Source organism: Streptomyces tibetensis (assembly GCF_007655005.1).
Taxonomy (GTDB): domain Bacteria; phylum Actinomycetota; class Actinomycetes; order Streptomycetales; family Streptomycetaceae; genus Streptomyces; species Streptomyces tibetensis.
Window position 1 is genome coordinate 341607 of record NZ_SZVW01000001.1, and the last position, 57671, is coordinate 399277.

Consider the following 57671-nt stretch of genomic DNA (forward strand, 5'->3'; position numbering starts at 1 on the left):
GCCGCCGCATAGCATTCTTGACGCGTCTCGTGGGCGCCGAACCGAAACGGTCAGAAAACTCTCACCGCCACCACCATAAACGGGCATTCGCATGTGGCCCTGATCGGCGTTTACATATGTCACCAAGTGACGAGTCAATCGTGCTGGCCTCACGCTTTCCTGAGTATTCGACAGCGATCTGATCAGAAGGAATCATGAGACCGTCGAGAAAGTGCGGGCTGATCGTCGCGGCCGCTGCGAGCGCTCTGTCGCGGACGCAGTACATGAATGTCGACATCAGCGACGTAGTCTCTGCGAGGGCCGGCAACAAGCCGGCCGGCCCTCACACACGTTCCGGCTGAGCCGGGTGGCGGCGTCAACAACCACGCGTGGCCGTCATGCCTCGCCTTTGTTCTTCAGCTGCCACTCGTGGTCGTCGGCGGGAGAGCACGTGTAAATGCCCAGGCGTGCGTCGTTGCCGGCTTTGCCGTCCTCGCCCCAGACTTCGAGACACCGCTGGTCGCTGGTGTAGTTGTGGATCCAGAACGTCCGGTTGCCGCCCCGGTTTTCGACCCACCACAACTGGTTGTCCTGGAGCGTGGAATTGCAGTGGGTCTGGCTGATCGGAGTTCTGTTCGGCTTGCTGCCGCGGCCTGGCAGATCCAGGCACAGGCCGCTCTTCCTGTTCTTGATCACGACGAGGTTGCGGCCACCGGGTCCCTTGTTCTTCTGCGCCAGGACGAAGTCCCACGCCTGGTTGTCCCCGTCCCAGTTCTGGACGACGCAGTCGTGCTGGAGGACCGGGCCGTTGAGCCGGCCCTTGCCCATGCCGGGAACGTCCGCGCACCGGCCACTCTTGACGTTCTTGAACTGGAAGTTCTTACGCTGATCCGGGGCGAGCACCTGGGAGGTGACGGACTTCATCTTCTGCTTCTTCTGGGCCACCGGCTGCTCGCTGCTCCGCTTCTTGTGGCCCACCGGCTCGCTGCTCCGCTTCTTCTGGGTCACGGGCTGCTCGCTGCTCCGCTTCTTCTGGGCCACCGGCTGGTCGCTGCTCCGCTGAGGCTCGGGCTTGGTCTCCGGTGAAGGGGACTTGCTCTCTTTACCCTGCTCGGTGGCGGGCGGGGCGGGCGACTCGGCGGTGTACGTGCCGGGGCCCTTCGCCTCGGCCTTCGGGACCGTCACGCCTGAGGGGGGCTCGGGCTCCGCCCTGGTCTTGCGATCGTCGTCCCCGGCTCCGAAGGCAAGGAACGGCAGGGATATCAGCACCGCACCCGCGATGGCCGCGGCGGCGAGCAGCGCCTTGGTGGGGCGGCCCGAGGGGGGCTCGTCGCCCTCCTCGCCGGTATCGGTGTCGGCGCCCGGGGGGTAGTCGCCCACGGCCGAGGCCATGGTGTCGGCGGATCCGTGGCCGTCAGCATGGCTCTCGGCCGCGGCAGGCGGTACGTCCGGGACGGCCGGAATCTCCGGCGCCCCGGCGGCGAACGCCACGGTGGCCCCGGTCCCTGCCTCAGACGCAACAGACTCAACGGGCTCGCCGGCAGGCGCGGACTCGTTCAGCGGGACCTTCGGCTGCTCGGCGGTGCCGGCTTCGGCTGCTGCGGCCGCGCCGCTCTCCGTACCCAGTGGCGCCAGCGCGGCGGGATCCGGGGTACCGGCGGTGTCCGGCAAGGTGACGGCGCGGCGGACCGCGGGCCCTCGTGGGTTCTTGGGTTCCTGACTCGACATCATGTCTCCCTTATCCGTTCATGTGTCCAGGGGATGGCGGCGCAGCGCCTCGTCCAGCCGGTCGAGCGCGGCGCGGTCGTGGTCATCGAGACGTACGTCCTGCGGTACCGCCCCGGCGGCGGGCACTTCGCGCAGCAGCACCAGCGGTGCGCCGTCGGCCTCGCGGGCATCGAGGACCCGTAGCAGCGTCCCGGGCGCGAAGACGACCTCGTCCCCGCCGGATGCGGAACCGGCGGAGGCGGGGCGGCCGGTCAGCGGGCGCGTGCGGCGCCCGGTGACCGACCAGATGGCGTACTGCGCGCCGGCGGGGCGCGGCGCCCCGGCCCCGAGTGGCAGCGCGCACATCGGCCCCGGGTCGCGCAGCAGGGTTCCGGGCACCAGGCCGCCGTCCGCCTCGTGGGTGCGGCGGATCGCCAGGCCCCGGTACGACGGCAGGCGCCGCAGCGCGGACGCCACGCAGGCGGCGTACGGCAGCAGCCGCTCGTCGCCCGTACGCATCCCGCGGGCGAGCGCGGCATGGTTCAGCCGCGCCGCCGGGGAGTCAGGGGCCGGGGCGTCCGGGGCTTCGGGGTCGTACGAGGTGTCCAGGTACACGTGCAGCGCGACCAGGTCGGTGCGCGCCGCCTCCTGCTCAGCACCGCGCAGCGCGGGCATCCGGGTCAGGGCGCGGGTGACCGCGGCACTGTGCCGCTCCCACACCGCGTCCGCGAGCGCGCGGAAGGCGGTCCGCTCGGCCTCCGTACTGACATGCCCCGGGAGGAACGGAACGGGGGGCAACGGCCGGAGGGGCGCGGGCGGCGTACGAGCGGCGGGAGACTCGGCGGTCTCATGCCCGGGGGGCACGGGAGTCGCGGGAGTCGCGGCCTCGGGTGCTGGGGCCGACGGGGACGCCTGCGCGGACTGCGACACTGTGGTGGACAGCGGTGCTGCCGGGGGTACGGGGGCCGCCGGTGGCTCCGACGGAGCCGGACCCCCGTCGGGTGTCCGGGGCTCGGCGTGCTCAAGCGGCCCGGGTACGGCCAAAGTCGGGGGCACTTCCGGGGGCATCCGGCCGTCCTGGGCGGACCGGCCGCCCGGCACCGCCGGATCCGCGGTCCCCGCCGGAGACTCCACGGACTCCAAAGACTCCGGGCTCGGCGTGGCCGGGGTCGCGGGGGTGTTACGCGACGCCTGGAGCGCCCGCCCCTGGGAGGGGCCCCGCAGCGGGGTACCCGGCTCGAGGGGCCTGCGGATCTGGGGGGATGCCGGCGGGGCGGCGGCCCCTTCTCCGTCTCCGCCGCGCGGGCTCTGCGACCGGATCAGGTCCAGCATCGCGTCCAGGCCCATGGGAGGCAGCGACTCGCTGCGCTGGTCCGGCTCCGGTGGGGGTGCGGGCGTGCCGCTCCCCGTCCGCAAGGGGCGTGCCGCTCCCGGGGGTTCGGGCCGCTCGGGGTCCCGTACGCGGGCGGGGCCCGGCGGCCTGCTCGGGTCCGGGCCGCCCGTTCGCGGTCTGGAGGGCTCCGGCCCGGTCCCTGCTTCTCCTGCTCCTGCCCCGGATGTGGCGGACGTGGCGGGCTCGCCAGGCGTGGCGGAGGTGTCGCGCGTGGACGGGGTCAGGGGCGGGGCCGAGGCCGTGCTGACCTTCGACGGTCGCGCCGGAGGGAGCACGGGGCCCGGATCCTCGGTGACCTCCGGGTGGGCGGCATCCGGGGGCGTTCCCAGGGACATCGGGTCGCGCTCGTGGTCCGGCTCGGGCTCCGCCTCCTCCGTCTCCTCCGCCTCAACGGCCGCGGCCGCTCGCTCCAGCTCCGCGATCGCCTGGTCCGCTGCCACCGTCGCGACATCCGGCTCCGCCTCAGCAGGGACCACCTCCTCCGGTGTCTGGGCGGACTCGGCCGGGTCCTGGCGCCGCGCCTCGGGTGTGGCGGGCGCGAGTCCGGCACCGAAACGCAGGGTCCGCAGGCCGTGTTCGGCGACCGTACGGCGCAACTCGCGCCCTCCGTCCGCGCACGTGCCGAGCACGAACAGCCTGGCCCGGCCGCAGACGTCGGCGCCGAGTCCGCCGAGCAGCCTGCCGAGCACGGGGTACAGCGACGGGTCGATCGGCCGCCCGGGGTGGCCGAGTTCGATCGCCGGTCCTTCCGGGTCGACCGGGCGGGCGGTGGCCGGCGGCGGCTCGCTCTCGGTGTCGGTGATCCACAAGCCCGCCCGGGTGACCGTGACCCGCCACTGCTCGGAGAGGCGTATGGTGCCGTGTTCCGCGCTGCCGCGGCCAGGAACGGGCGGGCTCCAGCGCGCCAGGCGGGGGCGCGGGGCGGTCTCGCCCGTACGTGCCGGGGCGCACACCACGGAGTCCACGAACGGCTGCCAGCGGGGCGCACCGTCGGCGTCGACGAGTACGGAGCGCACCGTGCCGGGCTCGGTCGGGACGCCGTAGGACATCAGCGGCATGCCGGTGCGGACGAGGAGTTCGACGCCGAGCGCGTCGGCGACCGACTGGCCGGTGCGCAGGATGTCCCGGGGGCCGCCGGGGGCGAGCCGGACGCGGGGCCTGACGGCTTCGGGGAGGGCGGTGAGGAGTTCGGTGAGGTCGCCCGCCGGGACGTCCTCGTCCCGTGGCGCGCCCAGCAGCACGGTGGGGCCGCGCGGGTCGGCCGGTACGGCGTAGCAGAGGTCGGCGGGGCGGGGCGCGATCGCATCCCGGGACCGGACCAGCAGACCCGCCGGGATCTGCTCGACGGCGTAACCGCCGGAGGTGCCGGACGGCAGGTGCTCGACCGCGGGCTGCCACGCGGGGGCGGGCTGGCGCGAGCCGATCCGCACCGGTTCGGCACCCGGCGCGAAGCGCCACCAGCCGCCGCGTTCGCCTCCGACTGGCTCACTGCCCCAGCCCGAGCCGCCCCGCCCCGTACCCCGCCCCGTACGCCGCTGCGGTACGAACAGGCCGCCGCCGGGCACCACGAGGGCGACGCCGTCGGGGGCGATCACCTCGATCTCCCAGGTGTCGGCGATCCGGCGGGCGACGGCGGGCTCGTCCGGCCGGTCGTCGCCCGCGGCCGACAGGACGAGCCGGACCACTCCGACGCCGTCCGAGCGGAGCGAGTCGAGCACCCCGCGCAGCCGCGGCCACAGCTCACCGGCCGAGGACGCCTCGGCCCCGGCGACCACGGTCACGGTGTGCTCCGGATCGGCGGCCAGGGCCCGGGCCAGGTCGGCGACGTCGGAGGTGGACAGCGTGTCGTCCGCGGGAGAGCGGAGCAGCATGACGCCGTCGTACTCCTCGACGAGCAGCGCCCCGCCCCGGCCGCGGCCGCCCTCGGAACGCTCGGGCGTGTCCGGCGTGGCCACGGGCGCGGACGACGCGGGGTCGGCGGAGGACCCGTTACGGACGCGGGCGCCCCGCCTGCTGAACCAGCGCGCTCCGGCGCCCCCGGAGCGGCTCATGCCGGTTCTCCCGGGGTAGCACGCCAACTCAGAATCTCGCTCATGCCGTTGTCACCTGGTGAGGGTTGAAGTGTGCGGAGGTTCGGACTGGTGGTGACGGTGTGACAGTCAGATCCCATCCTGGACATCGCCGTCGCGGTCTGCCCTGCCCGTCCGGGCACTGTTGGGGGCAACGTCCACGTCGTCCCCAGCCGGGGACTCCTCCGCCTGGGCGCTCTCCACGGCCGCCAGAGCCGCCACCAGCTTGTCCTTGATCAGCACCATGCTCACCGGGGCCGAGCTGTTGACGCACACGTTGTGCCCCTCGGGGATCCGGTCGAGGACGTCGTTGATCCGCACCCGCTCGAACCCCAGGCCGGTCCGGTGGAGGTAGCGCGCCGAGGTGTAGACCGGGACCACTGCCGTGCCGTCGTTTCCCGACGCGCTCACCGGCCGGCCGTCCGCCGCGACAAGCATCGCCAGTTCGGCCCTGGACAGGGCGGCGGTGACGTCGTCCGCCGGGCCGTAGCCGGTGGTGGCGAGCTGGACGGCGCGGTCCACGTCGTCGGTGGGCTCGGGCCAGCCCCGCGCGCCCGGCGACGGCACGTAGTCCTCGTTGGCCTGCCACTCGACGATCTCGCCGTTCTCGTCGGAGCGCCACTGGCCGACCACCGCGAACGCCGGCGGCGGGGCCTCCCCGCGCCAGGTGGGGTCGGTCAGGTAGAGCCAGTGGTTGGGCGCCGCCTTGGCGGCCTTGACGAAGTCCTCCGGCGGTTCGGGAGTCACCGCGCCGGGGGCGGCGGCCGGGGCGGTCGCCTCACCATCGGGCTCGGTGGACTCGTCGGGCTCGTTGGGCTCGTCGGGCTCGTTGGGCTCGTTGGGCTCGTTGGGCTCGTTCGACTCACTCATCGTGTCCTCGGTTACTGTGCATGCTGTCGTGCTGTTCTGGCGCCCGGGTGGGCGTCCCTTCATCCATCTGAGCCGTCGTCTCCCTCATCGCCCTCATCGCCTTCCGATCCCTCCTCGTCCCCGTCGTCCAGCTCGGCGAACAGCTCCAGGGCGTGCTCGTCGGGGAAGAGCCCGTCGCGCGCGACGTGAGCCCGCAGCTCCCCCTCGGTCAGCCGCGGAGCGGGCGACGCGGGCGCGGGCTCCTGCGGGGCGACCGGCGCGACGAGCACCCTGCCGCCGGAATCGGCGGCCTCCCCGGTGAGCGGCCGGGCGGCAGCGAGCTGCGCGACCCCCTCGGCAGCCCCGGGCCCGAACAGCAGCGGAGGGGCCGGGTGTGCGGGCGCGGGCGGTTCGACGGCGGTGAGCGCCCGGCCCACCGCCGAGGACGCCGGGGCCTCCTCCCATGCCCGTCGGGGTTCGTACCGCGGCGTCAGATCGAAGCGGAACGACGGCCCCAGATCCACCCTGACCTCAGCCGCAGCCGCCGCCAAGGCCCGCGGCAGCGCCTGCGCCAGCGTCATGGGCTGCCCGGCCCCGGAGGCGTACGCGGTGGCCAGGGCCCGCAGAGCATCCCAGGTCAGCGGGGAGACATCGCCCTCGCGAGCCCGCCACAGGTCCAGCGCGTGGAAACCGCGCAACAGAGCCTCGAACGCCGCCTCGTCGTTCTCCAGCAGCGGCCCGTACACCAGCCGGGCCGCCCGCCTCCACCGCCGCACATCCCCGACCCGCGTCCGATCACCGGTCAGCCCCTCAGCCTGTGCGGCCAGTTGGACCGACGACGGCTCGCGGCGGAACCCCACCAGCGCGTCACCCTCCGCCAACTGAAGCCGCACCACCCGCTTCTGCCGGGTGACACCGTCCTCGCCCACCACCTCCTCGACACCCGAGGTGAACCCGAACTCCAGGCCCAGGGCGGAGGCCCACACCCACCCGTCGAAGCCCGTCTGGTTGGCCAGCACCTGACCGGCCACCGGCCACTCCAGCGGATCACGGCCGGCCGCGTACGGGCCCGCCACATCCGCACCCGCCACCAGCACATCCGTGTCCTCCGGCCGCCCGGTCAACTCGGGCGCACAGGCGAAGAGATAGTCGATCACCGCTTTGTAGCCGAACGCCACAGCCGACTCGCCCGAGCCGTCCTCGGACCGCACCGGCAGCCATGCCGCGGTCCCGTCCCCGTCCAGACCGACCAGGAACAACCTGCCGAACGGCGCCTCCTCCCACGAGCCGTCCGACACGACCGCGGGAGTCCCGGCCGCTCCTTCGGGCCCCGGACCCCACCGCGCCTCCGGGACGTACTCCACCAACGGCAGCAGACCGTAGGACTCCTGCCTCTGCTGCCACGCACCGTCCCGCCGCGCCGACACCCCCACCGGCACATCCGAGGCGTTCCGGTGCCGCACCAGCGACACCCGGTCCACCAGAACCGGGGTCCCGTCCAGCGCCTCGACCTCCTCCCTCCACTCGATCGTGGGCGGGGGCGCCTCACGGACAGCCGTCAGCACCGTCGCCGCGCTCCTGATCACCTCCTCGACGCGCGCACGCGCCCCGGCGGGCACGCTCCCGCTCCCCAGAAGAGCGGACGCCTCCTCCACCGCCGTGGCCATCAGCCGATACTCCGGGCTGTCCGCGGGCAGCCGGATGTGCCCCAGGGCGTAACCGGCCAGCGCCCTGGCCACGGTCATCCCCTCCGCCAACGTCAGCAGCGGCCGGGGCGGGCCGTCCACCCGCGGCACGCCGTTGCCGGCCAACGGCAGGAACGGGGCAAAGGCCCGGACCACCGGATGGTTCACGATCCGTTCCACCGACCGGAGCAGCACCTCGGGAGACAACGGGACCCGGGCCGCCACCGCCTCCTCGTACATCCGCCGGCCCAGTTCCACCAGCTCGGCACCGGCTCGCCCGATCTGCTCCTCGGTCATCAACAGGCCGTCGATCCCGTACGCCCGGAACTCGTCGACCGCCAGCGGAACCGCCAGACCGCCCTCGGTGTCCAGACCCGGGAGTTCGTCCATGCCGACCGACTCGTACTGGCCGATCCGCCGCCCCTGGGAGGTAAGCCCCGTCCACGCGAAGGTCAGATGCTCACGCGGCGACGGCCTGCGGACGGTCCCGATGTCGAAGAACCCGTCCGGAACGACCATGCCCGGCCGGTAGAACGCGAAGGTGCGCTCCACTTCTTCCCTCATCACGGCGTGGGCGATCTCGCTGAGCTGGTCGTGACGCTTGTCGAGGAAGTCCCGCGTGCCAGGCCGCAGAGCCCGCCTGACGCTGTCGAACGGGTTCCGGGACGCCACCGACAACCGGTTCTTGAGCAGCGTCCCGATGCCCGCGAACGCGGGCGCGACCGGCCCGGCGGCGGACTGGGTGAGCGCCATCCACCCGTAGCCCCAGACCTCACCCACATCCGGAATGGCCGCCAGGAACGGAAGAACGTCCGCGATCGCCTCATCGCGGTAGCCGAGCCAGCCCACCAACTCACGGGCGGCCCGCCCCCCGAAATGCCTCCCCGCTCCGAACAGGGGCAGCGTGTTCTTGTTGCCCATCCGGTCGATGGCGTGGTCCCAGGCCATCATGCGGCTCACCGGGGCGCCGCCCAGGCTGAACTGCGCGTAGTCCCGGCCATTGTGGCCCAGAGCGAGAGGATTGACGGTGGTCAGGTGACCGGCCTCGGTGAGCGTCCACCCGGGGAGGTCTCCCAGAAGCTCCCGCAGCGGTATCGGCCGCCCGCCCTCCTCGGTCCTGCCCGTCCGCGCCAGCCGGTCACGCACCAGCTTCCGCTGGATCTCCGACTCCGCCCAGGACCACCGCCGCTCGCCGGGAACCACCGCCGCCGGATCGGTGTCGACCTCCGGAATGAATCGCGTGACCGTCTCGAACCCCGCCTCCGGGGGCGGTTGCACCGCAATGTCGATGAGCCGGTCGGTGGCGCGGTGCAACCAGAACGGCGTCGCATCGACGGTGACCCTGATCCCGGGTCCCTCCGCCAGCACCACCTTCCGCAGATCGGGCTGCCCCACGATGTGGCCCGCGACGCCGAGCCTCCTCAGAAGCTCGGGGGTGAGGGGGCCGATGTCGAGCGGATAGCGGTGCTCGACCTCGGTGCCGAGGGCCCCGTACTCGTCCCGCACCGCAAAGTCCAGCAGCGCGTGCGCCACCGACGACGACTGCGCGGACGGCTCCAGCGCGTCCGCCACCGCCCGCCCGGACGGGCCCACCACCACCGCCCGCGCGTCAGACAGCAGCGCCGCCTCCGGCGGATCGTCCAGTACCCGGTGCCCCTCGCTCTTCGACGCGTCCACCCACACCACACCGCCACCCGCCGTGTGATACGCCGCGAACGCATGCCCCAGCCCTTCACCCGGCCGCCGCGCCAGCACCAACGCCACCGAACCAGGGCCCGCATGCTCGGAGTCGCGCAGCGCCTCCTCCACCGCACCCCACGAACCGACCCGGCCCCACCCGGGACCCACCACCAGACCGGACGCCACACCCGGCCGGTCCAGCACCGAGTCATCCACCGCGCCTCCGGCCCGCACACCCGACGGCAGCCCCGCGCCAGGATGCAACTCATCCCGCAACGCGGTCAGCAACTCCAGGCACCGCCGCTCCGACGCACCCGGCGGCACCCGCAACGCCACACCATCGACGAGACCCTCCAACTCCCCACGGGACAGCACCCGGGAAGCGCGGCCCGGAGAGGTTGCCGTCCCGTCCTCGTCCGCCCCGTACGGAGCCCCCATGGCCAGAGCCGCCGGGCGCGGAGCCGGGGTTGCCGCGGCCGAAGGCGGCGCGGGGGCGGCGCGCCCGGTGGAGCCGGGGGGCGGATACGGCGGCGGGACCGGGTGCGGGGCGGGCTCGGTGAGGGACGGCGGCTCCACCTCCGCCCTGTGCCAGACAGGGACGGAGTCCGCTGTGAGCACCGGGTTGCCCCGGTCGTCCTTGCCGGACAGGTTCGTCGGGGTGAAGGTCCACAGCACAGGAGCGCCCAGTTGCGTCAGCCGCTGGGCCACCGCGGCGATGTCGGCGCCCGGCCCGGGATGCGAGAGGAGGATCTCGGTGCCCGGCTCTCTGTCTGTCAGGTCGGGGTCGTTCGCCATCAGCGCCAGGCACTCGCTGACCGGAATCCGGAGCGCCTGGCTGTCGATGACCAGCCAGATCTTGTCGGGATCCACCCGGTCCGGTTCGGCCCGTAGCAGCGCGGGGACCCGTGCGGGCGCCTGCCGGTTCCGGTTCCGCCACGGCGTGTCCACCAGGCCACCGGGGGTACGGATCTGCGCGAGGTTGACCCCCTGCCGCGACTCCCCCGTGAAGTCACGGCTCCTCCCCGGGGCCCCGTCCTGGACCGTGTCCATGCCGGTGCCCGTGAACGCCCCGTAGACCTCCTCCAGGGAGAACGCGGCCGCCTCATCCGGGTCGGACGCGTCCCGCCCCACGGCGAACGCCCGGGTCAGTAGGGTCCGCAGGTCATCACGGTCCGCCTGGTCGACGTCGAAGTCCTGGTCCATGTGGTGTACGCGCCGGGCGAGCGCGTCCACGCCCGCCTCGTCGAGTCCGTTCAGCAGGTCCACGGTCTTGACGTACGCCCAGAGCATCCGCGACCGCTCCGTCTCACCCACCTCACCGGGGCCGGACAGGCCCAGAGCGGTGACGGCCTCGGACGTCGCGCCGGGCCCGTTCAGCCACGCGGCACCTCGCCGCACCGCCGGCAGCTCCACGAAGTCCCACGGCTGCTCCAGGCGTTCGCCCCGCGGGCCACGGGGCCGCGCCGCCCACCACGCCGACGCGGCGGCCAGCACCCGGCGCACCACATCCTGATCCACCGCCCCGGACGCGGCCGCCGGATGCGCCGCGACCACCCGCCGCAGCAGATCCAGCGTCAGCGGACCCGCCCGCCGGAACTCCGGATCGGCCAGCCACATCTCCTCCACCGCCAGCACACCCCGCAGCAGCTCCACGGAGTCGTCGGCACCGTCCACGTGGAGCCCGAACATCAACCGCAGCGCCCGCACCGCCACGAGCGTCCGCACCCGCGCCTCCGCCGGCACCGGGTCGGGCCCCGAGTGCAGCAGGGCCGCCACCGCCAGCCGATCCAGTGCCGCACCCTTCGGCCGCGGCCGGGCCAGCGTGAACCCCCGCGTCCGCCCCCGGGCATCGGCGTCCACGCCCCACACGCTCCTGCCGCTCCCGCGCAGCGTCCCAGTCCGCAGTGGACCGGTGGAGGCACGCACCCAGAGCTCCGTCTCGTCCGCGACCCGATCGGCGACAGACAGCTCCCGCAGCGGATCGGCCACGAACCCCCCGAGGGCGAAGTGGCCCCTCCTGACGGGCCCCGGCCTGGTGCTGTCCTTGGGGGTACCGAGCCAGCAGGCGGCGAGGTCGAGCCAACGGTCCCTGGGCAGGTGGGCCACCAGCCACTTCACCCACGCCACCGCCTCGTCCTCGGTGAGGCTCCGGCCGGCCACGCGGTTCCCGCTCCACACCGCCACCTTCATGGAGCCGCGCCCACCATGCGCGTCGAAGCGGAACGCGTCGCTCTCAGGGAACGGGTCGGCCTCGGGGCCCGGACGCGGCAGCTCGAACTCCGGCCCGAGGGTTTCCGTGGGACGGTAGAAGTGGACGGACGTCCTCATCCGGCCGCCGCGGCGCTCCGTCTCTTCTTCCACCGCGTACTGGCCGGGTGTGAACGAGGCGTAGGCGAACGGCTCTCCGGTCGCCTCGCTGACCACCGGCCACAGCAGCACGTCCCCGTACCACCCGGGCACGCTCTCGTCGAGAACGGGGCCCTCCCCCGGCCGGAGCGGGAACCAGGTGCCCACGGGAACCCCGGGCCGCCCGGACACGGTGCCGATACGGCTCTTCCCGTCAGGCCGCGCGCTGACCCGCACCTCACCGCTGTGCGCCCACACCTCCAGACCGGTACGTTCCGTCAGCTCCTGCAGCAACAGCCGGTACTGGCCCAGGAACGGAATCGCCAGCACGATCGGTGTGCCCGACGGCAGACCCGCCCGTGCCAGGGAGATCGCCATCAGCTCGACGAACTCCTCGACGTCCGCGTCCCGCGTCGAACGGTCCGGCAGCCGCACCACCACCCTGCCGTCACGCATGTCGCCCCCGGCGACGACCGGCGTCTCCCCCTTCGGCCACGGCGTCGCCCGCCGAGGACCACTGACCGCCAGGGAGCCATCCCACTGCGGCGCGAGGACATCACCCCAGTCCGTGTCCAGCTCCAGGGCGTCCATCGCCCCCATGACCTCGGGCCCCAGCCAGTTGACACCCGGGATCCGGCGCTCACCGTCGCTTCCCGGCACCGTGAAGTAGCTGCTCCCATCCGGCCCGGCCGCCCCCAGCTTGTCCAGGTGGAACGCGCCCAGCGCCACCAGGCTCCCCGCCCGTCCTGCCTGCTCCGCGTCCCGCACCAGCCCGAACAACTCCGCGCGCACCGTCTGCTCCACGGACGCGTCCTTCGGCAGGTGCAGCACCCGGCGGGCCAGCACGTCCACATCGAACGCCGTGCCGCGCAGCTTCCTGTCCCGCGCGTGAAGCGCCGCCAGCCGCTCCAGCGCCGCCGCGTCCGGGGTGAGCGTGAACCCGACCGTCGCCCGCCGCTCCAGCTCCGCACGCGGCACCCCGGCGAGCGCCACCACCTCGTCGGAGGGACGCCCGGCACCGTCGCCCCACGCCAGGCCGAACGCGAAGTTCCGTGCGGTCGGGCGCCGCACGCCCGCCACCGGGGGGCCTTGAAGCATGTCGAGCGCCTGGTCCAGATAGCCGGTGGCCAACGAGCGCACGGCCCGCACCCGGCCCTCGCCACCGTCAGCGGCATCGGCGCCGTACGCGGTGATGTCGATCTGCGGCGGCGCGACGTCCACCCGCCAGTTCCGCAGACCGGCGGACGCCGCCTTCAGCACCAGCTCCCGGACGGCCGCCCGCCCGCTCTCCGACGGGCGCGACCCACCCGGTGCGAACTCCACCACACTCAGCGGAGGCAGCCCGGGGGCGGACGCGACCGCGGGTGGGGCGGGCGGGGCGGGTGGCCGCTGGGCGGACGGCGCGTGCGATACGGGCCGGGGTGAGCCGAAGGACGCGGGCGCCTGCGGGGCGACCGGCGCGGCGAACACCCGCGGAGCGGGGTCCCCCGGCCCGGCGCGGTCCGCGGCGGGCGCGTTCCAGCACGGTCGCAGGCCCTGTTCGGATGACCGGAGGCGGTTGGCCAGGGCCGCGGCCCCCGTGCCCGGCCCCGACTTCAGCAGGTGATCGGCGACCTCGCGCACCGACTTGCGGTACTTCTCGACGGCGTAGCGGTGGTCCGACCGCGGCTCGTGCGGCTCCGGCGGCAGCACCAGGAAGAGGGCGGCGGCCCACGCCGGGGCGACGTTCGCCGCCGTGGCACCGCCGGGTGCCATACCGGGTGCCGCGTCCGCGAAGTCCTCGTACGCCGACTCCCACAACCGCCGGGACGCCTTCGCCGCCGCCTCGTTCAGCTCCTTGGCCCAGGAACCGGAGCGCTGCAGCATCAGCGTCCGGGCCAGGTACACCAGCGGCTCCCGCTCGGCACTCGCGGCACGCAACAAGGCCGCATTCAGGCCCGCGCTCTCGCCCTCGGCGAGCCGTGCCGCGACAGGCTCCACGTCCTCTCCCGTCAATTGGTGCGCGATCCACAAGAGCTGATCGCTATTCGTCGGTACGTCCGGCGCTTCGGCGGCCTTACCGACAGCGGCAGCCCGAGCCTCGGTCAGGGTGCCGAGCGGTACGCCCAGGGCCCACAGCCGCGACTCGGCGTCCTCCACCTTCTCCCGCGCACGCCGCCACCTTTTCCGGGCGTTCTTGACCTCCCGGTCCCGCCCCGCCAGCCCGGACGCGGACGCGGCGTTGAACTGGGCGGAGACAACGACGAGCTCGTCCCACGCCCTCCGGTGCGCCTCCCAGGCGGAGTCGGTGGCGTCCACATCGAGTGGCCGGGCCGCGGGGAGCTGTCCGCTCCCACTGGCGGCCCCGGACCCGGACGGCAGTGGAAGGACCGGGCGGGCGGGCACGGGCGCCTGCGGGGCGACCGGGGCCGTCGTCGCGTCCGGCTGCGGGGCAGGTGACGCCGGTGACGTGGGCACCCACGGGGCCGGCGAGAACGGCACCGGCGAGGCGAACACCGGTGGAGCGGAGTCCCCCGGCCCGGCATCGTCCGCGGGGGGCGCGTTCCAGCGCGGTCGCAGGCCCAGTTCGGGCCGCAGCACATCGGCCAGCTCCGCCGCGGACCGCAGCGCGTCCTCCGTTTCCGGTCCCCACATCAGCAGGTTCTCGGCTACCGAGCGGACCGCGCCGCGGAAACCCTCCCCGGCGTACCGGGAGTCGGCGAGCACCGCATGCGGCTCCACCGGCAGCACCAGAGAAACGGCGGCAGCCCAGGCACGGGCGACGTCTGTCTCCATGGCACCGTCGGGTGACATGACAGGCGCCGCACCCCCCGCGCCCGCGAAGTCCGCGAAATCGTCGTACGCCGACTTCCACAGCCGCAGCGACACGTTCGCCGCCACGGCGTCCAGCGCGTCCACCCATGGGCCGGGCCGCACCATCAGCACCCGGGCCAGATCCACCAGTGACAGCGCGTCCACCGGCACTCGGTCGTCGGCACCACCGAGCATCATCTCGACATCGGCCCACGGGTCGTGGACCGGCGTGACGCCCGCGGCCTGTACGTCAGCCCTGTCCAGACCGTCGCCGGCGTTCGCGACGAGCTGCGCCGCGACGCCAATCACGTCGTCCTCCGTCTCCTCCGTCAACTGCCCCGCGATCCACCAGCGCTGGGCCTCGTCCCTCGGCACGACCGGGGCCACGACGCCTTCACCGGCGGCGCCCCGCGCCCCGGCCACAACCTCCAGCGCGACGCCCAGAGCCCGCAACCGCGCCTCGGCCTCCTCCAACCGCTCACGCGCCAGCTCGGCCGCGGCCCAGAAGCCCAGGTCCAGGCCCGCCATCAGCGTGTCCTCGTCGCCTGCCCGCCCGGCCCGCTCCTCCGACGCCGCCCCGGCAACAGCCGCCGCGAACTCGGCCCACGCCCTCGCGTGCGCCTCCCAGGCGGAGGCGAGGACCTGGTCGGCGGACTCGGCGGAGCCGGCGGAGTCCACGGCGAGCGGCCGGGCATCCGGGAGCTGCTCAAGCCCTTCGGCAGGCTGGGGCTCCAACGGCAGCGGGGCGGACGGGAGGACGGGCGCGGGAGTCTCGGGTGGCTCAGCGGCAGCGCCCGCCCCGGGCGTCACCGCGGGCTCCGGGGCCCCCTCCCACACCCTCCGGGGTTCATGCCGCGGCTTCAGGTCGAAGTCGTGCAGCACCAGCTCCGTCCCGACCTCGCCCGCGGCCGACACCAGCGTGAGCAGCAGCCCTTGCCACAACCCGACCCGGTCATGCCCGGCCTCGGTGAATCGCGCGTTGACCGCCTCCATGTACGGGTCGACCACAGCCCGCAGCCCCGTCCACGTCAGCGGAGAAGCGTCCCCCCGACCGGCCCGCCACTGATCCAGCGCGTCGAAACCGCGCAACAGAGCCTCGAACGCCGCCTCGTCGTCCTCCAGCAGCGGCCCGTACACCAGCCGTACCGCCCGCCACCACCGCTGCACATCCCCGGCCCGGCCCGGGTCACCGGTCACCCGCTCGGCCCATGCGGCCAGTTGGGCCGGCGACGGCTCCGGGCGGAACCCCGCCAGCCAGTCGCCCTCCGTCAGCCGGAGCACCTTGACCAGCTTCGACCCACCGTGCCCGTCCGGCTCCCTACGCATGGCGAACCCGACCTCCAGACCCAGGCCGGAGGTCCACACCCACTGGTCCGGGGGCATACCGTCGGCCAGTACCTGACCGGCCACCGGCCACTCCAGCGGGTCACGCCCACGCGCGTGCGGACCCGCAACGTCCGCGCCCACCACCAGCACCGCCGTATTCGCCGGCTGCCGGGTCAACTCCGGTACATGCTCGAGGAGATAGTCCGCCACCTGCGCGTAGCCGAACGCCACGGCCGCGCCGGACCCGGGCCTCAACCATGCCGCGGTCCCGTCCCCGTCGATACCGACCAGGAACACCCTGCTGAACGGCGCCCACTGCGGCGGGCCCTCCGCCACGACCGCCGATGCCCGGGGCGGGTTGCTCTTATCCGGGGCCCACCGCACCTCCGTGAAGCGGTCCACCTCCGGCAGCAGGCCGTAGGACCTCTGCGGATGCCGCCACGGTTCGGCTCCGCGAAGCGACACCCCCACCTTCGCCCCCGACTCGTTCCGGTACGGCACCGGCCGCACCTCACCCACCCGGGCCGGGGTTCCGTCCGGCGCCTCGACGACCGCGGCCGGTGCCGGCGCCGCGTCCGGCCCGTACGTAGCCCCCGCGATCAAAGGCGCCGGGGGTGTCGCGGCCGAGGGGGGCGCGGGAGCGGCAGGCCCGGTGGAGCCGGGGGCCCCGTACTCGTCCCGCACCGCCCCGTCCAGCACCGCGTGCTCCACCGACGACGACTCTGTGAACGGCCGCAACGCGTCCACCGCCACCCGCCCGGACGGGCCGATCACCACCGCCTGTGTGTCGAACAACAGCGCCGACTCCGGCGGATCCGTCAACACCCGGTGCATTTCGGGCTTCGACGCGTCCACCCACACCACACCGCCATCCGCCGTGTGATACGCCGCGAACGCGTGCCCCAGCCCGTCCTCCGGCCACCGCCCCCGCACCAGCGACACCGAACCCGGCCGCCGCGCCAGCACCAGGGCCACCGAACCAGGACCCGCACGCCTCACGTCCCGCAGCGCGTCCGCCACCGCGCTCCACGTGCCCACCCGGCCCCACCCGGGACCCCGCACCAGGCGGGTACGCGGACTCCGGTCCAGCACCGACTCATCCACCACACCCCCCGCCCGCACGCCGTCCTCCCCGTACAGCTTGTCCCGCAGCGCGCCCAGCAGTTCCACGCACCGCCGCTCCGACGCGCCCCCCGACGGCAGCCCCGCCACCATGTCGTCCACGAGGTCCGTCAGGTCCGCACGGCTCAGCACCCGCGGAACGGTGTCCGGGGCGGGGGCGGTGACCGGTGCGAGCGCGGGGCGCGTGACCGGCGCGATGGAGACCCAGTCCTCGGCCGTCTGCGGACGGCCCGCCGCGTCCCGCCCCAGGGCGAGGGTGACCCTGCCGGTGTCCTGGTCCTGGTAGAGGCCGCCCTCGCCGTACGAGGCCCGCGCCAGGTGGCCCGTCGCGAGACTGGTCGCGAGGAGCAGGGCGTCGACGTTGTCCGTTTCCCCTTCCTCGGGATCCGCGGACGGGAGCAGCCAGACGATCTCGGCGTCCGGCGGCAGCCCGCGCGCCTGAGGGTCGTGGGAGAGCAGGGCCGCGACGTCCTCCGGCGGCACCACTCCGGTCAGCAGGTCGTTGCCGAGGGCGTCGTTCGCCCAGAGCACCCAGGGCGCCGGGCCGCCGGGCCGGTGCCAGGGCGCGGGCACGGAGACGGAGGCGTCGTGGTCGATCGCGTCGTCGGACCGGTACCGGATCAGGGTGACCCGGCTCGGGTCGAAGTCAAGGCCACCCCTGCCGTGTCCGTCCAGGTAGCGGCCGAACGCCCGGCCCCCGGTGTCCCGCAGGAGGGTCTCCGAGTCCAGCACCCCTTCACGTTCCAGGTGGAACGCCCCCAGCTCCGCGGTGCTGCCGATGTCGCGCCCGGTGTCCCGTGCCTGGTTCACCAGCCGGTACAGCTCCCCGCGGTGCTCGGGGCCGGAGTTCTCGTCGTACCGGTGCAGGACGCGGGCGGTGTAGGTGTCGGCGTCGCCGCCGTGGTCCCAGACGCCCAGGACGCCCTGGCGCGCGAGGTGGAGCCCGGCCAGCACCGCGAGGCTGGGCGTGTTGTCCGCCGCGTCCAGCGCCAGGCGGAACAGTTCGGCGCGTTCGCCGGCGGTCACGGGCCCGAACCCGTCCGGGTCCAGCACGTGCCGGGCGAGCGCGTCCAGCTCCAGTGGCCCGTCGGCCAGTTCGGGGACCTTCGCCCGCAGGGTGTCCAGCCTGCGAAGCACCTCCCGTGCGGTGCCGGGGCCGTGTGCCGCATACGCGTCGTACAGGCCGTGCAGGCGGGACAGGGCGTCGAACTCGGCGAGGGCGGCGGCGTACGGGTCACTGTCGCGCGAGTCGCGGTCGTGCGGAGCGCTGTCGTCGTACGGGTCGCTGCCGGATGCCGGGTCCTCCGCAGGCGCGGCCGGCTCGGTGGACCGGGCGGGCTCGGCGAGTTCGGCGGTGATGTCCCGGACGGGAGGGAGCTCGTTCCGGGAGCCGAGGCCGTCGCCGGCCGGCGGCGCCTTCGGCTCGCCCTTCCCGCCCTCCGGCCCGTCCGGCGGGAGGACCACGATCTCCGGGAGGGTGGGCCTGCGGGGCGGCTCCGGGGGCTTGGTGGTGCGGTGGTCGCGCGGGGGGCGGGGGTTGCGGTCCCCCTCGGGCAGCGCGGCGAGGTACTCGTCGCCGCGCTCGTACAGCGTCACGGCGTTCCCGGCGTCCTCGCCGAGCGCCACGCCGAAGGTGTCGATCGTGCCGTTCTCGTGCACCAGGGTCAGGTGGATGTCCGTGTTGCGGGCGACGAGTTCCGCCGCGAGCAGGGCGGTGGGGCGGTTCCACCGCCGGGCCGCGAACAACTGGGCCCGGATGAGGGCTTCCTCCTGCCGCCTGGACAGCGGCAGGGGCGGCTCGGGCAACCGGCCGCCGCCGCGCTCGAATTCCCGCCGCTGGTCGTCGGTGAGCGTGATCCCGGCCCCCGCCAGCTCCTGGAGGCGGAAGGTGGCCCGCGGGTCGAGCCGCGCCATGCCGGGCAGCGGCAGGTAGGCCGACGAGGACAGGTCGAGGGGCTGGAACTCGCCGCCGCCGTTGGGGGACGGCATCCCGGCGTCGTTCAGGGCCATGGCCAGGGCCGCGTAGAAGCGGTTTCCGTCGCCGGGCGGCACGGCGAGCCGGTACGCGTAGCCGTCGGGGTCGGTCAGCCGGGCCGGGTCGGAGGCCGCGTCGTACTTGGGCTCGCCCTCGGACTCACCGTCGGTCAGGCCCTCCCAGGTCCACGGGCGGTGGGCATGGGCGGGCAGCGCGTCGTCCGCCGGAGGCTTGTCGGGGGTGTCCGGGGCGGGGGTGGCCGGTCCCGCTTCCACCTCCTCCGGCAGTACGGCGCGGAAGCGCTCGTCGGCGAGGTGGAGGATGACGCCGGGGGTGGTGTCGTCGGTCAGGGGCTCGGAGTCCGGGGGGCAGTCGAGGAAGCTGCCGTCCTCGTGGACGACGCGGACGACGGTGCCGTGCATCCGGGCGGCGAGCGCGGGCAGCAGGTCGGCTGCGGCGTTGTCCCAGGTCTGCTTGTCGGCGTGGGCGGCCGGGCGGCGCAGTTGCGCGGCCGCCAGGCCGCGGCGCTGGGCCGGGGTCAGCGGGTGGTGGCGCCGTTCGGGGATGGGCCGGTCCCCGGCCGAGTGCGGGATCACGCCGAAGGCGTCGAACTCGCGGCGCTCCGGGGTGCCGGTGCCCAGGTCGAGCCCGGCGGCCTCGACCTCGGCCGCGGTGAAGGTGTCCTTCTCGTCCGGGGCGAGGTACGCCAGCAGCGGGGCGTCGTCGGGGAGGGCGGCCAGCGCTTCGGCGAACCGGGTACGGAGGGTGTCGGCGTCGTCGGTGATGCGGCCGTGGGCGGCGATGAACGCGTGGTAGAAGGACGTGCCGTCCTCGGGCACGTCGCGCAGCGGGTGGGTGGTGCCCTCGGGTGAGGTCAGGGCGGGCGAGCCGTCCGCGAGGACGGTGGCGGGGGTGTAGAACGGGGTTTTCTCCGAGTCCTCGGTGACCGTCTCCAGGGGTGCGGTCCCTGTGCCGCCCGTCAGCTCTCCGGCGGTCAGCAGGGGTTCGGGCACCCCGGCGCGGGTGCGGCCCGCGCCCTCCGCGCCGCTGTCCGGGTCGTCGGGCAGCTGGTGCCAGCGGGTCAGCCGGCCGGCCTCGCCGTGCAGCCGGTGCAGGGTGTCGGCCGCGGTCTCGGCTCTCGTGCGCTGCTCGGCCAGCTCCGACAGCCGGGCGTCCCGGGTACGTTCGGCCGTGCGCAGGGTGTGGTGGGCGGCCTGGACGGCGTCGTGGGCGCTCACCACGCGCTCGGCCGCGCCGCCGGTGACCTCGTCGCGCGTCTGCCGCGCCTCGGCGACGAGCCGGTCCCGCGCGTCCTGCCGGATGAAGGTGACGAGGCGGTCGGCGTCGGCCTTCGCCTCGCTTGTGTCGGCGAGCAGCCGGTCGGCGTCGGCCTGCCCGGCGGCGGTGGCCAGCAGCGCCGCCAACTGGGCTTCGCGGACGGCCTCGGCGGCCTCCTCCGTCGCCTTCTCGGCCGCCTGGAGGCGGTCCCGGACCCGCTGGTCCCCGACGGCCTCGGGGAAGTTCACCGCGGGCCCCCGCGCCGTCTCGTCCGCGGCCGCGACGGCGGTGCGGTAGTGGTGGCGGGCGCTGCGGTCGGCGGCCCGTGCGGCGCGCTCGGCCGCGTAGTGGCGCCACCTGGATAGGGCGTACTCCGCCTGGGCCGCGGTCACGGCCTCGTGCAGGAGGGGGACGCCCCGGCGCAGGCTCCAGTACTCTGCGTCCGCCTCGGTCAGGGCCTCGGCTGCCTCGTTGACCTTCTGCCATGCCTCGGCGACCCGCTCGGGGAAGTTCTCGTCGGTGATCAGCCCGAGGTGGCGGGCGACGTCCTCGCGTACCCAGGCGATGACCTGGGTCTGGGTCTCCACGGCCTGGATGCCCGGCTTGATGCCGCCGAACGGGCCCATCAGGTGCTCGCGGATCCAGGCTCCGGGTGCGCTGTCCTTGAGCTGCCGGTCGACCTCGGCGACGCTCAGCCAGGCGGTGGGGATGGCGAAGGCGAACATCCGGCCCGTGGTGGGCTTCACCTTCGTCTGGTGCACCTGCTCGTTGGTGACGGCCTGGCCGTCGGAGTCCAGCGCGTTGGCGCCGGTGGCGCTCACACCCATGTTGACCGTGCCGAGAGGCTGGGTCTTGATCATCGGGAAGCCGCCGATGGCGGTGTCCGTGACGCCGCCGTAGTTGGTGTTCGCGGTGGCGTTCTGGGTGTGCTGCTGCGCGGCTTCCATGTCGCCGCCGTCGGCCACCGCCAGCAGCTGGGCGCCGCCGAGGTCCGGCCGCATGTAGCGGGCGAGGTGGCCGGTCGCGGAGTCCAGGATGGTGTTCTCCGTGAGACCCGCGGTGTGGTAGCCGCTGTCCCCCGTCGCGTCCTCGGCGAACGTGCTGAGCGCCGCGGTGCCGGAGGAGTCCTCCAGCACCTGCGCGGCGCCGGTGCCCTCGGCGGTGAGCGGGGTCAGCCGCGCCCGGCGCAGGGCCTCTGCGAGCGCGTCGCCGGTCAGCTGTCCCGACACGTGGGCGAGCCGGTTGTCGTACGCCTTGGCCAGGGCGAGGAGGCCCGCCGCCTCGACCCCCTCGGCGCCGATGACGGTGCGGACGTCGAAGCCGCTGGGCGGCATCTCGAACGGCGCCTCGCCGGGCTGCCTTTCGGAGCGCCAGGCGCGCACCCGGTCCCACAGCTGGTCGGGCGGGATGCGGTCGGTGGCCGACGTCAGCACGTTCACCGCGGGCGACTCGTCCGCGGGCTCCGGCGGGCCCAACGGGTCCGGTTCGGCGCCGGGTCGGCCGCCGTCGGCGGGGTCGGGGCGCAGCAGGCTGAGCGGGATGATGTCCTTCAGCGTGCCGACGTCCTGCTCGTGGGAGATCCGGGAGGTGGCCGGGTCGCGGGGCGTGTCACCGCGCATGCGGCCGATCTCCAGGGTGAGTTGGAGCCGGTAGCGGGTGGTGAACTGGGCGTGCGGTCCCTTGGTGGTCGTCTTTCGCGGCCGGGTGAGGGTGATGCCCGAGGAGCCGGAGAGGACCTGGCGGTTGGAGCCGGTCTCGGTGAGGGACGGGCCCGCCGCCGGGACGTCGGGGTCGCCGGTGCGTACGGCCTCGGTGACGGTCGTGCCCGCGTCGGAGCCGCGGCCCTGCTCGAACGCGCGGGTGCGGGTCTCCACCGCCGTACGGGACTCCCCCACCTCGGAGCCGGGCCACAGCCGGTCGAAGTCCTGCCCGTCCTCGACCGGGATGAGCCGGACCCGGACCCGTACGTCCCGCTTGCCGACCCGGAGGCTCTTCCAGTCGGAGGTGGTCCTGGCGGGGAGCGAGGAGCCGGTTCCGGTCATCTCCTGGCGCAGTGCGCGCGCGACGCGGCCCGACACCAGCCGGCGGACCGCCTCGCGGCTGACGCCGTCGAGGTCGCGGCCGAGGCCGTCCAGCTTCTGGTCGAAGGCGGTCAGGGCCTCGGTGACGTTCAGGGAGTTGACGGGGTACTGGCCGAACGGGTGGCGGCGCAGCCAGCCGGGCAGGGACCACGTCCGGTTCGTGTACAGCGGTCCGGTGCCGAGGTCGTCGCCGGGGATCAGGCGCATCTCCGCGGCGGTCCGCTCGGGGATGTGGCCGAGCCAGCCGCCCTTGATCCGCTGCCACCGGCCGGCCCGGTGGCGCCCCTTCTGCAGCATGAGGAGCCGGCCGGCCGGCTTCAGCAGACCGATGGAGCGCACGTCGGCCGCGACCTGGTGTTCCGCGTCGCCCGAGGTGAGCACCTGGTGGTCGGAGGTGCTCCAGGAGGTGTCGGTGGTGACGGTCCGGGTGACGGTCTCGGTCTCGCTCCCCAGGCGTACCCACGGGCGCCAGAACCCCCCGTAGCCGCCGCTGACGCCGGGCCCCGCGGACTGGGACTGGCCGTAGACGACGCTGCCGCCGACGGCGTGGGTCGCGGACCTGGCCTGGGTGCCGCTCATCGCGGTGCTGGCGCCGACCGTCACGGAGGACTTCACCGGCTCGGGCCGTCCCAGGGCGCGCAGCCCGGTGACCCGGATCCGGTGGACGACGGTCGCCAGCCAGTCCAGGTAGGGGCCCTTGCTGAACAGGCCCGTGGCGCGCAGCCCCAGCTGTGTCGCGATCTGGTCGAAGTCGGCCGTCAGAAGCTGGGGTTGGTGTGCGCGGACCACGGCGTCGTGCGCGGGCACCCCCTCGTACGTGAGGTGCCACTGCCCCTGGGCCGCTTCGTCCAGGACGTCGTCCACGATCCCCTCGCCGTGCGGCGGCGCCAGGACGGAGACGGTCTGGTGCGGCTGCCCGTCCAGCGGGCCCGGGTCGTGGGGCTGGACGGGGGCGGTGGGCGTGCGGTCCACCAGGGCCCTGGTCTCGGGGTCGGACAGCCGGCCCTGGGTGATCCGGCCGGGGCCCCGGTAGGGGTTGTCCGCGCCCTCGGCGTGCGGGTCGGTGTCCGGGCTGTGCTCGGCGGGGACGGCGAGGAGCACCTTGGCGCGCAGGGCGGGGAGCGGGTTGCCCTCGTCGTCCGTGAGGCCGGCGCGCGGGGTGCGGAAGACGAACAGCTGGGTGCCCAGCAGGCCGAGCGAGGTGATGCCGCGCAGCAGGCTGCGGAACCGCCAGTAGCCGCCGGTGCTCACCGTGATGGCCAGGTCGTAGCTGTAGAGGTGCGCGGGTTCGGCGGTGTCCGCCGACGGTTCGGCAGACGCGGTGGAGCCGTAGGGGGTCTCCGCGCGCTGCTGCCAGTTCCCCCGGTAGCCGAGCTGTCCGGTGACGGAGTGCGCGGGGGCGCCGTACCGGTCGGTGGCGCCTCTGTCCATGGACGAGAACAGGGCCTCGAACGTGGCCTCCGTGGCCTGTGTTCCGTACCGTCCGCCGTCGGCGTTGGTGACGCCGGGGGTGCTGTACGACAGCAGGTTGTCGGTGGTGCCCTCGAAGGTGCGGCCGGTCATTCTGGCGCCGAGCCAGATGTAGCGGTGGCCGCGGGTGAACCGTCCCGGGTCCTGGAGGGGGACGCGCAGACCGGTGGTGCGCATCGTCTCCAGGTTCCCGGCCGAGGCGTGGTGGGACAGCGCGTTGTACACCGTCAGAAGGTTGTGCAGCGCCATCTGGTAGTGCGCGTGGTTGCGCCACCTGGAGTCGGCGGGGTCGCCGAAGTCCTCGATCGGGGCGATCATCCCGGGGTACTCGCGGGCGAGCGCCTCCACCACCTGATGGGTGACCGTGGCCAGCCGGGTGCCCGCGGGGCTGTCACCCTGCTCGGGGGTGCCGAGATACCGGCCGTCGGCGTACAGGAACTGCACCACCCGGCTCATGCCGAGGGTCGGCGGGTCGTCCTCGGTCAGATAGGCGGGGGCGTACGGTTCCGTGCCCTTGCCGCCGCGCTTGGCGAGGGTGGTGCCGTCGTCCAGGCCGGCCAGGCGGCGCGCCTCCCGGTGCGTCATCCGGTCCAGGCTCCAGGTGCGGAACGCGGTCGGCTCGGCGTCCCCGGTCCTGCGCACGTACACGGTCTTCTCGACCCGGTACAGGGCGGTGCCGGTCGCGCTCTTGCCGGTGGACTTGACGGCGCCGGATCCGCCGACCGTCGCGTACCGGCCGCGGGTGTGTCCCAGGCGCCCGCCCGGGCCGAACTGGAAGCGCAGCCTGACCTTCTCGAAGAACCCGTCGAGCAGGCCCAGCGTCAGGTCCGAGGTGTTGAACGTCGGCCCCAGGACGCCGAAGAACTCCAGGGCGTGGGTCCTGGTGTGCTTGCGGGTGTTCTGCACCGTCAGCTGTCCGGTCTGGGCCAGCTTGGCCTTGTCGCTCTCCGAGGCCAGGACGGCCTCCCCCGGCTCGACCCGGTCGATGACGAACGCGCCCAGCGGGGTGTGCTTCTTGTCGTCGGCGAACAGCGGTTTGCCCGGCACCATGGACCGGGAGAGCCGGTCGGCCAGCTGGTGGAAGTTGCCGGAGGAGAAGAACGCGGCCAGTTCGTCGTGGGCGGTGCTGCCCGGTTCGGCGCCGACCCGGTCCACCGCCCAGTCCAGGATCTCCTGTACGGGCCCGAAGTCCTCGGTGGTGACGTGCCGGTAGTCGGACTCGGCGTTCAGCCGCATCCGTTGCGGGATGCGGACCGCGTCGTACGGGGCGGTGAGGCTGTCCGCCAGCCGTAGTCCGAGCCCGTCGCGCAGGGGCACGCCGGAGTCGAGGTCCGGGGCGCCGGCCCTTTCGGGCCTGGCGCGCCACCGGGTGCCGAGGACGCCCTTCCTGGCGGGGCGCGGGGCCCGGGTGTCGGTGACGTGTACCTCGTAGTACACGTCGTCGATGTGGACGTGTGAGTGGTCGTCGGCCTTGCTCTCCCCCTGGCTGGTCACCTCGTCCTGGAGGGTGTAGGCGGTGTCCCGGGAGCGGGCGAGCCGCGTCCCCAGCCGGCCGAAGGCGGCGAAGCCGCCCGGCAGCGGGCCGATCGGTACGGCCGGGCCGACCTGCTGGGTGGTGCTGAGGGACTTGCTGCCGCCGACGGTGGTCTTGGCCCGGTACTGGTTGTCGATCTTGGTCGGCCCGGTGCTGTCGGCGAACCGCTCCCAGGCGCCGTAGTTGCGGATCCGTACGCGCAGCTTGCGCAGCCGCCCGGACTCGGCGCGGTAGATGAACTCCCGGCCGTCCCCGGCGAAGGTGCGCGGCTGTTCCCGCATGGCCCGCTCCAGCCGGTGCTGCACGCCCACGTCGATGTCGCTGGAGCGTGCCGGGTTGCGCGGTGCCGGGCTGTCGGCGGGCTCGGCGGGCCGGGTCTCCTCGTCCTCGCCGTGCAGCAGGTCGGCGATGGCCCGCGCGGCGGTGCCGGGGCTCCGCAGGTAGGGGTGGCCCTGGCCGAAGGCGAACAGGGCGGCCTCGGCCCCTTCCGGCGTGCCGTCGGTGGAGAACGGCAGCAGGCCGTCGACGTATGCGGGCATGCGGCTGTCGTCGGCGAAGTTGCTGGCCCGCTGGACGACCGGAGGGGGCAGCAGGTCGCGGTCCACTCGCGGCGGGCGGCGGTCCGTCAGCTCGTTGTCGATCTCCGCCCCGGGGAACGGGGGCGTGGGCTGCAGGACATGGGCCAGCGTCCGCCCCGGCCGCGGGCTGGAGGAGGGGGAGGGCTCGCGGGTCTCGTCACCGCTGGGGCCGCGAGGGGAGGCCGGGTCGGGCGGATCCGCGGGAGAGGACCCGGCGGCGGTGTCGGGGCCCCCGAAGAACCCGAAGGTGCCGGCCCGCCGCAGGGGCTTCCGCCATCCCGTGTCCCGGGACGCCTTGGCATGCGACGGGCCCGGGGCGGCGGGGAGGGTCAGCGTGTTACGGACGGCGGGGGCGGGCGCCGGCATCGTCGCGGAGCGGCGTGCGGTGGCCGAAAGTCCCGGGACGGTCGACTTGTGGGGCGAGTGCGTGTCGAGGAACAGCTGGGGCGGGCGGGCGGTGGAGGGCCCGTACTCGGTGACCGTACGGGGGACCGGGGTGGAGACCGCAGGGGTGGGCGGCGAGGTCACTTCCGGGGCGGCCGCGGCGGAGGACGGCGCCGTGAGCGTGCCGGGCAGCGGCAGGCGCTCCGGGCCGCGGGGCGTGTCCACGAGCGTCAGGTGGCCGGATTCGGCGAGGGGCACCGGGTCGACGGGCCGGCCGTCGGGGCCGAACTCGATCGACAGGAAGGTGTGGCCCTCGTACAGGAAGCGGTCGCTCACCCGCCCGTACTGGAAGTCGACCCAGTCGATGCGGCCCTGGTGGTTGAAGGCGTTGACCGAGTGGACTCTGCCGTCCGGCCGCTGGAAGCGGACGATCGCCGCCGAGCCGTGCCGGTTCGCGTCGTCTCGGCCTCGGCCGAGCCACCACTCGATGGTGCGGACGGCGTTCGCGGTGGCCGTACGGGCGCTGGTGCCCGGCTTCTCCTCGTGGATCCGCCACCCGGTGTTCAACCAGCGCGCGGTCCGCTCCATGCTGTCCCGCTCGACCTCAAGCCCGCGCCCGCTGCCCCGCCTCACGGCCTGGACGGGCGCGGCCGCGGTGGGCCGGCCGAACCAGGACAGCAGCCCCGAGCGCGTCACGTCGAGGCAGTTGAGCTGGCGCGCGGGGTCGCCCCAGCCGGCGTTGACGTGCCGCACCCACGGTGCGCCACCGGCGCCGGTGAACAGGGAGTTGCGGGGGATCACGAGATTCAGCCTGCGGACGGGCCCGGCCCACTCGAAGTGGGCGCCGCGCGGGTCGGGGAAGCGCTGGTACGAGCCGTCGGGATCGACCGGGAAGACGTCGCGCAGCCGCTGCTCGTCGGCCTCCGACGGCCGGTCAAGACCGCCCGACTCCTGGTCGTACGGGCGGATCTGCCGCAGGCTGTCCCGCGACAGGGCGGGGCCGTAGGTGGCCACGTGGCGCGGGCCGCCACGGCGGTCGTCGAATGCGAGTGTCAGCTTGTCACGGCCGGTGCCGACAGCGGACGGGCCACTGTGGTACTCGATGGTGAAGTTGGCGGCGGTGATGCGGTATCCCGGCGAACCGGCCTGGAGCCGCTTCAGCTCCGTGTCCAGATGTTCCCGGAACAACGCCGCGACCGCCTCGGCACGCGCCTCCCCGTTCCCGCCGTGGCCGCGGTCACCCCCCTCAATGGTGATCTTGAGTATCGGCAGCCGCAGTTGATGATCGGCGTTCCACACCCCGATCCTGGCCGCCACCCTGGCCAGGCTCCTGACGGTGCGGTCCGCGTGGTCGGGCACCTCCGTGGACCCCTCGTCGAAGGTGATGGACGCCGGATCCGCATGGTGGCCGCGGAGTACGACGGCGGTGAGCGGGTTGGCCACCTTCGAGGGGGCCTCGCTCAGCAGGTCCGCGTTGACGTCGTGCACGGACTGGCCGGGGAGTTGTGCGTACATACGCAGGTACCAGCGGCGCTTGCCGGGGATGACCGGTTCGAACCTCCCGAGCCGGGTCATCGCATCCCTGGTGGCGAGTTCCAGGGCTCGCTCCGCACGCGCGCGCTTGTCGGAGCCCTCGGACGCCGCGCGCAGCTCTTCCTGAGCCTGCCGCGCTCTGATCAGGGCCTGCGTCAGATCGCGGTAGCCGGCCACCTCCGCGAGGTGCTCGTCGATCCCGGCGCCCTGCTGCCGCCCGATCTCCCGGCGCAGCTCCGCCAGCATCTCCTCCAACTCGTCGAGTCCCAGGTTGTCGAGGTTCGCCCGGACTGCGCCGCGTTGCCGGTGCGCCTGCTCCGACGTCCGTGCATGGTTCTCCATGGAGATCTGGTGGGTGCCGTCCTCGCTGGCGAGGACCACGCTCAGGAAGTGGTGCTCGGCATGGCTGCCGTCAGGCTGTTCGCCGGGTTTGGCGTAGTTGTGCTTCAGACCCGACTCGCCGTTCTCTCCAGGCGCGAGGATGGACTGCACCAGGTACCCGTCGCCGACCTCGGCCCAGGCGTACTCGTTGACCCCGATACGGCGGGCCGCGTCCGACAGGGCGTTCCGCCGCGGGTCCCCGGGTTCGGCAAGGCTCAGCGCACTGCCGTACGCCCGGCCGGGCAGCGGGCCACCAGGCCCTCCGCTCGTCCGGTCGTCCCGGCGCAGCACGTCGGCCGCCCACTCCGGACGTACCGCGTCCGGCGGGGTCTCGCCGTCCGCCACCCGTGCCAGGGCTTCGGCGAGGGGGTGGGTCCCGGTGACCTCCGAGTAGTTGGCGCTGACCGGCGCGGTGATCACCTCGCCGCTCTGGCGGTCGCGGAGGGCCAGGTGCGACGTGCGGTTACCGTCGGACACCACGTCGGCGAACTCCCGGCTCGCCTCACCGGGGTCCAGTCTGCCCTTCGCCAACACGGGGGTGACCCGGAACAGTTGCCTGCTGCTTCCGTCGGGGGTGGGGAGGATGATGCTCAGGTCCTCGTCGGTCTCCAGCCGCACCCCGCCGCCCGCGCGCGCCAGCTTGACCGAGGAGCGGGCGACGGCCTCGGCCGTGGCGAAGACCTGCTGTCCCTGCGCGCCGTCCTCCACGGCGAGCGTACGGTCGGCGGAGATCCGCAGGGCGGGCCGGTCGGTGGCCAATATCTCGGCGTAGTCCTGCACCGGCATCGTGAACTCCGGGGCGTCCGCCCTCACGTCGAACGCGCGGGGCGAACGCCGGTCGTACCGCGTGTCCCCGGGCCTGCGGAACAGCACGCCGTCGCCGCGGTCGTCCACGACGGTGTAGTCCCTGGTCGTCAGGGGCCTGGGCCGGCGCGCGTCGGCCCAGGCGCGGGGAGCGGAGTCGTCGGGGGAAGCGGGGTCGTCGGTGCCGCTGTCGCCTCCGTACAGGTCCAACAGGCCATCGATATCCGCTTCGCTGTTCCTGCCGCCGTCGTCGCTGCCGCCGTCGTCGCTGCCGCCGTCGTCGCTGCCGCCGCCGTCGCTGTCGCTGTAGTGGCTGCCGCTGTCGTCGCTGTCGCGGTCGCTGTCCAGCGCGTCCAAGTCCGCCCGGAACGACGCGAGGTCATCCCATCTGCCCAGCCGGTCCGGACCTGCGACGAGGGCCAGCGCGCCGAGGCGGCGCAGGTGCCCGCCGGTGACCTCGCCGTCGGAGCCGAGGCCCAGGACCCGCCCGGCCAGGCCGTGGATCCTGCCGACCGCGTGCTGGAGCTGGACCGGGCCCTCCGCGCTCGCCAGCGCGAGCCGCCGCAGCGCCCGCGCCGTGTCGCGGAGCGTGCCGGGCTCACGGGCGTCCCTGACCTCGGGCCCGAAGAACAGCTCCACCCAGCGGTCGTCGTCGATTCCGGCGACGCTCTCGACATCCGGCGCCGGGGCGGAAGGCAAGCCGGAAGGCAGCGCGGTGAGGGCCGCTTCACTGGTCAGCAGGTCCGGGGGAACGGCGAGGGCCAGCGAGCCGAGGCGGCGGAGGTGATCGACCCGCACCTCGCTGTCGGAGCCGAGGTCCAGCACCCGCCGGGCCAGGCCGTGGAGATCGCCGAGCGGGTCCGGGGACGAGCCCGGCCGCCCCGCGCCCGCCAGGGCGAGCCGCCGCAGCGCCCGCGCCGTGGCCATGAGCGTGTCGAGCGGGTGGCGGCCGAGAGCGCCGGCCTCGAAGAACTGGTGCAGCGACCACAGGTCCTCGATGTCCTCGCCCGGGGCGGGGGGCGCGGCCAGTGCGACGCCCCCCTCGCTGGACGTGTCGCTGGACATGTCGGTGTCGCTGGTACCGGGGTCCATGTCCGGCGCCGGCGGGGCCAGGGCGTGCGGCTGCGGCCGGTACACCCCCTCCACGTGGTCCCAGAAGCCGCGGAAGCCCTCCCACAGCCGCTCTTCCCGCGTGTACTCCACCGGGTTCGCCGGACCCGGATCCTGCGGATCCCGGCCGAACAGCCGCTCCAGAATCGGCAGCAGCATCGGCTCGTGCTCCCGCGCCCAGGCCGCCCCGTTGTTCCGCGGCCGCCTGGTGTACGGGTCCCGCCCCGCGTTCACCCCGAGGTACGCGTTCGCCGCCTGCGCGAAATACTCGAACTCGTCCGTCGAGGAATAGTTGTCGGCCGGGTTGCCGTACAGGTCCCGCCGAATCCCGTCCGGCCACTCCACATCGAGTGGATCGACACCCGGCGGCGGGTACTTCTTGGCCCGGTACGCCACCCCGATGACCCTCCGGTCGGAGTCATCAAGCGCGAAGTGGTGGATCGCGTGCGCAACCTCGTGATCGAGGGTGGAGTAACCGTCCTGCTGACTGAGCGCACGCGGCACGCTCGTGGCCTCACCCACGAGGTTCTCCTCCGGTACCGCCACATCACGATTGGTCCCGACGCCCCGTACGGTGTCCCAGACACGCCGGTCGTTCGGGCCGACCGGCCGCCCCGCGAGATGCCGGAACGGGTCCAGCGCGGTCATCGCCACGTCCTTGGGGACCGCCACGATGTGCACGTCACTCTTCAGCAGCGCGGCCGCCGTCCCCGGATTGACCAGCATGCGCGCGATGCGCTTCCGCGCCAGGTCCTCGACCGTCTCCGGCCGGAACGGCCACACCGGCCGGTCCATCCCCGGCTCCACCACCAACATCAACCGGGCCGCCGCCTCGGCGAACTCCGCGGCGGGCAGGCCCCGCCGCAACGCGTCCACCAGCACCGGATCAGCCATCACCCGCTGCCGCTCATCAGGCGGCAGCGACGACAGCGCCCGGGACCGGTCCTCCGCCTCCATCCCCAGCAGACGCGACCCGAACTCCCCCACCGGACCGGCCGACACCCCGCCGTGCACCACCGCGTGCGACAGGCCCCGGCCCGCGGCACCGGGCAGGGGCAGCCCCTGCGGACCCGTAGCCGCCGAACCCTGCGCCGGCGGGCCCGTAGCCGCCGAACCCTGCGCCGACGGGCCCGTAGCCGCCGAACCCTGCGCCGGCGGAGCCGCGTTCGCCGACTGCTCCGCGTGCTCCGCCGCCCGATACGCCTCCAGCAACCGGGCCAGCAGGTTCGGGCTCAGCGTCGGGTCCCAGCCCATCTGCGCGGCGTAGCCCGCCGCGACCCGCTCCAGCTCCGCCCACGTCAACGGCCCCTCGCCGCGCGCCAGCGCCCGCCGCTCGTACGCCCCGAAGCCCAGGAGCAGCCGCTGGAACTCCGCGGCCTGTGCGGGACTGGTGTCGATGTCGGAGCCGTACACCTCCCGCAGCGCCCGCACCCACCGCCGTACCCGTTCCTCCCGGTCCGGCACGTCCCCCGGCAGCCCCGCCACGTCCGCCCCCATCGACAGCGCGGACTGTTCGCCGGAGGAACCACCGGACGTGCCGCGGGGCCTGGAGGTCCCGGGTCTGACCGGCGTGTGGGCATCGCGCTCCCCGTCACGCCCCGGGGACGACGTGGCAGACACCGCGTCCGGCGACGAGGACCCGGCGGAACCGGTGCGCCCGACGGTGGCGGGCCGCGGCGTGGGATTGCGCCAGTGCCCCGCGTCCCGGTCTGCGTGGACGTGCGACGGGCCCCGATCGGCGGGAAGGGAGCCGGTGTTGCGGGGGCCGGGGACCCGTCCGGGGCGGCGTGCGGTGGCCGGAAGTCCCGCGACGGCCGACATGTGGGGCGACGGCGTGGCGAGGAACAGCTCGGACGCCCGGGGCGGCCGGCCGGTGGGGCGCCCGGACCCCTCGGCGGCGGGCGGGGTGACCGGCGACGTGAGCGTGCCCGGCAGCGGCAGGCTCTCCATGCGCGCTGTTGTCGGGCCGCCGAGCCGGGAGAATCGAGGCACCGGATCGATGGGCCGGCTGTCCGGGCCCAGCTCGATCGACATGAAGTAGCTGCCCTCGTAGAGGGGGCGGTCGCTGACGCGCCCGCACTGCGCGTCGATCCAGTAGACGCGGCCTTGGTAGTTGACGGCGTTGACGGCGTGGGCGGTCCCGTTCAGCCGCTTGAAGGCGACGATCGCCACCGAGCCGTGCCGGCCGGTGTCGCCTTGGCCGAGCTTCCGCTCGATGAGGGGGGCGACGTCCGCGATGCCCAAGCGGTCGTCGGCGGACGGGTTCATGTCGTAGGCCCGCCAGCCGGTGCCCAGCCAGCGCGCGGTCCTGGGCATGCTGTCCTGCTCGACCTCCAGCCTGCCGTTCGGCCCCGCGGCCCGGACGGGCGCGGCCACGACGGGCCGGCCGAACCAGGACACCAGGAACGAGCGTGTCACGTCGACGAAGTTGCGCTCGCGTGCCGGGTCGCCGATCCCCCTGCCGTTGAGGTGCCGCACCCACGAAGCGACACCGGCGTCGGTGTACAGGGCGTTGCCGGGCCGCCTGCTTTGCAGTTCACGGGCCAGCGCAGCCAGCCCGAAAGTGGCGCTGCGCGGGTCGGGGAAGCGCCGGTACGCGCCGTCGCGGTCGACCGGGAAGACCTCGCGCAGCCGCTGCTCGTCGTCCGGTGACGGCCGGTCCAGCCCGCCCGGCTCCTGGTCGTACGGGCGGATCGCCCGCAAGCCGTCCGGCGACAGGCCGGCGCCGCGGGTGGCCACGTGGCGCGGGCCACCGCGGCGGTCGTCGAGCGCGAGGGTCAGCGTGTCACGGCCGGTACCGGCTGCGGACGGGCCGCCTCGGTACTCGACGGTGAAGTTGTCGGCGGTGATGTGCTGTCCCGGGGACCCGGCCTGGAGCCGCCGCAACTCCGTGTCCAGATGGCCCCGGTACAGCGCCTCGGCCGCCTCGGCGCGCGCCTGCCCGATCCTGCCCTGGCCGCGGCCGCCCCCCTCGATGCCGAGTTTCGGCAGCCGCAGCCGGTGATCGGCGTTCCACACCCCGGCCCTGGCCGCCACCCTGGCCAGGCTCCTGACGGCGTTGTTCACGTCGGCGGGCGGCTCACTGCTCCCCTCGGCGAAGGTGATGGGCACCCCGGCCGCCTGGTGGCCCGCCCGGTGGCCGCGGAGCACGACGGCGGTGAGCGGGTTGGCCTCCGCCGAGGTCTCCTCGCCCCGCAGGCCCGCGTTGACGTCGTGCGCGGACTCGCCGGGACGCTGCGAGTACATCCGCATGTACCACTGATGCCGGCCCGGGATGACGGGCTCGACCTGCTCGATCCGGGACACCGCCGCCTTGGTGGCACCTTCCAGCACCCGCTCCGCACGCGCGTGCTCCTCCGAGCCCTCGGGCGCCGCCCGCATCTCCCGCCGGGCCTGCTGCGCCCTGATCAGCGCCAGCGCCAGCTCACGATAGCCGCGCACCTCCGCGAGGTGCTCGTCGGTCCCGGCCTGCTCCTGTCGCACGATCTCCCGGTGCAGCTTCGCCTCGAACTCCCGCAGCGTGCCAAGATCCAGGTTCTCGAGGTTCGCCAGGACGGCCTTGCGGCGCCGGGCCTCCCCTAGCCGCTCCCGGGCGTGGTTCTCCAGGGAGATCTGGTGGGTGCCGTCCTCGCTCGCGAGGATCACGCTCACGAAGTGGTAACCGTAATAGGCGCCGCGGGCCGGGCGGTCCGGATTGGCGTAGTCGTGCTCGAGGCTGGGCTGGCCGTGCACTCCGGGGGCGGCGATGGACTGCACCACATAGCCGTCGCCGACGTCAGCCCAGGCGTACTCGTTGATCCCGATGCGGCGGGCGGCCCCCGACAGGGCGTCCCGCCGCGGGTCCTCGGGTGCGGCGAGGCTCAGCGCGCTGCCGTACGGCCGGCCGGGCAGGGGTCCGCCGTACCCGCCTGTCGGCCTGTCGTCGCGGCGCAGCAGGGAGGCCGCCCACTGGGGGCTCACCGCGTCCAGCGAGGTCCGGCCGTCCGCCACCCCGGCCAGGGCTTCGGCGAGGTAGTGGGTCCCGGTGACCTCCGTGCCGTCGGAGGCGTTGACGGGCGCGGTGATCACCTCGCCGCTCCGAGGATCGGAGAGGACCAGGTGCGAGGTGGCGGCATCGCCGGACAGCAGGTCGGCGAAGTCCCGGCACTCCTCCGCGGTGGACGCTCCCGAGCGGGTCGGGAACACGGGGGTGACCCGGAACAGCTGCCGGCTCCCCCCGCCGGGGGTGGGCAGGATGATGCTCAGACTCTCGTCGGCCTCCAGCCGCAGCGCGCTGCCCGCGCGCGCCAGCTTGACCGACGCGTCCGCGACTGCCTGGGCCGTCGCGTAGACCTGCTGCCCCTGGACGCCGTTCTCCACGGCGAGCGTACGGTCCTGGGAGACCTGGAGACTCGGCCGGTCGACGGTGCTCACATCGGCGTAGTCCTGCGCCGACACCGCGAACTCCGGGGAGCCCTGCCCGCCCTCGAACGGGCGGGGCGAGCGCCAGACCCCCCGCGTCCCCATGGGCCTGCGGAACAGCACACCGTCGCCGCGGTCGTCCACGATGCCGTAGTGCGCCGTCGTCAGCGGCTTGGCCCGGCGCCCGTCGCTCCCGTCTCTCCCGTCGCCGGAAAGGGAGTCCTCGGTGTCGCTGTCGCCTCCGTACAGGTCCAGCAGGTCATCGATATCCGCCCACCCCGGCCGCACGGAGGCCCACTGCGTGCCGGCGCCTCCGCGAACGGGCCCCAGCACGATGTGGTCGCTGCCGGTCCGCCCGTCCGTGACCTGGCGGGGGCTCGCCGGTGAGTACCAGGTGCGCGCCCCGGTCAGGTCGGCGATGTCCTGTGCCAGGGCCGGCATATCGCCGTGGGAGAAGACCAGAACGATGTCGGCGTCGGCGGGCCGTTCCGGGTCGCGGGTTATGTAGTTGGCGATCTTCCCGGGGTCCGATATCGCGAACGTGCCCCGTGGCGTGACCACACGGAGCGAGTCCCCGGTGCCCTGGACGAGGATCGCGTACGGCTTCGACCACGGCGCGGACCAGGTGCTCAACTGGCTGTCGGGGTGCTCCACCAGGTACGTGGACAGCGAGGGCGCCGCGCCGGTGCCGGTGCCGGTCCAGTCCCGCGCGATGCCGCGACCCTCCTGGTCCCGCCGCAGGGTCTCCTCGCCCAGCGCGGCGTCCAGGTTCGTCCGGAACGACGCGAGGTCCGCCTCGTCGGCCAGTTGGTCCGGGGAGGCGGCGAGGGCCAGCGAGCCGAGGCGGTGCAGGTGCTCGCCGGTGACCTCACCGTCGGCGCCGAGGCCCAGGACCCGCCGGGCCAGGCGGTGGATGCTGTCGACGGTGTCCAGGAGCATGACCGGCCGCTCCATGCCCACCAGGGCGAGCCGCCGCAGCGCCTGAGCCGTGCCGAGGAGGGTGTCGGACGCATGGGCGTCCATGTCGGCGGGCCCGAAGAACAGCTCCAGCCAGTCCTCGTCCTCGACTCCGGCGACGCTCTCGACGTCCGGCACCGGGACGGGGGGCGGCACTCGCGACGGCCCCTGCCCCGGAGCAGGCGGCGCGGGCAACGGCCTCCCTGCCGGACCCGCGTCACCGGTCACCGCCTGCCGCGGGGCCGGGCGGTCGGCGGGGCCGGACTCGATGGGCACCGACGACACCGGTGCCGGGGGCGGCGTCCCCGTGGTGGAGATGGTGGGGACGCGGGGCGCGGGCGGCGGCGGGGCGAGTGGGTCGGCGGACGCCGTGGGGGCGCCGCCGCGCACGCGGTGCCGCAGGCCGAGACCCGCGCGGAGGGTGTCGGCCAGGGCGATGCCCGACGGCGCGGCGGGCCCATGCGTCAGCAGATACTCGGCGACCTGGCGCACCGCGTCGCGGAACTCGCTCCCGGCGTGCCGCGAGTCCGCGAGCACCTGGTGCAACTCCAGCGGCAGCACCAGGGAGACGGCCTCGTCCCAGGCGCGGCCGGCGGCCAGCCGCTCGGGTCCGTCCGGCGCCCCGGGTATCCCGTCGGCGAAGTCCGCGTACGCCGACTGCCAGATGCGCCGGGAGGCGTTGGCCGCGGTCTCGTCGAGCGGGGCGGACCAGGGGTCGGGCCGCACCATCTGGACCTTGACATGATCCGTCGGCTCCAGGTCGAGGTCGCGCACCGGGAACCGGTCCATGCCGAGGGCTTCGGCGGTCTGCCGCCCGGGGCCCGGCATGACACCCGCGTTGTCCAGGTCGGCGGTGGTGACGTGGTCGTCCGGGTCGAGGAGCGGCGGGTTCTCCGGCAGGTCGTCCGGGATGACCCGCTGGGCGATCCACTGGCGCTGCGCGTCGTCGCGGTGGACGTCGGGCACCTGCCCCGGGCGCGACCTCGCGTCCCCTTCGGCGCCCTCCCGCCCCGGGGTGTACGGGTCGCCGTGGTGGCCGTGCGGGTCGATGCCCAGCCCCCGCAGCCGCGCCGCCGCGTCCAGCATCCGCCCCCGCGCCTGCTCGGCCCGGTGCCCGGCGTCCTGGTGCGCGGCGGCGTCGGAGCTGGTGCCGACCCCGGTCTCCAGCCGCTCGCCGATGGAGTCCGCGTGCTTCGCGTCGTTGATGAAGGATTCCCGCGCGTCCTCGTACTCCTGCCGGGCGCGGTCGATCTCCCCCTGGCCCGGGGACGCCGGGGTGTCGGCGGGTGCCTTTCCCCGGTCAGCGGGATCCGTGTCGGGCCTGGTGTCGGTGTCGGACTGTGTGTCGGTGTCCGCGTCGAGGGCGGAGTGGGCAGACGGGCCGCCGAACGTCTCCGTGTCCGGGCGCGGTTGCTGCTCCTGCTGGTGCTCGGCTCGGGGCACTTGACCCGGCTGTTGCCCCTGCCCCGGCTGGGGGGTGCCGGAGGAGTGCCCGCCGCTGTGGGAGACGGGGGGCGGGGCCGTGCCCGCGTTCCGGCCCGCGGAGGTGTTCTGGTCTGCGGGAGTGTTCTCGCCGCTGTCGCTGTTCTCGCCGTTCTGGTCGGGGGTCCCGTCGAACTCCGTGTCCGGGTTCGAGACGGTGGGGGTGTGCACCGCCGGTGGTGCCGGGACGCTCGACGCGTTCGGGAGGCCCGAGGTGCCCGGCAGGCTCGGCGAGTTCGGCAGGCCGGAGGCGCCTGGGAGACCCGACGTGCCGGGCGGACCCGAAGTGCCCGGCAGACCCGGTACGTTCGGCAGACCCGGCGCGTTCGGCAGACCCGAAGTGCCCGGCAGATCCGGCGAGTTCGGCAGGGTCGAGGTGTTCGGGAGATCCGGCGAGTTCGGCAGGGTCGAGGTGTTCGGGAGATCCGGCGAGTTCGGCAGGGTCGAGGTGTTCGGGAGATCCGGGGTGCTCGGGGAGCCCGGTAGGCCGTCGGGGCCCGGCTGGAACGCACCACCCGCCGGGAACTCCTTGTTCCCCTTGAAGCCCTCGACGCCCCCGGGGTTCGTGAGACCGGACCCTGCGGAGCCGGGCAGGTTCGGCGCCGGGTTCTGGATCTGCGGAGTGGTCTGGAACCCCTTGTCGGCCGGGAAGTTCGCGTGGGGCACATACGGCGACGGGGCCGGGACCGTGGCGCCGTCCGAACCCGTGGAGTCGAAGGAACTGGCGGAGTTGATGGACGCGGCGTCATCGAAGACCGAGGGGTCGTACGAGGAGCTGGAGGAGCCGGAGGAGTCCACGGAGTAGGTGTCGGAGTCGCGGCCCCCGGGCGTGAACGAGCTGTTGTCGCTGTACAACGACGTGTTGTCGCCGGGCAGCGGGCCGTTGTCCTCGTACAGCGAGCTGATGCCCTCGTACATCGAGTAGTCGTCCCCGGACGACGTGGTGGGGAGGGAGGACTTCGGGGCGTCCGGGATCGTGCCGGAGCCGGGTCCGGACCCGGAATCCGATCCGGAGTCCGAGCCGGAATCGGAGTGGGCGGCGGCACCGTCGGCGTTCATCTTGTTGATGAAGTCGGTGAAGATGTTCCCGTCGGGGAAAAGCTTGCCGTGCAGCGAGAGGGCGGCGGATCCCAGCGCGTCCCCCGCGGCCATGTCCGCCATGCCGCTGGTGCCGGAGAAGACGAACGTCTCCCACTTGAACCCCCAGTTGCCGCGGAGCGCCCCCTCAACGAGCACCTCGGCGAAGCCCTCGCCCATGCCGCTGGCCATGAATATCGCCGGGTAGTCGTAGGCCGCGTTGCTGATCCGGTCGGGCTTCTTGAAGATGTGGTCAAGATCCGGCGAGTTGATTCCGATGTCCTTGAACCTGCCCTTGAGGTCCGCATCGAACTTGCCGAAGATGTCCTCGTCGAAGTGCTTCTTGAAGAAGTTCGATATGCCCTTCTTGAAGAAGTGCGACGCGCCCAGGAACCCGTGGGTGAGGAAGCCGGCCGCGAAGCCGAAGAAACCGGCCTCCGCGACCTCTTTTCCGAGATTGTTGTTCGGCGGCCTGCGGGCCGGGGGATTGATGGTGAACTGCGCGAGGCCGACCGCGAGCCTCTCGATCATCTCCTGGACCATCTCAAGCAGGCCCGCCCCGACGGGGAAGAAGTTGAGCACGCGCTGGATCGCCAGCAGGATGCCGAGCGCCGCCCGCGACCTCACCAGCGCTTCCATGGACAGCGTCGCCCCGCCGGTGAAGAAGGACAGAGCCGCGAGCGCGGCCAGCTCAAGGAGCATCATCGTGATCTCGGCGATGATCTCCCAGTGCATCTGCTGGATCTTCATCGACTGGGTGCCCCGCTCACTGGGCAGGTCCGTCCGGAGCATCCTGACCAGGTCGTCCACGCCGCCCGATCCGCCGGAGCCGGTCAGTGGCTCCATGGCCTTGGCGAGCGCCTCTCCGACGGGCTTCGGAAACGCGTTGCCTACCTCTCTGAGGGCATCCCCGACACTCTCCTGGAACCCGACCAGCCTGTCGGCGAGATGGGGCCACTGGTCCTGGCTGTCCCAGGCAAGGTTCGCCTTGGCGGCGGGCGGCGCATCGCCGATAAGGCCCAGAATGAGCGCCCGTTCCTCGGGGGTGTAGGTGATCTCCTCCATGGAATCAGTGCTTTCCGCCGCCGGACTCGTCGCCGCCGGACCCGTCACCGCTGTCGTCGGACTCGTAGTCTCTGATCTTCTGCTCGGCGGTTCGTTGCTGCTTCTCGATCAGGTCGTGCACGTCGGCATGCACGCCTTTGATGCTGCCGAGACTCGCCAGCAGGGCGGCCTTCGCCGCCGCTATCGCCTGCGGGAACGCGTCAAGCGTTTCGCTGAGCGACCGCACCGTCTTCTCTTCGTCGGGCTGGGTGTTCCTGTAGTAGTCGTCCGGATGCTCGGGGTCGCCGTTCCAGCCCCTGTACCTCGCGTTCTCGCCGAGGTACTCCTCCTTCAGCGCCCTGCCCAGCTCCTCCAGACCATCCAGGGCACCGAGCGCTCCCAGCGCCTTGTTCACGTCGACGTCATAGGTGTCGTCACTCATGGCCGTCCTCCGGAGTCATCCGGGTCCTCGTGGATCTCGTCGCGCAACCGGTCCTTGGACGACCTGCCGCCACCCGCCCGCCGGCCGCCCTCGAACGCCGACCCGAAGAGCCGGTCCCAGTCGACCTCGATGTCCCGGGACCCCGGAACATCCGGGTTCGCCGCCATCAGCGGGCGGAAGGTGTCCATCACCCGCTGGGCGACCTGCTGACGTCCCCGCTGGGCCGCCTCCAGCACCGAGGAGGCCAGCTGCGGCCCGGTCATGCTCAGGTACTTGTTGTCAAGGAACCTCAGCCCGCTCAGCTCTCCCTGCGGGCCGATGGTGACCTCGACCGCACGGTCCCGCGAACGGGCCTTCACGTTGTGGTCCGCGAGGTCCTGCTCGGCGCGGGCGATGGCAGCCCTCGTGGCTTCGAGGTGGGCCCTGGCCTGATGAATGCGCTCTGCGTACGGGTCGTTCAACTCGTTCAACGGGCGCTCCTCGGGCTGGTCGAGCTGGTCTGGCCGACTGCACGGTTTGCCGGAACGACGGCGCGACAGGGGCTCATCGGCCGATCACGGCCGGCGAGCCGCCCTCGTCGCTGCCCCACACGTCCTCGTCCTCCGGCACCCACGACTCGCGCTCGCGGTCGTCGGTCTGGGTCGCCGTCTGGCCGGGCGCCCCGGCTCCGCCCGCGCCGCCCATCGGCGGCAGGAACGGGGTGCCTCCACTGGTGATCACGTTCTCGCGCTCGTCGAGGAGCCCGCCTCCGGGGCGGCCGGGGCGGGGGGCCGCCCGGCGGTTGCTGACCACGTCGTCGCTGTCGATCACGTTGCGGACCCGTTCGGAGGCGCCGCCCTGGCCACCGCCGGCGCCGCCGCCTCCCGGCATCATCCCGGGGTTGAGGGGCATGCCGCCGCCTCCCGGTGTCCCGGGCTGGTTGCCTGTCTGGTTCCCGAGGCCGGCCGCCGTCTGGTTGCTGCCGTTGCCGAGCTGGTCACCTGGCGACTGGTACGGCTCCTGGTCCCACAACTCCCGCTCGTACGAGGACGGGTCGTACAGCGAATGGGAGTTGCCGCCTCCGCCGCCACCCCCGATGGTGCCGAGGTTGCCTCCGGGGTTCTGGTGCTGGGAGCCCGGGAGTGAGTCCCCCCCGTTCAGGTGCCCCGTGATCGTCTTGCCGTCCGGGTTGCTGATGGACGTACCGCCGGTGTCCGGATCGATCGTGGTGGTGCGGCCGTCCGGGTACTCCGTGACCACCTGCCCCCGGGAATCGATGTGCGACACGCTGCCGTCGGGGTTGTTGAGGATGTCCCCGGAGTTGAGCGGCCCGGAACGCGTGTGCCCGTCCGGGTCGGTGATGCTGGAAGTCTGGTGGTCCGGATCGATCGTGGTCCTGTGACCGTCCGGGTACTCCGTGACCACCCGGCCGTGGGAGTCGATGTGCGACTCGCTCCCGCCAGGGTTGGTCAGTGAGTCGTCGCCGTTCACCGGACCGGTGATCGGGTCGTGCGACATCGGCGGCAGGTCACCGTGGTTCAGCTGCCCACTGCCTATGTGGTTGAGCGCCTGCTCCTGCTGCTTCTGGTACTCCCGCTGGCGCTGCTCGTACTCCTCCTGCGCCTGCTCCTGCTTGTGCTGCTGCTCTTCCTGATACTGCTGTTGCTGCTGCTGGTACTGGTCCTGCTTCTTCTGCGCCTCGGCCTGCTTCTGCTCGGCGTCCTTCTCGGCCTGAGCCTGCTTCTGCTCGGCCTCCTTCTCCTTCTGAGCCTGCTCCTTCTCGGCCTCGGCCTGCTTCTGCTCCTGCTCCTTCTGCAGTTGCTCCTGCTCTTGTTTCTGCTCCTTCTCCTGTTGCTCCTGCTTGGCCTCCTGCTCCTTCTGAAGGTGCTCCTGCTCCTCCTTCTGCTCCTTCTGAAGCTGCTCCTGCTCCTTCTGCTGCTTCTCCTGGAGCTGCTCCTGCTCCTTCTGCTTGGCCTCGGCCTCCTGCTCCTTGTGAGCCTGTTCCTTCTGGAGCTGCTCCTGCTCTTTCTGCTGCTGCTCCTGGAGCTGCTCCTGCTTCTTCTCCTGTTCCTTCTGGAGCTGCTCCTGCTCCTTCTGCTGCTGCTCCTGGAGCTGCTTCTGCTCCTGCTCCTGCTTCTTCTGGAGCTGCTCCTGCTCCTTCTGCTTGGCGTCGGCTTCCTTCTCAGCCTGGGCCTGCTTCTGCTCCTGCTCCTTCTGAAGGTGCTCCTGCTTCTTCTCCTGCTCAGCCTGCTTGGCCTCCGCCTCCTTCTCCTTCTGAGCCTGCTCCTTCTCGGCCTCGGCCTGCTTCTGGTCCTGTTCCTTCTCGAGCTGGGCCTGCTTCTGCTCCTCCTCCTTCTCCGCCTGCGCCTGCTCCTGCTCCTGCTCCTTCTGAAGGTGCTCCTGCTTCTTCTCCTGCTCCGCCTGCTTCTGCTCCTGCTCCTTCTCCTGCTCCGCCTGCTTGGCCTCCGCCTCCTTCTCCTTCTGAGCCTGCTCCTTCTCGGCCTCGGCCTGCTTCTGGTCCTGTTCCTTCTGGAGCTGGGCCTGCTTCTGCTCCTGCTCCTTCTGCCTCTCGTCAGCCTCCTTCTCGGCCTCGGCCTGCTTCTGCTCGGCCTCCGCCTGCTTCTGGTCAGCCTCCTTCTCGGCCTGAGCCTGCTTCTGCTCGGCCTCCTGCTCCTTGGCCGCCTGCTGCTGCTCCTGCTCCTTCTCGTGCTCCGCCTGCTTCTGCTCCTGCTCCTTCGGCCTCTCGTCAGCCTCCTTCTCGGCCTCGGCCTGCTTCTGCTCGGCCTCCGCCTGCTTCTGGTCAGCCTCCTTCTCGGCCTGAGCCTGCTTCTGCTCGGCCTCCTGCTCCTTGGCCGCCTGCTGCTGCTCCTGCTCCTTCTCGTGCTCCGCCTGCTTCTGCTCCTGCTCCTTCTGCTTGGCGTCAGCTTCCTTCTCCGCCGCGGCCTGCTTCTGCTCCTGCTCCTTCTCCTTCTGCTCCTGTTCCTTCTTCGCCCGTTGCTGCTCGCCCCTCTGCTGGGCCATCACACCGGCCTGGGCATGCTGTTGCTGCCGCTGGTACTCCTCCTGCTTCGTCTCCTGCTCGGCCTGCTTCTGCTCGGCCTCCTTCTCCTTCTGAGCCTGCTTCTGCTCCTGTTCCTTCTCCTTCGCCGCCTGCTTCTGCTCCTGCGCCTTCTGCTTGGCGTCGGCCTCCTGCTCCGCCGCGGCCTGCTTCTGCTCCTGCTCCGGCTGCTTGGCGTCGGCCTCCTTCTCCGCCGCGGCCTGCTTCTGCTCCTGCTCCGGCTGCTTGGCGTCGGCCTCCTTCTCCGCCGCGGCCTGCTTCTGCTCCTGCTCCTGCTGCTGCTGCTCCTGCTTCTTCTCCTGCTCGGCCTGCTTCTGCTCGGCCTCCTTCTCCTTCTGAGCCTGCTTCTGCTCCTGTTCCTTCTGCTTCTCGTCAGCCTCTTTCTCAGCCTCGGCTTGCTTCTGCTCCTGCTCCTGCTCCTTCTGGCCAGCCTCCTTCTCGGCCTGAGCCTGCTTCTGCTCGGCCTCCTTCTCCTTCGCCGCCTGCTTCTGCTCCTGCTCCTTCTGCTTCGCGTCGGCCTCCTTCTCCGCCGCGGCCTGCTTCTGCTCCTGCTCTTTCTCCTTCGCCGCAGCCTTGGCCTCGGCCTCCTTCTCCTTCTCGCCGGCCTCCTTCTCCGCCGCGGCCTGCTTCTGCTCCTGCTCTTTCTCCTTCGCCGCAGCCTTGGCCTCGGCCTCCTTCTCCTTCTCGCCGGCCTCCTTCTCCGCCGCGGCCTGCTTCTGCTCCTGCTCTTTCTCCTTCGCCGCAGCCTTGGCCTCGGCCTCCTTCTCCTTCTCGCCGGCCTCCTTCTCCGCCGCGGCCTGCTTCTGCTCCTGTTCCTTCTCCTTCGCCGCCTGCTTCTGCTCCTGTTCCTTCTGCTTGGCGTCGGCCTCCTTCTCCGCCGCGGCCTGCTTCTGCTCCTGTTCCTTCTCCTTCGCCGCAGCCTTGGCCTCGGCCTCCTTCTCCTTCTGGTCGGCCTTCTTCTCGGCCTTGGCCTGCTTGTCCTCCCACTCCTTCTCTTTCCGGGCGGCGGCGGCCTCGGCCTTCTCCTGCTTCTCCTCCCACTCCTTCTTCTCCTTGGCCGCGTCGGCCTCAGCCTTTTTCTTGTCCCGCTCCGCGTCCGCCTTCTCTTTGTCGGCCTTGTCGTCCTCGTAGCCCTTGGACAGACTGTCGCCCCCGCTCGACGTCCTGATTGTGCCGACGTCGAAGTTCGCGGGGCTCCACGCGTCGTGCACGGCCGTCAGCGAGTCGGCGGCCTTGTCGATCAGGTATTTCTTGACGGAATCCATCCACCGGTCCACCGCCGCCTGGCCTACTGCCTTCCAGGTGTCAATGTTGTACAGCGGGCCGTAGCTGTGGCCGTCACCATCGACGGCGTCCTGCTTGAAATGTTCGGTGGCATGGTAGGTGACTCTGGTCGTCCCGCGCGCAGAAGTGTGCACCTTGTAGGTGATGTTCTGGATGTTGGAATCCCACGTATTCTTCATGATCTCCGTCAGCAGGTCGGAGAGAAAGCTCAGCGGGTTACCATGGCGAATTTCCCACCAGGCCCAGTGCTGCTGAAGTTTCCGGGCCTCCCTCTGGAGCACATCACGTGCGTCCCGGATGGCGTCGCCCGGCACCGACCCCGTACTACCCTTGCGCAGGCTTTCGGCGTAGTCCTCGTACTGCTTGTTCAGCTTGTGGATGAGGTCCCAGAAGACGCCGGCCGCCGTGCCCTTCCACTTTTCGTTCTCCTCTACCCCGACCTGCTTGTGCCATTTCTCCAGTTCCTTCAGGCGGTCGACGTAGAACTGGGCGACGCGGTCGAAGGCGTCGGCCGCCCTGTCGAAGGACGCCAGCTCGACGACCTGATCGGGGGGGACGTCGATTCCGTTCCACTCGAAGTCACGCGTGCCTTCGTCCCTGTCGAGCAGGGCCTCAAGGGCCCGGCCCGTTCCGTAGGCGTACTGCGTGTGCTTCTCCGTGTCGTACGTCGTCCCTTTGTCCGTGTCCTTGAAGTCCCCGTCGAGCCTGGTCTCGCTCTTGCCTCCCTCCAACACACCTTTGACCACCCCGTCCTCCTGACTGAAGGCGCCCAGGAGCGTGAACCTGGCCTTGTAGTACGAGATTTCGTCTCCGGCCGCGTCCTCGCCGGAGTCATACCCGTTCCCCGTCTTGTAGAAGGGGATCACGAAGTTGGTGTTGTTTATGTTTTGCCCCGCGTTTTCGCCGATCCATTCGAGGTCATCCGGATCGACGTAGTCGACCTTTCCCTGCCTGGTGATCTCCACCTTCATCAGCGGGATGTCCTCGTTGCCCTTCCATTCCTTGAACAGCTCTTCGATCGTCGGCGCTGCGTAACCGGTGAAGAGTTTCACCGTCTTCTGCCAAAGGTCGCTGCTGCTGGAAAACGGCACGGCGACGCCTCCATCGGGCGGGGGGAACGAGGGGGGTGGGGTACTGCGGTGTTCAGCCGGGACGGCTACGGCTCACGTGGCGTCATGGTTCTTCAGCGTGATTCGCTGCCACCGCCACTGTCCCCGCCGGAGCCGGACCCCGCGGAGCCTCCGCCGGAGCCCGACCGCGCGGAGGCCAGGTCGTCGTCCACGTCTTCGAGGGGGTCGAGGATCTTCTCGCCGTCGATCTTGCCCAGGCTGGCGCCCTGGGTCTTCAGCAACTTGTGGACGGTCTCCCGAAGGTTGTCCTCGAGGTCGCCGAAGAGGACCTGCTGCTGCTCGATCATCTCCACGATCTGGTCGATGAGTTCACTCACGACCCCGCGCAGGTTGTCCCCGTTGCTCTCCTCGTCGTGAGCCATGAAGCCGATCGTGAGGGGCAGTTGCGTCCCCGGGGGGACGTGCGCACCCTCCCACTGATGCGGGTTGTTCTTCTTCAGGCTGCTCACCGCGGGGATTTCCCCCCTGTCCTGGAGGATCTTCTTCAGCTCATCCTGAAAGCCCAGCACATCGTGGTTGATGAAGTGTTCCATCCACTTCTTGTCCAACTGGATCGGTTCAGCCATCTCTTCGCCCCTCCTACGCCATCGCTCTCGTGGACGTCCTGCGCCGCACCCGGCGGCCCCGCCCCTGCGTGTCACTCCGCGGGCTGCCCTGGCTGTTCAGCACGCTGGTGGGTGTCGGGGAATCGACTGACACAGCACGTACCTCTTTCCTCGCTGAGGGAGTTGTCTGCGGGGATCACCTGTGGGGGGTGTTACCTGCGGATGTCCTGTGCCGAAGCGGGCGGCCGCCCACGTGTGTCACCGCGCAGACAGCCGCCCGTACCACACCGCGCCTCAGCGACCGATCCTTACGCTTTCCCAACTGGCCGTGAGATTCCGCTGGTTGGCCCGGTAGTCGTCGCCGATGCGTTCGAGCAGGCCCGAATGGCTCTGGAGGAGCTGCCTCATGTTGTCGACAGCCTGGTTCCACTTCGCCTGCTTCTCGACGTAGACCTGCTGGTCGTCACCTTCCCAGCTGGCGATGAACGGCTTCAGGTGCTCTTCGAGCTGATCGAGGACCTTCGCGATGTTCTGCGTCTGCAGAATCATGTCCTGAGCCGCGTTGTCGGTTCCGTTGAACTCGACGTAGATGTGCCCGTCGGAGAAGTCCATTGACATGGCACGTACCTCTTTTCACTGCGAGGGCATACGGGGGGATCGGGACGGCACCGGGTGTCCGGCACCGGGGTTTCGCTCAGCCGCGCAGCGAGTCGAAGATCGACTGCGCCTGCGAGAACTCCTGGTCGACGGCTTCCTGCTGCGAACCCTGCGTCAGGTTGTTCTGCCGGAGCGTCTCGTTCAGCGTGCTGATGACGTCGTTGAGGTTCTTCGAGATGACTTCAGCCTGGTCGTCCCACTGCTGCAATAGCTCCTGGTACTTCTTGCCGTCGCTGCCCCCGTAGGAATTGCCCAAGTTCATCTTCGTGTTCTCGACGTCCTGGCGGCAGACCTGGATGTTACTGAACGCCTCTTCCGTGGAAGAGATTCCGTTACGGGTTGCGCTCTCTTCTGACCTCGTCAGTCCTGGCACGAAAAGCCCCTTCGACTACTGTTGGGTATGGCCCATCCAACGCGATGCTATGGAGTGGTGAACAGCGTTAGCAACCGTTTCTCCTGAAAATTCACCTCACAATTGTCGATGTCACTTGGTGTCAGAATGCGAATGACGGTGAAATCCCGTCAATTCTTCGTTTCACAGTGTGGGGCCGAGGATGTGCTCCGTCCCGCGCTCGCCGCCTGCGGAGTCAGGTCCGGGCCCGTCGGCAGCATGGCCAGCAGCGCGGACGGAAGGGCCTGCGCCTCGCCCTCGCCGTATCCCAGCGCTTTCAGTGAATCGGCCACGGGCAGCCGGTATTTCATTCCGGTGTCCGTCACCAGGTAGAGCGTGTTGCCGACTTCGCCGCCGCCCGCGCCCAGTACGTGCACGAGCGCGCCGCCGCCCGGCCGTACCGTGACCCGGTTGACCGTCACGCATGCCGGGACGAGCCCGTCCGGTGGAGCCTGTGTGGTCGGGCCGAGGTCCTGGTCACGGATCAGGGTCACGCTCACCCGCGTACCGTCGCTCCCGGACTCGACTCCGACGCAGGGTGTCCGTCCGGGGCCGAGGTCCACCGGTTCCGGTGGAGTGGCCGGCTGTCGTTTGGCCGTCTCCGTCTCCGGTGTGTCCGGGGCCAGATGGCCGCTCAGCACGCCGGCGCCGAGGCTCGCGGCCGACACCACTCCGCCCGGATACGCCTTCCGTTCGGTGTCCGGATCGCCGAGGGCCAGCGCCGCGCCGGTGGCGGTCAGCGGGGCGAGGCCCTCCTTGCGCAGCAGGTAGTAGCGGGCGGTGCCGCCCGGCGCGGCGACCTTGAAGACCTGGCCGATCCGGGTCTGGAGCCCGCCCAGTTCAGGACCCTGCCCGCCCCGGCCAGGCACGTCCGGCGGGGTCAGGTCGGGGCCCGCGGGCAGGGAGTTGAGGAACGCGGCCGAGACCCGCACCGGTGTGGTGGAGCCGTAGCCGAGCGCCTCGGCGGCGTTGGCCTTGCGGTCGAGCCGCAGTCTGCGGCCCTGCCACACCAGGTAGTCGTCCTTGTCGGGCCCCGTGACCAGCAGCCCCTGCCCGGACTTCAGTCCCGCGCCGTCGGCCTTGGCGCCCACGGCCACGGTGGTGCCGGTCGCACCGCCGGCGTTCCCGGAGCACACCTGCCACGGGTCACTGGTCAACCTGTCGTTGCCCGGCGGCTCGTCGGGGGCGCCGGGGATGCCGACCGGCGAGCCGTGCGGGGTGCCGCGCAGCGACTTGCTCCCGATGGTCATGACCTTCATCTGGTCACCGGCGAGCAACTTCGCCGAGGTGTAGTTGCGCACCGGGCGCAGCCGTCCGCCCAAGTACATGTAGTGGGTGCCGGTCTCCTTGTTGACGACCAGCGTGCCCGGGTCCCGCCAGGAACTCTTCGTGCCGGGCTTGAGCAGACCGAAGACGAACGACCCGGCCAGGAGCAGGACCGCGATGAGGATGCTGATGGTCACGGCCCGGTTGGTCCTGCCCTGGGGGCTCTCCGGGGCGTCCGGGTCGGCGCGCAGCATGGCGGAGGTCAGCCGCCCCATGACGAACATGTGCGCCTGGACCTGGTCCCGCTTCGTCTGCACCGGTCACTCCCTTCCGCGGCCCGTCTTGTTCACGCCGCTCACGCCATCAGCCCGCGCAGCGCGCTGTACGCGCCGAGCGCCCACAGGACGAGGGGCAGCAGGCTGAGCGCCATCAGGTAGTGCAGGATCTCGGCAGCCCGGCCCCAGTACGGGACGAGGCGCCGCCCCGGCACGGTCCACGAGGCGATGGCGATGACCGCCGTGAGGGCGAGCAGTCCGGCGGCCACCAGCGGCCGGCGGTCCGGTGCGTAGGACTGCGCGCCGACGAGGATCAGCAGGAGCAGCCCGGTCACGCCGGGGAGGGTCAGCGAGAGTCGCTGCCAGGTGTTGCCCAGGCCCCGCGCGTGCAGCATCAGCAGCAGCGACAGTGCCACGACCGTGAGCACCGAGGGGAGGTTGGCGTACCAGGCGAGCGGGACGACGCAGGCGGCGCAGGTGGCGCCGACCGCCCCGTACAGCGAACTCATCCAGCCGTCCGCGAGCGCCGTACGGCCGGCGACCGCTGCGGTCGGGTGCGGTTCGATGCCCTCCTGGAGCTGCTGGGCGTTGGTCGGCAGCGGTGGCACTTTCAGCCCCGACATGCGGAAGGACAGCGAGGGGACGAACGCGCCGAGGATCACGGCCGCCAGCGCGATGATCCCGGCGACGTGGTGCGTCGCCAGGTCCGCGGTGAGCATGAGGGTTCCGGCGAGCGCGCCGAACACCGCGACCACACCGGTGCCGAGGAACAGCGCGGCGTACGCGGCCACCGCGGCGAGTACGACGGTCGCGCCACCCGCGCCCGCCACGCAGGACGCCAGCAGCCGCGCGCCCATGACCTCGTTGGCATGCGGCCCGGTCAGGTCGCCGCCGGGCACCAGCCAGCCGGCGAACGCCAGGTAGGGGGCGGCCATGAAGCCGAGCGTGGCGCCCGCCGTGGCGTCGCCGACCGCCCGGCTCGCCGACCCCGCGGCCGCAACCAGCAGCAGTCCGACCGCGGCCGCGCACAGGGCGCGCACCCCCACCGAGCCGCCGGGCAGGGAGAGCACCACGAGCCCGGCGGTGAGCGCGGTCACCGTGAGCCCGAGCAGCAGCCGCCGGCTGGACTCGGGCGTCCAGCCGTAGGGGCGGGACCGCATGGTGTCGGAGATGCCGGCCACCAGGTCGTCGAGGTGGACCTCGGGCAACGCCTCGGTGCGCGGCCGGAGATAGAGCGTCTCGCCGTCGCGCAGGTCGTACGAGTCGAGGGTGCGCTCCTCGTCCATCGGCGCGGCGCCGATGCGTTGGAGCACCCAGCCGCCGTGGTCGATGCCGGCCTCGTCGAGGTCCTCGCCGCCGTAACCGAGGACGGCGGGCAGCAGATCGGCCACGGGGACATCGGAGGGCACCGCCAGATCGACGCTCTTCGCGGGCGCTCGGACGGTCAGGCGGCACAGGTCGGCGGCCTGGGTGGCGGTCATCTGGCTGGTTCACGCTCCTCCGGTATTCCGCCGAAGGACATCGTGTCCAATTGGCGGAATGGCGGCACTGGAATTTCATTGACAGAATGTCACTGAATGACACTGTGTCCCGGGCGGAAGTTCTCACGGTGGCGAAACGGACTGGGGCTACTTTTCAGTAGGCATAGTTCCATCCGCACGCCATGGCAATGCACTTGCCTTTCGGAAAAGTACACACCTTCTATTGGGTGCACAATACTATTCCGAACCTCGGGACCGGCACCTGCGGACCCATTGCCCGTATCGCCCGGTACCCCTGCCCGTATCGCCGTTTCCACCGCCCGTAAGGAGACCGTTGTGAGTGTGGTCTTGTTCCGCAGGCCGGCCCGCCGGCGCGGCCCGGACATGCCCGAGGGCGAGTTGAACCTCCAGGAGCCGCCCACGCTGCCGGAGGTGGTGCCGGACAGCTCGGCCGTGTGGACGTACCTGCCGATGGCGCTGATGTCGGTGTCGATGATGCTGATGTTCATGCGGCCTGGCATGAGCCGGTCGTCCGGCAGCCACTTCATGTACCTGGCCGTCGGCATGATGGTGCTGGCCTCCGGCGCCATGATGGTCGGCCAGATGATGCGCAAGGTCAGCGAGCGCAAGCAGCGCCTGAAGGGGGAGCGCCGCGACTACCTGCGCTATCTCACGCAGATCCGGCGCAAGGTGCGCACCGCGGTCGCCGACCAGCAGAAGGCACTGGCCTGGCGGCATCCGGAGCCCGCGGCCCTGTGGGCGATGGTGGGCACCACCCGGCTGTGGGAACGCCGCCCGCAGGACGAGGACTTCGGCGAGGTGCGGGTGGCGGTCGGGGAGCAGAAGCTCGGGCTGCGGCTGACGCCGAAGGCGACCACGCCGGTGGAGGACCTGGAGCCGCTGTCCGCGCACGCCCTGCGCAGCTTCATCCGGGCGTACTCCACCGTGCCGGAGCAGCCCATCGCGATCTATCTGCGGGCCTGGGCGCGGGTGCTGTTCCGCGGCGACGAGCAGCGGATACGTGCCGTCGCCCGGGCCGTGATCTCCCAGTTGGCGACCTTCCACGCGCCCGACGACGTCTGGGTGGCGCTGTGTGTGTCGGACGAGCGGCGGTCGGAGTGGGAGTGGGTGAAGTGGCTGCCGCACAACCTCCACCCGCAGGAGAGCGACGGCGCGGGCCCGGCGCGGATGTGCGTCTCGGCGTTCAACGAGCTGGAGGACCTGCTGGGCGCGGAGTTCATGGAGCGGCCGGCCTTCGACCCGGACGCGGTGGCCGGGCGCGAGGAGCCGTTCACCGTGATCGTGGTGGACGGCGGGAGCGTGCCCGGCGGGCACCGGCTGGACGGCCCCGGCTTCCGCAACGCCGTCGTGTTGGACCTGAGCGGCGCGCTGACCTGGCGGCCCGGCCGGGTCACACTCCGCTTCGACGTGTCCGAGAAGGACTTCACGCTGGTGCGCACCGACCGGGAGCGCAAGGAGCAGCCCACCCGGCTCGGTCGCCCCGACCGGTTCGGCCTGGTGGGCGCCGTCTCGCTGGCCCGGCGGCTCGCCCCGTACCGGATGGGCATGGGCAGCGAGGTCTCCGAACCGCTGTCGGCGAATGTGGAGTTGACCACCCTGCTGGGGATCGGCGACCTGCGCCGGCACGAGCCGGCCACGCTGTGGCACCGCAACACCGGCTCCGCCCGGCTACGGGTGCCGATCGCGTTGTGCGCCGACGGCACCCCGCTGGAGCTGGACATCAAGGAGTCCGCCCAGGGCGGTACGGGCCCGCACGGCATGCTCATCGGCGCCACCGGCTCCGGCAAGAGCGAGCTGCTGCGCACCCTGGTCCTGGCGCTCGCGCTGTCCAACTCCTCCGAGACGCTGAACTTCGTCCTGGTCGACTTCAAGGGCGGCGCCACCTTCCTCGGCCTGGACGAACTGCCGCACGTCTCGGCGGTGATCACCAACCTGGCGGGCGAGGCGGCGCTGGTCTCCCGGATGCAGGACGCGCTGCACGGCGAGTTGATGCGGCGGCAGGAGCTGCTGCGGGCAGCGGGCAACTACACCTCCGCGCTGGACTACGAGAAGGCGCGGGCGTCCGGCACCCCGCTGACGCCGCTGCCCAGCCTGTTCGTCGTCGTCGACGAGTTCAGTGAACTGCTCGCCTCGCACCGTGAGTTCATGGAGCTGTTCGTGATGATCGGGCGGCTCGGGCGGAGCCTGGGGGTACACCTGCTGCTCGCCTCGCAGCGGCTGGACGAGGGCCGGATGCACCAGCTGGAGAGCCATCTGTCGTACCGCATCGGGCTGCGCACCTTCTCCGCCATGGAGAGCCGCGGCGTGCTCGGCGTCCCGGACGCCTACCAGCTGCCGCCGCGGCCGGGCAGCGGCTATCTCAAGTCCGGTGTGGAGGCGCTGACCCGGTTCCGCGCGGCGTACGTCTCCGGCCCGTACCAGGAGCGCAAGGCCGGCGCGAACCAGGCCCGGGTCGCCAGTCAGACCGTGCCGTGGACCTCCGGCTACGTGGTGCCCCGCCAGGTGCCCGACGTGCCCGAGCCGGAGCCGGAGGAGGGGTTGGAGGAGACCGGGGAGACGCTGCTGTCCGTCGCGGTGGAGCGGCTGCTCGCCGCGGGGCCGCCCGCCCACCAGGTGTGGCTGCCGCCGCTGGACCTGCCCGCGACCCTCGACCAGGTGCTGCCGCCGCTGACCCCCGACCCCGACCTGGGGCTGACCACCGTCGGCTGGCAGGGCCGGGGGCGGCTGGCCGTGCCGATCGGCATCGTGGACAAGCCCTTCGAGCAGTTGCGGGACCTGCTGACGATCGACCTGTCGGGTGTCGGCGGGCACGTGGCCGTCGCGGGCGGCCCGCAGAGCGGCAAGTCCACCCTGGTGCGCACCATCCTCACCGCGCTCGCCCTCACCCACACCCCGCGCGAAGTGTCGTTCTTCTGCCTCGACTTCGGCGGCGGCACCCTGGCGGGCCTGGCCGAGCTGCCGCACACCGCCGGGGTGGCGGCCCGCCTGGACACCGAGCGGGTGGGCCGGACGATCGCCGAGGTCAACTCACTGCTGGCCGCGCGCGAGCGGTACTTCCTCGACCACGGCATCGACTCCATGGCCACCTTCCGTCGCCGCCGGGCCGCCGGGGAGCTGACCGACCAGCCCTACGGGGACGTGTTCCTGGTCATCGACGGCTGGTCGACCGTACGGCAGGACTTCGACCAGCACATCCAGACGTTCAACTCCATGGCCGCCCGCGGCCTCAACTACGGCGTACACCTGATCGTGACCACCGCCCGCTGGGTGGAACTGTCCGCGGGCGTACGCGACCAGGCCGCCACCCACCTGGAGCTGCGGATGGGCGACGCCATGGACTCCGAGATCAACAGCCGCCGCGCGGCCACCGTGCCTCGGCTGCCCGGCCGCGGCCTGACCCGCGACGGCATGCTCCACTACCTCTCCGCACTCCCCCGCATCGACGGCGTGGAAGGCGCGGAAGACCTCGCGGACGGCGTCTCAGGGCTGGTCACCGCGGTCAAGGAGAGCTGGCCGGGGCCCCGGACCCCGCAGGTGCGGATGCTGCCGACCAGGCTGCCGGTCTCCCAGCTCCCGCCGCCCGAGGGCGACCTGCGGGTCCCGATCGGCCTGGAGGAGAACGAACTGTCCACGGTCTGGCACGACTTCAGCGAGACCCCGCACATGATCGTGGTCGGCGACACCGAGAGCGGCAAGACCAACATGCTGCGGCTGACGGCCAAGGCGATCATGGAGCGCTACACACCGGCCGAGGCCCGGATCATGGTCGTGGACTACCGCCGCACCCTGGTGGAGAGCATCCCCGACGCGTACCGCCTCGGGCACGCGGTCTCCATCGACGCGCTGCGCGACATCGTCGGCGGGGCGGCCAAGGCGGTCAAGGCGCGGGTGCCGGGCGCGGACATCGCCCCGGCCCGGATGAAGTTGTGCGACTGGTGGACAGGGCCGCGGCTGTTCATCCTGGTCGACGACTACGACATGGTGGGCGGCGACTCGATGAACGCGCCGTTCGAGCCGCTGCTGGCACACCTCGCGCTCGGCTACGAAGTCGGACTGCACATGGTCGTGGCCCGCTCCGCGGCCGGCGCCTCGCGCGGCCTCAACGACCGCCTGCTGCGGCGCATGCAGGAGATCAACACCCCCGGTCTGCTGCTGTCCTGCCCGCCCGCCGAGGGCTTCCTCTTCGGCAACGTCAAGGGCCAGGTGCTGAACGCGGGGCGGGCCACTCGCGTCGCCCGCCGGAAGGCGACGCGGGTGCAGACGGCGCTTGTGGAAGAGGGGCCGGCGACATGAGGGGCCGGTGCCGGATAACGGCCGGCTCCCGCCGCCCGGGAAATTCGGCCGGGGCAGCTACCCGAATTGCCGCGGAGGCTGCCCGAATCACTCTGCCGGACTGCCCGAAAAGGAAGCGGCCGCGGGCAGGAATTCTGGAGGAACAGGCACCGGGGATATGCGGGCGCTCGGCGCCGTGTGGACCGTACGGCGGGGACGCGTACGGGCATCCGGCGCCGTACGGGCACCCCGCGACGTACGGCCTCCCGGCGCCGTACAGGCAGCGGCTCTCAGGAACTCCCGGCCCCCGCGGGCGCCGTGGGCTCGGTGGGCTCCGCCGTCTCCGGGTCCTCCGCGCCCGCCGGGCGCCAGCCCCTGGCCCGGCCGCGGGGGATCACCACGGCACCGGCGGCCACCAGCAGCACCAGGCCGCCGCCCGCGCCAGCGATGACCAGGGCGCGGTGGCGCGGCCCGGACGGGGCGGCCGGGGGGACGTGGGCGGCCGCCGGCTTCGGGGTGGCGCCCTGCTTGTCGGTGAGCAGCGAACTCACGGAGGCGTATGGGTCCACCCGCGGCGTGCTCGCCGGGTACGCCGACACCGTGAGCTGCCGCGCGACCTCGGCCGCGGACATCTCCGGGTACCGGGCGCGGACCAGCGCCGCCGCACCCGCGACGTGGGCCGCGGCGAGCGAGGAGCCCGAACCGATGTAGTGGCCCGAGCCCTTGGGTCCGACGCTGACCACCGCGTCGCCCGGCGCCGCCAGGACCGCGTTGCCCAGCGCGGGTGCGCTGTCGGGGCGTTTGCCGTCCGGGCCGTAGTCGATGACCGAGAGCACGCCGGGCGCGGACGCGGGCCAGTACCAGGGCGCGGGCTCGGCCGGCTGGCCGGTGTTGCGGTCCCTGGGCAGGAAGTCCGGGCCGACCGGGGCGACCACCAGCGCGTCGTGCTCGGCCGCGTACGCCGCGGCCTTGGTCAGGTCGGCCTTCCCTGTTGGCAGCACCCATCCGACGTAGATGACCTCGGCGCCCTTGGCGGCCGCGGTGCGGATGCCCGCCGCGAGGGTCGCGGCGGTGGTCTCGCCGCGCGTCCGCGCCCCGCGCACCGCCAGGATCCGCGCCTTGGGCGCGACCCCCGCCACCCCCACTCCCTTGCCGGGTGCCGCCGCGATGAGGCCCGCGGCGAAGCTGCCGTGGCCCGTGCAGTCCTGGCCCGCGTCGCCGACGGCGGTGACCCGGCCGGACAGCGCCGGGATGTCCGTGCCGACGCCGGAGTCGACCACGGCGACGGTCACCCCGGCGCCCTGGGACAGCTCCCAGGCGCGGCCGAGCCCGAGCGTGGACCGGGACCAGGTCGCGTCCTCGGCCTTGCCCTGGGACGCTTTCGCGCAGGGGTCGTCGGACGGCAGCACGGAGATGAGGGCGGGCAGTTCCACCGAGCCCGAGCCCGGATCCGCTGCGGCGGAGGGGACCACGGAGGCGAGCGAAGCCATGGTCAGCGCGGCGGCGGCGACCGCCCGCGTCACCAGAGGACGGGAAGAAGGTGCACGTCGCATGGCGCGCATGCTACGCAGACCGGGGTGGCGCACCAGGATCGGCGGTTTGCCCGAACGGGCACCGGCGGTGTGCCCTGATGGGCACCAGGACGTGCACTCGGCGACCCGATCCCGTCTGACCACGTCTGACCACCGCGGGATTCCCGTAGCCTGCATCGCGTGTGCGCCTCGTGCGCGCGTCTCCTGCATGCGCGGCCCCTGCGACCGTACCGCCGGCGGTCGGGCCCGGCCGCGGCGATCGCGGCCCACGCCCAGGTCATCAAGGTGCGGCAGGCACCACAACTAGGAGGTCCCAGCGTGTCACGGCAGTTGCTCACGGTCGGTCCGGACCATACGGAGAACTTCCGGACGATCGGCGAGGCCCTGGCGAAGGCGCGTACGGGAGCGGTGATCCGCGTCAAGCCCGGCCGCTATCGCGAGAACCTCACGGTCAAGACCCGGCTCACCATCGTCGCCGACGGCGAGCGCGGCAGCGTGGAGATCTGCCCGCCGCGCGGCACCGCCGTGGTACTCGTCGCGGACGCGGTGATGCTCACCGACCTGATGCTGCGCGGCGGCAGCGAGGACCTGCCGGTGGTGGACGCGCCGCGCGGCCAGGTCGCCATGGACGGCTGCACCGTCGTCGGCTCCGGCTGGACGGCGCTCCTCGCCCGCGAGAACGGCTCGCTGGCCATGCGCGGCTGCCGGATCTCCAACCCCGAGGGCGCGGGCATCGTGGACACCGCCCCCACCGGCAGCGTCATCGACGACTGCCTGATCGAGCACCTGGGCACTTCCGCCGTCGTGCTCAGCGAGCAGGCCCGCACCACCGTGCGCGGCTGCCGGATGCGCGACGCCAAGGGCAACGGGCTGCTCGCCAACGGCGAGGCGCAGGGCCGGGTCGAGGACTGCGACATCTCCGGCACCGAGAAGCCCGCCGTCGCCCTGGAGGGCCGGTGCGCCACGCACGTGGCACGCACCCACGCCCACGACACGTCCGTCGGCGTCTACGTCACCAGCGCCGCCCGGCCCACGCTGGAAGAGGTCACCGTCAGCGACACGACCGGGCCCGGCATCGTGCTCGCCCAGGGCGCGGACCCGGAGCTGCTGCGCTGCGGCACCGCGCGTACCAAGGGCAACGGCCTGGCGGTCACGGAGCGTTCGCGGGGCACGTTCCAGGACTGCGCCTTCGATGCCGCGGCCTCCTCCGCGGTCCGCGTCATCGGCTCCAGCGCCCCGCTGCTCTCCGACACCACCGTGCGGGACTGCGCCGACGCGACGGGGGCCGTGTGGCTGGCCGAGGACGCCTCGGCCGAGTTCGACCGCCTGGAGGTGGTGGACGCGGCCGGGGTCGCCGTCTCCATCCGCACCGGAGCCAACCCCCTGGTGCGCAAGGCCCGCCTCATCGCGCCCGGCGGCCACGGCATCGAGGTCATCGAGGACGGCCGCGGGCGCATGGAGGACTGCACGATCGAACGGCCCGAAGGGGCAGGGATCCGCGCGGTCAACGGCGGCGCCCCCGAGATCACCGGCACCGTGCTGCGCGGCACGGCCCAGGCCGCCGTCTGGGTCGGCACCGGGGGCCGCTCCACCGTGCGGGACTGCCAGATCCACGCGTGCACCGCAGCAGGGCTGCACGTGGAGAGCGGCGGCGAACTCTCCGCCGGCCACACCCAGGTGACCGAGGCCGGGGCGCACGGCGTGCTCGTCGCCAACGGCGGCCGGGCCACGCTGGAGTCCTGCCAGATCAGTGGCAGCGTCGGCGACGGCATCCGCGTCGACAGCTCCGAGCAGGTCACCCTCACCGACTGCGCCGTACGGGACAACCGCGGCGCGGGCCTGAAGCAGACCCGCGCCACCGAGCGCCTCACCGTCCAGGGCCTGAACAGCAGCGGGAACGCCACCCCCGACGCCTGGGGCGAGACCGCCGGGGACCTGGCCCAGGAGGGAAAGACCGCGGCCGGCCCCGACGGGAGGAAGCCCGAAGGCCCCCTCGCACAGCTGGAGTCGCTGATCGGCCTCGCCGACGTCAAACACCAGGTCCGCACCCTGGTCAACCTCAACCAGCTCGCGCAGCGGCGGGCCAGCCTCGGCATGCCCGTCCCGCCCATGAGCCGCCACCTGGTCTTCTCAGGACCGCCCGGCACCGGCAAGACCACCGTCGCCCGCCTCTACGGCGGCATCCTGGCCGAACTCGGCGTGCTGAACTCCGGGCACCTGGTGGAGGTCTCCCGCGCCGACCTGGTCGCCCAGGTCATCGGCGGTACGGCCATCAAGACCACCGAGGCGTTCAACGAGGC

15 protein-coding genes (1 of these 15 only partly in view) are annotated in these 57671 nt (G+C 72.4%); 2 read left to right on the forward strand and 13 right to left on the reverse strand.

The features are described 5' to 3' along the window. Positions 1-375: 375 nt before the first annotated feature. From FDO69_RS01575 to eccD, 12 genes are all read right to left on the reverse strand, one after another. A complete protein-coding gene (locus tag FDO69_RS01575; protein ID WP_159030580.1) occupies positions 376-1707 on the reverse strand; it encodes an RICIN domain-containing protein in 1332 nt (443 codons plus the stop codon). A gap of 18 nt (positions 1708-1725) precedes the next feature. After that, complete coding sequence (locus FDO69_RS01580) at positions 1726-5130, reverse strand: hypothetical protein (protein WP_104777749.1); 3405 nt, start codon at positions 5128-5130, stop codon at positions 1726-1728. Positions 5131-5238: 108 nt separating this feature from the next. After that, complete coding sequence (locus FDO69_RS01585; RefSeq protein WP_234387805.1) at positions 5239-6018, reverse strand: type VII secretion system-associated protein; 780 nt, start codon at positions 6016-6018, stop codon at positions 5239-5241. A 59-nt stretch (positions 6019-6077) separates the two neighbouring features. Further along, the gene (locus FDO69_RS01590; RefSeq protein ID WP_104777750.1) at positions 6078-39059 is read right to left on the reverse strand and encodes a lonely Cys domain-containing protein; all 32982 of its coding nucleotides are present in this window, start codon (positions 39057-39059) and stop codon (positions 6078-6080) included. Positions 39060-39063: 4 nt separating this feature from the next. After that, on the reverse strand, positions 39064-39480 hold the full coding sequence (locus FDO69_RS01595; protein ID WP_104777751.1) for a hypothetical protein: 417 nt from the start codon (positions 39478-39480) through the stop codon (positions 39064-39066). Continuing rightward, the gene (locus tag FDO69_RS01600) at positions 39477-39950 is read right to left on the reverse strand and encodes a YbaB/EbfC family nucleoid-associated protein (protein ID WP_104777752.1); all 474 of its coding nucleotides are present in this window, start codon (positions 39948-39950) and stop codon (positions 39477-39479) included. Before FDO69_RS01600 ends, FDO69_RS01595 begins: the two co-directional genes overlap by 4 nt. A gap of 73 nt (positions 39951-40023) precedes the next feature. Beyond that, positions 40024-44892, reverse strand: a complete 4869-nt coding sequence (locus tag FDO69_RS42645; protein ID WP_159030581.1) for an AAWKG family protein — start codon at positions 44890-44892, stop codon at positions 40024-40026. 92 nt (positions 44893-44984) lie between these two features. Further along, positions 44985-45497: a type VII secretion system-associated protein gene (locus tag FDO69_RS01615; protein WP_104777753.1), complete on the reverse strand. Its 513-nt coding sequence runs from the start codon at positions 45495-45497 to the stop codon at positions 44985-44987. Positions 45498-45770: 273 nt separating this feature from the next. Further along, positions 45771-46094 carry a WXG100 family type VII secretion target gene (locus FDO69_RS01620; protein WP_240806336.1) on the reverse strand — a complete coding sequence of 108 codons (324 nt, stop codon included), beginning with the start codon at positions 46092-46094 and terminating at the stop codon, positions 45771-45773. A 76-nt stretch (positions 46095-46170) separates the two neighbouring features. Beyond that, entirely contained in the window at positions 46171-46506 is a 336-nt protein-coding gene (locus FDO69_RS01625; RefSeq protein ID WP_104777755.1) for a WXG100 family type VII secretion target, read from the reverse strand. A gap of 149 nt (positions 46507-46655) precedes the next feature. After that, positions 46656-48107 carry a type VII secretion protein EccB gene (gene eccB, locus FDO69_RS01630; protein WP_104777756.1) on the reverse strand — a complete coding sequence of 484 codons (1452 nt, stop codon included), beginning with the start codon at positions 48105-48107 and terminating at the stop codon, positions 46656-46658. Between the two features lie 38 nt (positions 48108-48145). Continuing rightward, a complete protein-coding gene (gene eccD / locus FDO69_RS01635; protein WP_104777757.1) occupies positions 48146-49546 on the reverse strand; it encodes a type VII secretion integral membrane protein EccD in 1401 nt (466 codons plus the stop codon). 342 nt (positions 49547-49888) lie between these two features. Here eccD and eccCa point away from each other — a divergent pair, with 342 nt between their 5' ends. After that, a complete protein-coding gene (eccCa, locus tag FDO69_RS01640; protein ID WP_104777914.1) occupies positions 49889-53860 on the forward strand; it encodes a type VII secretion protein EccCa in 3972 nt (1323 codons plus the stop codon). Positions 53861-54129: 269 nt separating this feature from the next. Here eccCa and FDO69_RS01645 read toward each other — a convergent pair whose 3' ends face one another. Further along, the gene (locus tag FDO69_RS01645; RefSeq protein ID WP_234387807.1) at positions 54130-55392 is read right to left on the reverse strand and encodes a S8 family serine peptidase; all 1263 of its coding nucleotides are present in this window, start codon (positions 55390-55392) and stop codon (positions 54130-54132) included. A 297-nt stretch (positions 55393-55689) separates the two neighbouring features. Here FDO69_RS01645 and FDO69_RS01650 point away from each other — a divergent pair, with 297 nt between their 5' ends. Continuing rightward, positions 55690-57671: the 5' portion of a right-handed parallel beta-helix repeat-containing protein gene (locus FDO69_RS01650; RefSeq protein WP_104777758.1), read on the forward strand. Its footprint extends 1336 nt past the window's final position; only the first 1982 of its 3318 coding nucleotides appear in the window; its start codon is at positions 55690-55692; its stop codon lies off the right edge, out of view.

Bases quoted from the DNA above. Each gene is read 5' to 3' on its own strand.
- FDO69_RS01575 (WP_159030580.1), bottom strand. From the start codon at position 1,707: ATGTCGAGTCAGGAACCCAAGAACCCACGAGGGCCCGCGGTCCGCCGC.
- FDO69_RS01580 (WP_104777749.1), bottom strand. From the start codon at position 5,130: ATGAGCCGCTCCGGGGGCGCCGGAGCGCGCTGGTTCAGCAGGCGGGGC.
- FDO69_RS01585 (WP_234387805.1), bottom strand. From the start codon at position 6,018: ATGAGTGAGTCGAACGAGCCCAACGAGCCCAACGAGCCCAACGAGCCC.
- FDO69_RS01590 (WP_104777750.1), bottom strand. From the start codon at position 39,059: ATGGAGGAGATCACCTACACCCCCGAGGAACGGGCGCTCATTCTGGGC.
- FDO69_RS01595 (WP_104777751.1), bottom strand. From the start codon at position 39,480: ATGAGTGACGACACCTATGACGTCGACGTGAACAAGGCGCTGGGAGCG.
- FDO69_RS01615 (WP_104777753.1), bottom strand. From the start codon at position 45,497: ATGGCTGAACCGATCCAGTTGGACAAGAAGTGGATGGAACACTTCATC.
- FDO69_RS01620 (WP_240806336.1), bottom strand. From the start codon at position 46,094: ATGTCAATGGACTTCTCCGACGGGCACATCTACGTCGAGTTCAACGGA.
- eccD (WP_104777757.1), bottom strand. From the start codon at position 49,546: ATGACCGCCACCCAGGCCGCCGACCTGTGCCGCCTGACCGTCCGAGCG.
- FDO69_RS01645 (WP_234387807.1), bottom strand. From the start codon at position 55,392: ATGCGACGTGCACCTTCTTCCCGTCCTCTGGTGACGCGGGCGGTCGCC.